The 44,906-nt window shown below is 59.9% G+C and carries 25 protein-coding genes, 5 pseudogenes and 1 riboswitch; of the genes and pseudogenes, 14 read left to right on the top strand and 16 right to left on the bottom strand.

Translation table 11 applies throughout. The features are described from left to right. Positions 1 to 262: 262 nt before the first annotated feature. Entirely contained in the window at positions 263 to 2,392 is a 2,130-nt protein-coding gene (locus AC0L2A_RS25955; RefSeq protein ID WP_473611220.1) for a prolyl oligopeptidase family serine peptidase, read from the bottom strand. Between the two features lie 1,244 nt (positions 2,393 to 3,636). Here AC0L2A_RS25955 and AC0L2A_RS25960 point away from each other — a divergent pair. Further along, positions 3,637 to 3,798 (top strand): annotated as a pseudogene (locus tag AC0L2A_RS25960) (transcriptional regulator domain-containing protein); the annotation flags it as partial. Between the two features lie 115 nt (positions 3,799 to 3,913). After that, a complete protein-coding gene (locus AC0L2A_RS25965; RefSeq protein WP_473488968.1) occupies positions 3,914 to 4,429 on the top strand; it encodes a DUF2285 domain-containing protein in 516 nt (171 codons plus the stop codon). A gap of 389 nt (positions 4,430 to 4,818) precedes the next feature. On the opposite strand, the gene AC0L2A_RS25970 is transcribed toward AC0L2A_RS25965, so the two are convergent. The 3 genes from AC0L2A_RS25970 to AC0L2A_RS25980 all read right to left on the bottom strand — a co-directional run bounded on the left by AC0L2A_RS25970 (position 4,819) and on the right by AC0L2A_RS25980 (position 9,402). Further along, complete coding sequence (locus AC0L2A_RS25970; RefSeq protein WP_473611222.1) at positions 4,819 to 5,205, bottom strand: aminotransferase class V-fold PLP-dependent enzyme; 387 nt, start codon at positions 5,203 to 5,205, stop codon at positions 4,819 to 4,821. Between the two features lie 687 nt (positions 5,206 to 5,892). Next, complete coding sequence (locus AC0L2A_RS25975) at positions 5,893 to 6,666, bottom strand: HAD-IIA family hydrolase (RefSeq protein WP_473611223.1); 774 nt, start codon at positions 6,664 to 6,666, stop codon at positions 5,893 to 5,895. 1,305 nt (positions 6,667 to 7,971) lie between these two features. Next, a complete protein-coding gene (locus tag AC0L2A_RS25980) occupies positions 7,972 to 9,402 on the bottom strand; it encodes an NAD-dependent succinate-semialdehyde dehydrogenase (RefSeq protein ID WP_473611247.1) in 1,431 nt (476 codons plus the stop codon). A gap of 1,545 nt (positions 9,403 to 10,947) precedes the next feature. Between AC0L2A_RS25980 and AC0L2A_RS25985 the strand changes: the two genes are divergently transcribed. Beyond that, entirely contained in the window at positions 10,948 to 12,303 is a 1,356-nt protein-coding gene (locus tag AC0L2A_RS25985; RefSeq protein WP_473611225.1) for an aspartate aminotransferase family protein, read from the top strand. Continuing rightward, the gene (locus AC0L2A_RS25990; protein WP_473611226.1) at positions 12,294 to 12,482 is read left to right on the top strand and encodes a hypothetical protein; all 189 of its coding nucleotides are present in this window, start codon (positions 12,294 to 12,296) and stop codon (positions 12,480 to 12,482) included. Before AC0L2A_RS25985 ends, AC0L2A_RS25990 begins: the two co-directional genes overlap by 10 nt. 801 nt (positions 12,483 to 13,283) lie before the next feature. Here AC0L2A_RS25990 and AC0L2A_RS25995 read toward each other — a convergent pair. The 3 genes from AC0L2A_RS25995 to AC0L2A_RS26005 all read right to left on the bottom strand — a co-directional run bounded on the left by AC0L2A_RS25995 (position 13,284) and on the right by AC0L2A_RS26005 (position 18,356). Further along, a complete protein-coding gene (locus AC0L2A_RS25995) occupies positions 13,284 to 15,125 on the bottom strand; it encodes a type II toxin-antitoxin system HipA family toxin (RefSeq protein ID WP_473611248.1) in 1,842 nt (613 codons plus the stop codon). A gap of 275 nt (positions 15,126 to 15,400) precedes the next feature. Beyond that, a complete protein-coding gene (locus AC0L2A_RS26000; protein WP_473523937.1) occupies positions 15,401 to 16,795 on the bottom strand; it encodes a M16 family metallopeptidase in 1,395 nt (464 codons plus the stop codon). Position 16,796: 1 nt separating this feature from the next. Next, on the bottom strand, positions 16,797 to 18,356 hold the full coding sequence (locus tag AC0L2A_RS26005; protein WP_473611227.1) for a M16 family metallopeptidase: 1,560 nt from the start codon (positions 18,354 to 18,356) through the stop codon (positions 16,797 to 16,799). Between the two features lie 519 nt (positions 18,357 to 18,875). On the opposite strand from AC0L2A_RS26005, the gene AC0L2A_RS26010 reads away from it, so the two are divergent. Together AC0L2A_RS26010 and AC0L2A_RS26015 are read left to right on the top strand one after the other, a co-directional pair. Beyond that, entirely contained in the window at positions 18,876 to 19,088 is a 213-nt protein-coding gene (locus AC0L2A_RS26010) for a cold-shock protein (RefSeq protein WP_008874821.1), read from the top strand. A gap of 219 nt (positions 19,089 to 19,307) precedes the next feature. Next, the gene (locus AC0L2A_RS26015) at positions 19,308 to 19,904 is read left to right on the top strand and encodes a prephenate dehydratase domain-containing protein (RefSeq protein WP_473611229.1); all 597 of its coding nucleotides are present in this window, start codon (positions 19,308 to 19,310) and stop codon (positions 19,902 to 19,904) included. A 631-nt stretch (positions 19,905 to 20,535) separates the two neighbouring features. On the opposite strand, the gene hemN is transcribed toward AC0L2A_RS26015, so the two are convergent. Further along, positions 20,536 to 21,870 (bottom strand): oxygen-independent coproporphyrinogen III oxidase, encoded by a 1,335-nt coding sequence (gene hemN / locus AC0L2A_RS26020; protein WP_473611230.1) that lies wholly within the window; start codon positions 21,868 to 21,870, stop codon positions 20,536 to 20,538. Between the two features lie 204 nt (positions 21,871 to 22,074). Further along, positions 22,075 to 22,542, bottom strand: coding sequence for a Ros/MucR family transcriptional regulator (locus AC0L2A_RS26025; protein WP_473611249.1), 468 nt, complete (start codon positions 22,540 to 22,542; stop codon positions 22,075 to 22,077). A gap of 526 nt (positions 22,543 to 23,068) precedes the next feature. On the opposite strand from AC0L2A_RS26025, the gene AC0L2A_RS26030 reads away from it, so the two are divergent. Next, entirely contained in the window at positions 23,069 to 24,106 is a 1,038-nt protein-coding gene (locus AC0L2A_RS26030; RefSeq protein WP_473523920.1) for a cytochrome-c peroxidase, read from the top strand. A gap of 212 nt (positions 24,107 to 24,318) precedes the next feature. Here AC0L2A_RS26030 and tdh read toward each other — a convergent pair whose 3' ends face one another. From tdh to AC0L2A_RS26060, 6 genes are all read right to left on the bottom strand, one after another. Next, positions 24,319 to 25,371: an L-threonine 3-dehydrogenase gene (gene tdh / locus AC0L2A_RS26035; RefSeq protein WP_473611232.1), complete on the bottom strand. Its 1,053-nt coding sequence runs from the start codon at positions 25,369 to 25,371 to the stop codon at positions 24,319 to 24,321. A 648-nt stretch (positions 25,372 to 26,019) separates the two neighbouring features. Next, on the bottom strand, positions 26,020 to 28,365 hold the full coding sequence (gene metE / locus AC0L2A_RS26040) for a 5-methyltetrahydropteroyltriglutamate--homocysteine S-methyltransferase (RefSeq protein ID WP_473611251.1): 2,346 nt from the start codon (positions 28,363 to 28,365) through the stop codon (positions 26,020 to 26,022). Positions 28,366 to 28,480: 115 nt separating this feature from the next. After that, a riboswitch (cobalamin riboswitch) is annotated at positions 28,481 to 28,679 on the bottom strand. A gap of 388 nt (positions 28,680 to 29,067) precedes the next feature. After that, positions 29,068 to 30,060, bottom strand: a complete 993-nt coding sequence (locus AC0L2A_RS26045) for an adenosine kinase (protein ID WP_473611233.1) — start codon at positions 30,058 to 30,060, stop codon at positions 29,068 to 29,070. 109 nt (positions 30,061 to 30,169) lie between these two features. After that, positions 30,170 to 31,345 (bottom strand): methionine adenosyltransferase, encoded by a 1,176-nt coding sequence (gene metK, locus AC0L2A_RS26050; RefSeq protein ID WP_473611235.1) that lies wholly within the window; start codon positions 31,343 to 31,345, stop codon positions 30,170 to 30,172. A 54-nt stretch (positions 31,346 to 31,399) separates the two neighbouring features. Continuing rightward, on the bottom strand, positions 31,400 to 32,737 hold the full coding sequence (locus AC0L2A_RS26055) for a serine hydroxymethyltransferase (RefSeq protein ID WP_473611236.1): 1,338 nt from the start codon (positions 32,735 to 32,737) through the stop codon (positions 31,400 to 31,402). Positions 32,738 to 32,767: 30 nt separating this feature from the next. After that, positions 32,768 to 33,118 carry an ArsR/SmtB family transcription factor gene (locus AC0L2A_RS26060; RefSeq protein WP_473497340.1) on the bottom strand — a complete coding sequence of 117 codons (351 nt, stop codon included), beginning with the start codon at positions 33,116 to 33,118 and terminating at the stop codon, positions 32,768 to 32,770. 564 nt (positions 33,119 to 33,682) lie between these two features. On the opposite strand from AC0L2A_RS26060, the gene AC0L2A_RS26065 reads away from it, so the two are divergent. Beyond that, positions 33,683 to 34,300: a type IV toxin-antitoxin system AbiEi family antitoxin domain-containing protein gene (locus tag AC0L2A_RS26065; protein ID WP_473479302.1), complete on the top strand. Its 618-nt coding sequence runs from the start codon at positions 33,683 to 33,685 to the stop codon at positions 34,298 to 34,300. Next, a pseudogene (locus tag AC0L2A_RS26070) lies at positions 34,293 to 34,798 on the top strand (nucleotidyl transferase AbiEii/AbiGii toxin family protein); the annotation flags it as partial. The gene AC0L2A_RS26065 and the pseudogene AC0L2A_RS26070, both read left to right, overlap by 8 nt. Positions 34,799 to 34,884: 86 nt before the next feature. Here the strand turns inward: AC0L2A_RS26070 and AC0L2A_RS26075 are convergent. Further along, a pseudogene (locus AC0L2A_RS26075) lies at positions 34,885 to 36,075 on the bottom strand (molybdopterin cofactor-binding domain-containing protein); the annotation flags it as partial. 2,521 nt (positions 36,076 to 38,596) lie between these two features. On the opposite strand from AC0L2A_RS26075, the gene AC0L2A_RS26080 reads away from it, so the two are divergent. The 5 genes and pseudogenes from AC0L2A_RS26080 to AC0L2A_RS26100 form a co-directional block, all read left to right on the top strand. Then, positions 38,597 to 39,466, top strand: a complete 870-nt coding sequence (locus AC0L2A_RS26080) for a hypothetical protein (protein ID WP_473498320.1) — start codon at positions 38,597 to 38,599, stop codon at positions 39,464 to 39,466. A 245-nt stretch (positions 39,467 to 39,711) separates the two neighbouring features. Beyond that, complete coding sequence (virD4, locus tag AC0L2A_RS26085) at positions 39,712 to 41,403, top strand: type IV secretion system ATPase VirD4 (protein ID WP_473611237.1); 1,692 nt, start codon at positions 39,712 to 39,714, stop codon at positions 41,401 to 41,403. A gap of 342 nt (positions 41,404 to 41,745) precedes the next feature. Further along, entirely contained in the window at positions 41,746 to 42,783 is a 1,038-nt protein-coding gene (locus tag AC0L2A_RS26090) for a type III secretion protein (protein ID WP_473498317.1), read from the top strand. Positions 42,784 to 42,843: 60 nt separating this feature from the next. Then, positions 42,844 to 43,138, top strand: a pseudogene (locus tag AC0L2A_RS26095) (type IV secretory system conjugative DNA transfer family protein); the annotation flags it as partial. Positions 43,139 to 43,189: 51 nt separating this feature from the next. Then, positions 43,190 to 44,906 (top strand): annotated as a pseudogene (locus AC0L2A_RS26100) (Ulp1 family isopeptidase); the annotation flags it as partial.

Here is a 44,906-nt window from a genome sequence, read left to right on the forward strand (position 1 = left end):
AGGCGGAGGGGGAGGCGGAGAGGCGCAGGGGGCTTTTGGAGTCGCGATAGCCTGCTGTGCCAGCAGCATCAAGACGACGGCCGCTGTTACTCCCCGCGCCACCTTCACTCGCTTTGTTGCCATGATATTTCTCCTTGCTCTTCAGAAATGGTAGACTGCAATAGTCCTGCAGTATTGATTGATATCGACAGCGTGCGGGGCGCGCATTTGCGCAAACCGTGCTCGCATTATTTACACCTTTGTCGCAGTCCTCGACCTGTACTCACTCATCCGAAGTCCGCGCTTGTCGAGCTCCCGGTCGTCTATGAAAGCTATCGGCGTGCCAGCCGATCGCGCTGCGAAGGAAGTGGATGCCAAGACTGATGAATGCAGCGCGCTCCCGATTGTCCTTGCCGTAGCCGTGGCCGCCCGCGCCGGGCTCGTAGAAGTACGCGGGATAGCCAAGGGCCTGCAGCTTTGCCGCCATTTTGCGCGCGTGGCCCGGATGGACGCGGTCGTCCCGCTTCGTGGTCGCGAGCAGGATAGGCGGATAGGGCTGTCCGGGCGTCGCAGTGTGATAGGCGGAAATTTCCTTCAGGAAAGCCCAATCGTCAGCCTTGTCGGGATCGCCATATTCGTCGATCCAGCTCGCGCCCGCCAGGAGTTTGGTGTAGCGGCGCATGTCGATAAGCGGAACCATGCAGAACAGCGCGCCGAAACGCTCAGGATAGCGGGTAAGCATGTTGGCGATCAGCAGGCCGCCATTTGAGCCCCCCTCGGCGGCAATCCGCCTCGGCAGCGTAATGCCCCTTCGCACGAGGTCGGCGGCAACGGCGGCGAAATCGTCATGGGCGAGACGCTTGCCCTCCCTCCGCCCGGCATCGTGCCAGCGGGTGCCGAACTCGCCGCCCCCGCGGATGTTCGCCACCACACACGTGCCGCCGCGCTCGAGCCACAGCTTGCCGAGCGAGGAGTTGTAGGAGGGCAGGAGCGATATGCCGAACCCACCATAGGCGCTGAGATGAACCGGGGCATCTCCGTTCCCGTTCGCCGGACCAACCTGCGTATAGGGGATCATCTCATGATCGATCGAGACTGCCTCGTGGCGCGTGACCACCAGTCCGGATGCGTCGAAAGTCTCCGGGTTGCGCTTCAGGATCACTGGAGCACCGAGCGGCGGCGCGGCATTGAGATCGAATAGGAAAAGCTGCCGCGGCGTGATCGGGTCCTGAGCCGAAACGAGGACCTCTCCATTGGTCTCGTGAACTGCCGCATCGAGTGACCAGAGGCCAACGGCCCCTTGCGCGGGCACGGTGTCCAGGGCTCGGCGTGTCCATCCTGCGGGCCCGGGGTGCAACACCTCGAATCTCGGAGCGAGGTTCGCCAGGTATCCGATAATGAGCTTCCCGTCATTCCAGAAGAATGACTGCAGACAGCGCCTCTCGTCCGGTTCAAACAGGGTACTGAAACGGCGTTCGCCGGCCAGGAAAGAGGAAAGCGAGATGCCGATCAGCGCGTCGGCGTGATAGGTCGTCCCGGCAACCGTCCATGCTGTGCGCGGCTTTACCGCCAGCCAATCGCCGAAGTTAGCCCACCTGGCGCCCTTGGGAAGGTCGATCTCAATCTTCGGCCCGCTTTCATCGCCAATGCGGACTATCTTCTCGAAGCAGGCCAGCTGCTCGATGAACCACACGCGCTCGCTCTCGGCGGTACGGTCCAGATGGCCAGACACACCCAGGGTTTCGGAACCGGTCTCGAAGATTACCGGCGCGGTGAGGGGATCCGCGCCACGCTTCCACAGTCGCACGGTGCGCGCGTAACCGGAGCGGGTGGCCATGCCATGACCAAGCGCACTGGAAAGCAGAAGCGTGTTGGGGTCGAGCCAATCAATGTCACCCTTGGCCTCGGGGAGATTGAAACCGTCGGCGACAAAGCTCAGAGAGCTCAGGTCGAATTCGCGATGCACGACCGCGTCGCTGCCGCCGCGCGACAGGCGCAAGACGGCTCTTTCGCGCGTCTCCGGCTCGATCGACGCGCCGCCCCAAACCCAGTCTTCTCCGTCGCTAGCCGCGAGGGCGTCCAGATCGACCAGTAGCTCCCATTGGGGATCCGCCTTCATATAGGCGGCAAGGGTGGTCCGGCGCCACAGTCCTCGCGGGTTTCCGGCATCTTGCCAGAAATTGTAGAGGTACTGACCACGGCGCCAGATGGTGGGAATCTTGTCAGGACGGTCGAAAATCGCTGTCAGGGCCGCCCGGTCGCGCTCGAACTGCGTTCCCGCGAAGTGCTTCAGGGTCTTTGCCGACTGGCTGGCGGTCCACGCAAGTGCCGGTTCGCCTTCTACATCTTCAAGCCAAAGATGAGGGTCATCGTCGGGCGCATTCAGCGTTGGGCGGAAATCGAATTCGCTCATGTGCGAAAGACCTGAGGAATGAAGGCGCAATGGCTCTCGCCTGCTCGAGAAGGATCAATGTTTGCGGCGTCGCCCGCATGTTCGAAAAGCGTGATCATGGATGAGTTCTTCCCAGTCGGTGCGGCGTCGCAGTGCTTTTGCGCATAGGACCGCAACCGTCGTGCCAACTGGGAAATCCTTACGGAACAATGGGATCGCTCTGGCAGCGCTGTGTCAGATGTCAGACATCGTCGCGAATGCGACAACGAGCGTACCCCGTAATCACCGGATCAACCTCCGGCGCGAGCGGTGACACCGTGCAGCACTCAAGCAGGAGTGGCTGGGCTGTGGTCCAGCGGCAAAAAACCGGAGATTCGAGGAAAGGGGCTGGGCGCCGCTTGGGCGACCTGATGGTGCCCAAGCCCTGCCGCAATCTTGGCCTGCACCGTTCCCTTGATTGCATTCTTGAAGTCTGTCGATCAAGTCACCAAGCTGCATTCGGGCGAACGCATGGGACTCGTCCCTATGGCAACCTGGGCTGATGTCGGGCCGCCGTCCGATATGAGGGTTTAGGATTGGGGGAGCTCGGGCTCGGCCTAGTATCTCAACGAGACGCCTAATGGTCGACGATGTCTACCTGACGCTACGCATTGGTGTGCCGCGGCAACAGGGCAGTGCGGGGCAAGTCTGCTTGGAAGAATCAGCTGCAGCAGGCGCAAGTGGCCCCCGGCCGCTCCATCTCCATGCCGCTCGCAAAACCCCGGCGTGAGCACCACCCCAAAAGCAATTGCGCGCCTTGCTTGTTCGTTTTGCGGGCCCACTGCACAGTCGGCTCAACCTGTACACCTATACAGGCTGCCATACCCTGAAACTTGGCCTCCAATGGTGGAAATTCCCCCGAGGAGACCTACGATGACTCACTTTATAGCACCTGCGCTACGACAACTTGCCCACAAGCACCGGGCAATCCACCGCTACGCAACTTCGTCTCCAAGGAGCGTCTTGAACGCGACGCAGGAGCCGATCACCGCTATCAATTCGATTGCCCTGGCGTGCACAGGCCGCGCTGCCTGTCGCTGCGCGGGTTCGACGGTCTGGTGGCCATTTGCGCGCGCCTTCTGCCCTCGAGAGTGCCAATGGCGCACACTTCGACGAAATGTCGGCGTCGAAATCTGGTGCCTTCGGCGCCGGTGCTTTGCCAAGTGGCATAAACTTTCGACCCCCCTGGGGGCGGGCAGGGGAGCACAGTCGTGCCTACAATTCTCGTGACTGGCGCGGACGAGGCTGATTGGCGCGATGAAAGATCATACGATTACACCGCTGGTCTGACGCCGCGCGAGTGGGCCTGGGAGTTCTTACGCCGCAACCCAGCATTCCAGCGTGATCTGATCGCTGCGCGCCAGCAGGCCCATACTCTGTCTAACCAACCCTTTCTCGACGTGGTCGCGTTGGCCGGTGACCTGTCGCGCTGGGGTGTCCTGTTTCGCCGAGTCTTATGGGCGAAATTCGCTCGTATTCTGGTCCCCGCTCTGGTGCGTCCATGTGCTGCCGGTCATTGCAGAACAGCTGTCCGCATCCTCGGCGACATTGCCGTTCGAGCTCTCGGCGTTGCCATGTCGTGCGACGGTCCTGCTGGCGCCCGACAAGGGCCAGCATGTTCTTCTTCGCAATGCGGAACATACGCTCCAGCTCGCCGTCTCTGGCGCGGATATCTTGCGCCCTGTTTGCCTCCGCACCGAGGCGATCTGGCCAGCGATGCTTTCGAAGCCCCGTCTGAGGGCGCTCGAGTGCCTCAATTCTCTAAGTCTGGGTCAACACCTGCCCGCCCGCTTGTTTCCGCCGGAAAGACGCGGTCCGCGTTTGACCTTCGTTCTTCGTGCGCTCGACGGCTCACTTGCTGGGGCGTCACATCGTGAGCTCGCCGAAGCGCTGGTTGGTCAACGGCGCGTCCATGCCGACTGGAGGGATCCTCGCGATCATCTGCGCGACCGCATTCGCCGTGCCGTCTCGCGTGGCCGCGCCCTCATGAATGGAGGGTACAGAGATTTCCTTCTTTAAAAAGTGACAGTCCGCCCTGTGCGTCAGCCGGCGAACAGTTCGGAGCTAAAACCCGTCACCACCGATTGGCCGCTCGACATGGCAGCGAACGGCCTTCGAGGGCGCTCTGGTTGAGGCATCGTCGATGCCAAGAGGCACGTTCGTATTGTCCGATAGCCGACAATGTCGAGTACGCAAGGTACAGGACTCTGACTCTCGGGTGTTTTTAAGCGCTTTTTGACCTGGCACGGTACATGCATGCTATTCAGCAAAACACGCGGACTGAGTGGTTTCCACCTCCACGAGAGTCGCTGAATTACGCCACCTCCCAAGGCGTACCCGGCCCGGCAGCGAGCTCAGTCTCCTGCCGGGCATCCGTGTTCAGATGTACTCGCGTTCAGAACTTCAAATTAGAGGCGCAATGTTTCGCGTCCGGCTATGCGAACTGGTGCTGAAGAATTGTCAGACTTCGAGCGCGGTCGTTGTGGCTCCGTGTTCACGGCAGCGACTATTTCGGCCATTGCCAACTCGAGATCCGCCTTTGGAGTAAATGTGGAAAGGCTCACTCGCAGCGTAGGCTTAGCATCTTCATAGCTGATCCCCATCGTCGTCAGCACATGCGACGGAGCGGTGGAGCCAGCGCGGCAGGCGGAACCTGTGGAGAGACAGATTCCGCACATCGCCAGGCGCTCGACAATCGCATCGGCGTCACACCACGGGATGGTCAAGGAGCACGTATTTGGAAGGCGTGGTGCTCGAATCCCAATAAAACGTACTAGCGGCAGGCGGATTGCCAACTCCCGTTCAAAGTTGTTTCGAAGCGCTTCGATGCCACTCGCTAGACTCAGCCGCCGAGCCGCCTGTTCTGCGGCAACGGCCAGTCAGGCGGCTGCTTAGCTGTTCAGCGTCCCGCGCCGTCGCCCGTCCTCCTGTTCACCATAAAAAAGCGGTTCGAGGCGCAACCCCTCCCTAATGTACAACGCGCCCACGCCTTTCGGGCCTTGGAATTAATGCGCTGATAGGGAGAGCAGATCGACTTCGACGAACTCGTCTGTCAGATCTATGGGTATACGACTAACAACCTGCGCGGCGTCCACGTGTAGGATCGCCTCCGGAGCGAGGCGGCGACGATATCGGTCTAAACTACAATGGGTTGAACGACGCCCATCTCGTTGTCGCAGCCATGACAGAACCGAAGGCGGTGTCGGGCGTGAGTGTCGCAGCGAACGCATCTGGCTCGATCCAGCCTGACCCGTTCGCTGGTAGCCTACTTCGGCGCGCGAGACTCTTCGGTCGAAGACCTCTTGCTTCATGGAAGCCAAGATCGGCCTGCATTGGCTACATGGGTGTACTTCGACCAAGTTGTCCCGCCTATCACTTCTTTTCTGGATGCGGCCAGCTGTTCCTCCAGATAATTGCCCTTTGACGGCCGCCATTGGGAACGTAGAGGGAGCGTTCGGTCTTCGTGTAGGGGTGCGCTCGGCTCATTGGTTCACGATGATCTGGCCCAGATCGGCAAGGCACTCGACCACGTGGTCCGGTCTGAATGGAAACCGCTCTATGTCAACCAGTTTCGTGACCCCAGTAAGCACAAGGGCTGTCTTCAGGCCCGATTCCAGCCCGGCGAGCACGTCGGTGTCCATGCGGTCACCGACCATGATGGTATCGACAGCTCGCACTCCGAGCCGGTCGAGCGCGTTACGCATCATGAACGGGTTCGGCTTCCCGACGAAATAGGGCTGACGGCCGGTGGCCTTCTCGATTAGCGCTGCGACTGCACCGCATGCCGGATGGGAGCCCCGCTCGGTCGGGCCAGTCGCATCCGGATTGGTGGCGAGAAAGCGCGCGCCCTTCGCCACAAGCTCGGCGCCAGTTGCGATCTGCTCGTAGTGGTACGAAGTGGTGTCTCCGAGGACCACGAACTCGGGGGCAAACTCCGTTATCCGGCAGCCTGCCTGCCGCAGGGCCTCGACCAGACCGTGGTCGCCGATGACATAAGCAGATGATCCGCGCTTTTGCAGTTCCACGAACCGCGCAGTGGCGAGCGCCGACGTGTAGATGTGCTCTGGCTGCACGGCGAAGCCAAGCGCTCTTAGACGCTCGGCATGATCTTCGGGCGTGAAGCGCGAGTTATTGGTGAAGATCTGAAACGGCTCACCCTTGGCGACTAGCCCGGCGACATAGTCGACCGAGCCAGCAATCGGTTGGCCGCCGCGGACCAGGACCCCGTCCATGTCGAGCAGATGCGCTATTATCATTGGATCTCACCCCTCAATGTCTCTCGTGGATGCGCGGCCTGGGCACGTCTAGTGTCACTGTATCTTCTCCAGGCCGGAATACCGGCGACTGTAGCGATTCAGAGCGATGCGCGAAGGGCGCTCAATTGCTTGTGCGGCAATAAGGAGGTTGCGGCGTAAAAAGTGTCCGTCGGGTCATCCGCTCGCCGTGCGGACGCGCTGCACCGTTGGGCTGACGACATTCGCTGTGTCAGCGCATCTGATGGACGATCGCGTTCTAGTTCGCGTGAACCACCTGGCGAGACGTTTCTCTGCAGAACCATCGTGATTGACGGCACCACAGTGAACCAGCATTGTCTCGCGCCGCGGACGCAAACACGCCGGTGCCTTGGCGGACTTCCCAATGGTCGGACAGCCAATCGAACGATTTCGAGAGTCGCTCCCGCGCCCAAGGTGTGATTCAGTACCGAATATTGACGCCGACCGCGAGTGGTTTACCCGTTCACTTGTTTTCGCGTTTCCGCCAAGTCAGGGTAACAGTCGGGCGCCTGCGATGTCCCTTCGCAAAGAGCCTGACCCGTTCAAAAGCCTGCTAGTCGCCGAGCTTGGGCCGCGGCAACAGGAAGGGGCGCCTTAGGGCATTTTTTGAGGCAGAACCCGAAGACACTTCGTTTTGGGGGCGGCGGCCGGGTATTGATGCTTGGCAGGAGCGAATATAGAAAATGGCAGCGGGCGGCGTTGCAAAGAAGGAAAACGCAACGGGGCGGCGCTGTGACAATGGCGAGCGTCGATTCAAGCACGTCGGAAAGAGGCTGATCCCGTGTTTGAATTTCACGACAGCGAGCCGAACACGTGGGTTGGAAAATGCCCCTCAACCCTATCTGAACGTGATCGGACAAAATTACTAAATGAGGCAATTGGGGCGCCGAACTGTGATCGGCACCGGCCCGTTCCGAAGAAGCTATACGTCGTTTAACAGGGGACATTTATGAGGCCCAAACGAGCGATTACGGCCGAACCTATCAGGATATCCATATAAGGGTGAGCTGTCGGCGGCGTGGATCTCCGGGTACTTCTTGATGCTGTCGCCCCGCACAGATGATATGCTTGCCGCGGTTGGATAGGATGAGCAACGTACCGTCAGGTACCGGCGCCTTGGCTCGTCGCCGCGGAGGCGGTTCAACGTACTGGGCGCCTAGATGCACACTTAAGGCGCGCAGGCCGGGGTCGCGATAGACGACCCGAACCAGCCGCAAGCAGGTTCGCCAAAGCGCTCGATCATCCCTTTGGTTCATTCTGAGCCGGAGGTGTCCATCCACATAGAGATCAGATTCCGCCTATGCAGAGATATTTCATTTCGAGGTAGTCTTCGAGCCCGTGGCGGGAACCCTCCCGCCCGATGCCGGACTGCTTCATCCCGCCAAAGGGCGCCGCTTCCGAAGACATACGCCCCGTGTTGATGCCAACCATGCCATATTCCAATGCCTCGGCCACGCGCCAGACACGCTTCAGGTTCGAGGCATAGAAATAGGCGGCGAGGCCGTAGATCGTGTCGTTGGCCTCACGCACAACCTGATCCGCCTCGTGGAAGCGAATGATCGGCGCCAGCGGCCCGAAAGTCTCCTCTTGCGCAACCGCCATCATGCTGGAGATTTCGGTGAGGACTGTGGGTTTGAAGAAGGTGCCATCCTTGCCGATACGTTCGGCCCCGCATCGAATTGTCCCACCCTTGGCAACGGCATCTGCGATGTGGGACTCGATCTTGGCCAAAGCATTCAAGTCGATGAGCGGTCCGACGTCCACTCCGGGGGCGAAGCCGTCGCCAACCGACAAGCACCGGACTTTCTCCACGAACTTCTCAACGAACTCATCGTGAACGCTCGATTGGACGTAAAGGCGGTTCGCTGAAACGCAAGTCTGGCCGGCGTTGCGGAACTTCGCCTGGATCGCGCCGTCAACCGCAGCGTCGATGTCGGCGTCATCAAAGACAATGAAAGGGGCATTGCCGCCGAGCTCGAGGCTGACCTTCTTGATCTGGTCCGAGCACTGGCGCATGAGCAGCCGGCCAACCTCGGTCGAGCCTGTAAAGCTGATCTTGCGGATCTTGGGATTGGAGCAGAGTTCGCGTCCAACGCCAGCACCTTCGGACGCATAGATCAGGTTGACGACACCGTCTGGAAAGCCGGCTTGATGCGCGAGGGCGAACATTGCGCCTGCCACGAGCGGCGTCTGTTCAGCAGGTTTGAGCACGATCGCGCAGCCCGCCGCCAAGGCCGGCGAGATCTTGCGCGCCACCATCGACGCTGGGAAATTCCATGGCGTAATCGTGCCGACGACACCGATCGGCTGCTTGATCACCAGCATGCGACGGTCTGTCGAGGGTGCGGGGATCGTCTCGCCATAGATGCGATTGGCTTCTTCGGCGTACCATTGCAGATACGCGGCCGCATGCGAAACCTCCGACTTGGCTTCGGCAAACGGCTTGCCCATCTCTGCAGTGAGTATGGCGGCAAGATCACCGGCGTGGTCGATGATCAGCTCATGCCATCGCCACAGAACGTCGCTGCGTTCTCGGGCGGTCAGAGCCGCCCATCCAGGCTGCGCTACGTAGGCCTTTTCGATCGCAGCGCGTGTCTCCTCCACACCCATGTCGGGAAGTACTGCCAGCACTTCGCCGCTCGACGGGTTGAGGACCTCGAATGTCCGCTCGCTAACTGGCGTGCCGAGCGCCGGCAGGCGATCGATGGCGCCAAACAGGTCCGCGGATTTCAGGTGGCGGACAATCGGCAGGCACAGGGGCAATACTGAATTCCTCTCAAACACTGCGGATACGCATGTCAGCAGGCGTCGGTGTATATTCCGCGTCCGGGGATGCTTATAGGGCGTCGGCCTGATGGCTGGTAGACCATTCCACTCAACTTAAAGGTTAAAGGGAGAATTCTTGAACTGTCGTGGTCGATGGCTTGCGGTTCTCATTAAGTGACAACCTGAACAATGGACATCGGCTTCCGACCGCGCAGCCAGTTCATGTGGCCTGAACGGATCGCGATCTCTGCCATCGGAAGGGAGGCTCCCATGAGGAGAAGGCGAGCCACGATTCGGCGGATCGGTCGACTGACCCGGCAGGTGCTTCGCACGCCCGCGAAAACAGCTCCGCCGGCATTTCTCACCGAACCGAATTTATTTCCCCGAGAAAGGGAGAAGGAAGGCGAACTGGGCTGCCGGGCTCATCCTTGCCCCCAGCGTCAGGCCGACGACCATAAATTGCGGGCTCGGCCGGAAGCAGCTCCGCCGCTGCCCTGACTTGATCGAGCATCACCGATCGATCAGGCTGCGCGGCGCTGAGTGTTGTCGATGCCGAGCTTCTCGAGCTGCGATTCGAGGGGCGGGGCTGCAATCGACCTGGAGGGATCCAGTTTGTAGATAGCATAGGCGCCGATCCATGTTCCTTGGTTGCCTCGAGCTCGGCCTCTATCCTTGAAGACCAGGAGATGTTCCTGTTTCCGGCCGTGTCCGATTGAAGACGTCTTAGGTTCGAAACCCGACACAACTGACGCGCCGGCATCCCACCCCGCGTGGCACGAATGCGTGCTTTTCTCCTTTTGATCGCGCTCCTCGGTGGCACGTCAATTGCACGTGACAGTTAACGGCCGGGGGGCCCAGACGAATTGTTCCTCTCGATCAACCAACTGCGCGCAGAACGTGACGGTGCGCAAACTGAGGGAGTAGCTGATGCGAGTAGTCGTCGTATAGATCCATGGTCACACCGGCATGATCATCGGTTCGGACAGCCGCGCCCGGAGGTCGACCACCGCGGCGAGGTCGAAAGCATGACGGCGGTACTGCGAGAGGGCGGCCACCAGACGCCGGGGTGCGACGGCGATAAAGAACTGCTCACTTCGCTCGTGTGGTTTATGCCGCCCATCCGCAGGCCCGGCCCTCGGGGATCGCCTTCAACATGCGTACGGTATTCAGGGCGAGAAGTGGTCTCACCCACGTTCCCGCCATGCCCCGGCGGGCATCCCGTACACCGGATCCGGCCCGCCCCGGCATGGGCTAGCGCTCGACAAGATCATCGCCAAGAGACTAGCCCGCGATGCCGGCGTGCCGACGCCGCAGTTTCGCGTGATGGTTGCGGCACCGAGAGTGCCGGCGAGCTGCGATTCCGCCACGAAAGTAGGCAGCATTCTCGATCCGTGTTGATGGTGCAAGCACCTCCATCAGAACTCGCTCCAGCGCCAAATGGCATCAAAGTTTCGTAGAGCCTCGCCATCTCGACAAAGGTAGTCAAGGAGTTCGGACATGCAGCGCATTTCAGGGCTGGGCCACAACCGGGGAGAGGTCGTTGGACCAAAATCTCGCGAGGAGTTTCAACGAGCGCTAAAGATCACGCCCGGCGGCAGCATGCGTGCTGCGCAGTTCTTCGCTCCCCACCCGCCCTATGCTGTGGCAGGAGCGGGCAGCTGGATCACTGACGCGGACGGCAGCAAGGTCTTCGACTGCGCAAACAACTCCTTCTCGCTCATTCACGGCCATGCCTTTCCGCCGGTGATCGAGGCGCTGCACAAGGTCCTGGACGACGGCACCGCATTCGGGCTTCCGACCACAAGCGAGACCAGGCTCGCGGAAGCAATCACGACGCGTTCGCCGAAGCTTGAGCAGGTCCGCTTTACGAGCTCCGGCACCGAGGCTGTTATGTTCGCTGTCAAGGCCGCTCGCGCTATTACAGGGCGCCCGATGATTGCCAAGTTCGAGGGCGCATATCACGGCGCCTATGACTATGTGGAAGTGAGCCTTGATTCTGCACCAGACAACTGGGGCGATTCGTCGCCTAACAGTGTGCTCTATGCCAGTGGAACTCCCGCCTCCACCGCCGCGGATGTCCTTGTCCTTCCTTACAACGAGGCCAAGTCGTGCAGAGAGCTCATCCGTGCACACCATGAGCGCCTCGCCGCGATCCTTCTCGATCCAGTTGCTCCCCGCGTGGGCATGGTTCCGATAGAGGCGGATTTGCGGGAGGTCCTCCAGGATTGCTGTAACCGCTACGGCATCCTGCTTGTGGTTGACGAGGTCGTTTCTTACCGCGTCGGTTTCCGTGGCGCCCATGACATCTTCGGCTTTGAGCCGGATCTGGTCGCTTTGGGCAAGATCATCGGCGGAGGTTTGCCCGTTGGAGCCGTAGCGGGGCCTGCGTCGTACATGGCGGTCTTCGATCACACCAGGGGCAAGCCAGCCGTGTCCCACGGCGGCACGTTCAGCGCAAACCCGCTCAGCATGACAGCTGGGCTGGTGGCACTGCAATCATACACAAAGGATGCCGTGGCCCGTCTTAACCAGATGGGCGAAACGCTTCGTAGTGAAATCCTCGAGCAACTCAGAAGGCGCGAACTCCCCGCGCACGTTACCGGCGCGAGCTCCCTCTTTCGGCTCCACCTGAAGACTGAAGTGATCCGAAACTACCGGACGTCGTTCCCGAGCGCGTTGCAGAAGGCGGCGCTCTCAAAGGTGCACCTTGCAATGCTGGAACGGAGTTTTCTAATGACGACGAATTGCTCTGGCGCGCTCTCGACTCCGATGAGCGAGACCGATGTCCAAGACCTAGCCGCAGCGCTGGTGGATGCCGTTCATGAAACTTGGAAACAATCTCCGTGGGACTGATCGAGCAATGGTGGAAAGCGCAGCTTCGCGGCAGCGCTCGCGTCGGCGGCTTCGCCGATACGCACGACAATAACGTCGAACGACCGACGACCGTTGCCATGTCGAGAACACGCTGCAATTCAAAGGGCGGTCATCGGTGCCGCTCGCACCCGGTTCAACAAATTAATTTCGACCGTTAGCTGCCAATTGCGCTTGGCGCAGCATGACAGCGCCTCGCGGCTGGTCCGGATCGACCGGTAGTGTCAGCTTGCCTGCCCGTGCACACGCGCAAATCGAGGGCCGCGCGCAAAGACGCCCCATCGGCTTCGCGGTTTGACTGCAGTGAAGAGGTTTGCGTTCGTTTTTCACCGAACCTCCAGCATTCCTGCCGTTTTCTGAGATTTTGCAGGGTTGGTTTGCGGCGTTTCCGAGTCCTTCTACCCAGTGTGAGTTGTTTTTGCTGGGAGCCGCTTCCTGCACAATGGCCCGGACCTGCGCCATCAAGAAGGCTTCCATCGCGTCGTTGTAGAGGCCAAGCCCCTGCGTGGCCTTCGGCGAAGCAGAGTCTTGGCCCATACGGGTGACGATTCCTTCGCGCAGAAAGGAATGCGAACATCATCAAGAATTATGATTCCAATGTGAAATTTTGGATTATTGATAAAGAACTTGTCCTTTCACGACAGAGAAAAGTTGCAAGTCCGCAGCATCGATAACTTGTCACCTGTCCACACGAGTCCTGGCGCTTCAAGAACCGCGCCTGATCACCCTTCAGCTGCCAAGCGCGATCCGCGCCCGCCCGGGCTGCGCAACCTTGACCAGCTCCGCCCGGGCGAACGCTGACCGTCGCAAAGTCCATAAGGGGGTCAAAAAAGAGGACGCGGATGGAGGCCGGATTGGGAAAAGCGCAAGCTCAAGCTCGAACGCTATATGGCTAGGCGGTTCAGCCATATAGGGTGTTTGGGTCCGAGAGCGGAAACCGTCGTATCAGTAGATCGATATATCTACGCAAACCCTTCGATGCGTTCGTGGACAATAGCGCGCATTTGCTCCGCCATCTTTGCGCCTTGAGAGCCGTCTGATAGAGGCGGCGGCAATTCGAGGTGGTTGAGAGCGCGTGAGAGGGCTGCAACGAGATCGTCGATGCTGCTATCCGCATCGGCTGCCTTGATGCCAGCCGTGCTCGCGAAAGCCTTGAAGTCGGCGCGCCGCAGACGATCGTCTTTGCCGTTCAGCTTGAGGGCCATCCGGTCTTTTTCGAGATGTGGAAACACGCGAGTCGTGACCGCGTCGTAGAGCGGACCCATGCGGACTGAGCTGAACTGCGCGCTGCCGGGCTCTGCGATTTTCAGCAGTGCCATGTTCTTCAGGTGCATGTCGCCATCGGCGATCAGCCAGGCGAATAAGGATCGCTTGAGGACAAGCAGGACGTCGTCTTCGGGGGAGGTCGATAGCGGTCTTAGTGCCCGCGCGATTCGCTCCATTGTGCCGTCGTATTTTGCTTCCGTGGGCACACCGAGCACTGAGCAAAAATCCTCAAGCGCCAAAAGGTGCTTGTCGTCAAGTCTCGTTCTGATGTCGAACCGCTCGACGAGGAGCGCCGGAGGCATCCCGTCAGGCATGGGGACGAGCGCCGTCGCGGGCGTCTTGAAACCGGCCGCGCTGCCCAAAGCGAGCGACTGCCATTCGATAACCGGCAGGGGTTCAAATCCACCTGTACCGGCAGGCTTGAGGATATGGGTGAATGGTTTGCCGGTACTGGGGGAGAGAGTACCGTCGTTATCGAGGAACATCGGCGCTTTGATCTGAACGCCTGACAAACGCGGCGTATCAGTACGCTCGAAAATCTCCGCCAGATTGCGCTCGAAGCTCTGCTCCAGATCGCCACGACCCGGCCCTGCATACTGGCCAGTGAAGATAGAATTTCTAGTGAAGCCATTGAGCCGGGTTAGCAGGACGTCGGGCGGCAGGGCGGAGAGATCGCTCGCACGCTCGACGATGGTGATGTTGGACATGTAGCGTTTGCCCGAGCGCAGCGTCGCGCGCTCGTCGCGGTCATTCAACACCGACTCAAGCCAGCCTTCAGGCAGCAGCGAGAGGATGAAAGGAGGGAGCTTGCCCGGCGTGGTCTGGCGAACAAGTGGCGGGCCATCCTGATCGTCTGGATTCCAGCGCCACTCAAAACCATCATGTGTGAGATTGCCGAGCGGAGCGCCGTGCCACGCTACGATCAGATCGAACGCGGCTTCATTGCGCGCAGGCTCTGCGGTCACTGGACGGCGCAGGAGGAAGCGCTCGGCGTGCTCGCCTTCGCGATACCACTGGTTTTCGCGGGCAAGCGCCCATGTCGCGTCGGCAGCGCCCTGGGCGCTGCCGTATTCTTCTATGAGGCGGTTCGCGATTGTCTCGCGCATCGTCTCATCGATGGATGCCGCGTGTTCGCTGCGCAGGCGGAAAGCTTCGAGGAAGCGCTGGCGCATCGAGGAGACGTCGATCCGGAATTCTCCCATGCCATCATCGACATTCGCTTGAGCGACTGATGGGTGGTCGGGGGCTGCGTTCTGAATGATTTCCAGCGAGCGCAAGCGCGTGCGCTGTATTCGTCGCCCGCTCAGGAACAGACGGCCATCGCGGGTCGGGCCGAGAATGACAGCGCTCGCCGCCGAGAGGTAAGCGTTGGGATACAGGTATTTGGCGATGCGGACGGCGTGTTTGAGTATCGTGGCCTCGATATCCTCCCCGGCATCGACATAGATGCCGCGCATTAGCTGGACGAGCTTGCCCGTTTCAGCCTGATAGTGGCTGCGGGTTTTATCGATGTTTTCCCCGACGAGGTGAAGGGCCATTTCTAACTTTCTCGTATCTGAAATACGGGAAAGTAGCATAGTGAGCTCCAAAATTCAAGAGAATCTAACTTTCGCGTGTTTCATATACGCGAAAGTTAGAAATGCTTTCTCGGAACGTCGGGCGTTCTCCGGCTCGGCAATCGGACCGCCGGGCGAGAACCTGGTCTACGAGGGCGAGCAGGCAGAAATCAAGGCGTGCATTCTGCCGCACCATAGTCGAATCAGCCAAACGTATGTGGGCGGAGTCCTTCAGCAACTATTCCTAGAGCGCGAGATTATTCGCTGTCACGGGCACCAGCTAGCCGCGGGCCAACGCCCATAATGGCGGGCTCGACCGAAAGCAGTTTCTTCGCCGCCGCCCTGACTTCGTCGAGCGTCACCTGCTCGATGAGGGCCGGGCGGTGCTGGATGTAGTCTATTCCGCGCTTGTCGAGCTGCAGCCTGAGAAGCGTGGCTGAAATCGCCCTGGAGGAACCAAGATTGCTCATAGCATAGGCCCCGATCAGATACTTTTTGCTCGCTTCGAGCTCGGCCGCTGTTGGCCCGGTGTCCACCAGCTCCTTGATTACTTGTCTAATCAGGTCGAGTGTCTCCGCCGCCCTGTCGGCGCGCGTCGACGTGGTCACGACAAGCGTGTTGGAATGCTGGTGGCCTTCCAAACTGGAGGACACACCGTAGGCCAGGCCACGCTTTTCCCGCACTTCCTGGAACAGACGTGAGGTGAATGGCGAGCCTCCGAGTATATCGTTTATCAGCTGCGCGGCATAGAATTCCGGGTCGCTGCGTCCGACGCCGGGAAACGCCAGCTGGAGCGAAGTCTGGGGCAGGGCGTATGCGACCAACGTCCACTGGCCGAGCTTCGGGGTGACATCAGGTACCTGGGCGAGCGCCTGCTTCTGAGGCAAATCGCCGAACAACTGGTCGAGCCTTGCACTCAGAGTTTTGGCATCGATGTCGCCGACAACCGCCACGTGCAGCCCCTCGCGGGCGAAAGCGGCCTTGTGGAAGGCGCTTAGATCGGCGGGCGTTATGCGGGCCAGGCTTTCCTTGGTGCCCTCGGGCGGCCTCGAATACGGATGCGCGCCGTAGAGCCTGCGCCGCCATGCATCCCTGCCGATCGCGTGAGGTTCGCGCTCGTTGGCAATAATGCCGGAGAGAAGCTGAGCGCGGATTCGGTCAAAGGGTTCCTGATCGAAGCGGGGCCTGTTCAACGCGAGCCTGATGAGATCGAAAGCGGCGTCCTGGCGCTGGGAAAGCATGCGCACCGAGCCATAGATGCCGTCAGGCCGTGCGTGGAAGCTCATCTCAGCGCCGGCATCATCGAGCCGCACCTGAAAGGTGTCGCCGCCGTGATCGCCTGCGCCCTCGTCGAACAAGCCGGTCATCAAATTGGCAAGCCCCTCCTTACCGGCCGGGTCCTGGCTGGTGCCGCCGTCAAACACGAACTGGAGCGTGACGATCGGCAGCTTATGGTCTTCCACCAGCCAGGCGGTGATCCCCTTTTCAGATTTCACCTCCTGGATGTTCGCCGCAGCACGGGCGGTACACGCTGGCAGGGTGAGGAAGAAAATAGCAAGGCAAAGGACGGCCAGCCAGGAGGCGAGGCGCCAGCCTTGTCCAAAAGGAGAGGGCAATGCTTGTGGAATGGCCCGGAATTGGTTCGTCATCATATCAATTTTCCTTGGGCAGGAGATAGCCGGTGGTCGAATGGTCGGACACGAGGTAGCGGGCGGCAACGGCCTTAACCTGATCGGCCGTGACCTTGCGGATGCGGTCCGGCCATTCCTCGACGTCTTTCACATTGCCGCCTGTGGCAAGCGTGGCGCCATACATGCCAGCGACGGCGGCCTGCTCGTCATGGGCGAAGATGAACGAGCGGATATAGCGGTTTTTCGTCTTCTCCAGTTCGTCGCTGGTGATGCCGTTCCTGGCGATGCGCGCTATCTCGGCGTCGACTGCGGCCTCGACATCCGCAAGCTTCGCCTTGCCGCGCGGCCAGCCACGGATGCTGAACTTGCCAGCATCCAGCATGGTGCCCTCGAAATCAGCGTCGGCCGCTGCGGCTATGCCCTGCTTCACAACGAGCTCCTGGTACAGCCGGCTGCGGTTGCCCCCGGCGAGAATCTGTGCCAGCAGGTCCAGCGCCTCGGCTTCGCCGGGCTCGGCGGTGCGATAGGACGGCACCACCCAATATCTGGAAAAGATGGGGACCGAAACGCGGCCATCCCTTAGCGTCAATGTGCGCCTGGTGTTCTGCACCGGCTCAGACGGGCGTTCGCGTGGCGGCAGATCTGGTCCACGCGGGACCTTGCCATAGGTCTTCTCGGCCAGCGCCTTCACGGCCTCGGGCTCGACGTCGCCTGCCACCACCAGCACGGCGTTGTTCGGCCAGTACTTGTCATAAAAAGCCACGGCGTCGTTGCGGTCCAGCTTCTCGATCTCGTGCATCCAGCCGATCACCGGGATCCGGTAGGGTTGGCTCTGCCAGAGCGTCGTGACGACCTCCTCATCGAGAAGCGCCTCCGGATTGTTGTCGACCCTCAAGCGACGCTCCTCGCGGACCACGTCCCGCTCGGTGTTGATGACGTCATCCGTGAGGGTGAGATTGCGCATGCGATCAGCCTCGAAGCTCATCATCTGCTCCACTGCCGAGGGCGCCACTCTTTCGTAGAAGGCAGTATAATCGTAAGAGGTGAAGGCGTTTAGCGAGCCCCCGATCTCCGCCACCGCGCGGTCCAGCTCGCCGGCGCCGTGATTGGCCGTCCCTTTGAACATCAGATGCTCGAAGAAATGCGCGATGCCGGATTTGCCCTGAGGCTCGTCGGCACTGCCGACCTTGTACCACAGCATATGGGTGACGATGGGCGCGCGGTGATCGGGTATGACGACCACCTCCATGCCGTTGTCGAGCAGGAAATTCGCTATGTCATAGGCGGCCGCCGGAGACGGCGCGGTCGTCAGAAATGCCAGCGCGGTCGCAAAAAGTGCGCCCCGCAGCCAAGCAGACGGTGGCTTCGGTTGTGGTGACCGGGCGATGGACAAAGTTCGCACGGAAGTGAGTTGTCCCTCAATTTGAAGGTGCTGCGTCCCTGTCGCCCCCACTGGGAGAAGGTGGATCGGTGGGCAGCGCCGGTCCAGACGAGCCCTCACAATGCTGCCAGGCCCGGCTCGGATGTCAGTTTTGAGTAGGTCGGCGAAAGGTGGGGCGGCATTTTTCTGGGTGGGGATCATGGGACGACTCTCCTGCGTGTTTTGCATGACCCCGCAGGAACCGTGCCAGATGAGAAAGCCGTTTCGGCGATGCGATTCAACGGTCTCTCTGTTGCGTACCTCCGACATTGTCCGACGTCTGACACCGCCGAATGGGGGGCGCTTGCCGCTTAAAGAGGTGGCTACGTGAACTACCCTTAGGACAGCGGCGAAGATGGTGGCGTCAGCGCGCGCCCGTAGTTGCTGGTCGTCCGCGTACTCTTGCTCACATCGGCCGATCGCAGGTCCCTAACAGGACTCCAAACCAGCGATAGACGCGGTTCTGGAATTTACCGGAGCGTTTCAGAACTTGTGTTTGCCATTCGGAGCGCCAGCGCGGGAGACGCTGTCCGCGACAGGCGGTCATGATGGAGCTTGCGAGCCGCTTTAGCGATTTGACCGGGCTTTTGCTATTTTAGCTTTTGCTGCCCTAAAGTCTCGGATATGAAGCGGACCTGGCTTATGGCCTGCCTACATTGAATTGTTACAAAGGAATACGCTATGGCGACTGGAACGGTGAAGTGGTTCAACAGCACCAAGGGATTCGGTTTTATCCAGCCTGACAACGGAGGTCAGGACGTTTTCGTCCACATTTCCGCTGTCGAACGAGCGGGTCTTTCGACCCTTAATGAGGGCCAGAAGATCAACTATGAGGTCGAACAGGACCGCCGTACTGGCAAATCATCCGCTGGCAGTCTCAGCAAAGCTGGCTGACCTTTTTCTGCTTCTGCCCGGCAAGAGCCGGGCAGAAGTGCCACTGACCGCGCCATAGGAGCGGGCAAGAACACGGATCCCCGCCGACTGGGGCAGCGGATTGTAGCAAGCTGCTAAGTTCTACTGCCACACGATGTTGCAAGCGAAGAGGGGCGGGTCCCAGCCCTCTTACTTTCCGCAGCAGATGTTTATCGCATTCTCGATCGAGCGTGCCGGGGAATGAACGAGCAATTCAGCCAGCCTCCAGCGATCGACACCTCCTGGATCAAGAGGGCAGGGTACATTGGCCCTGAGGGGACCTGGACCCATCAAGCCTCGCTGGACCTCTTTGGTGACCAAGTTGAACTCGTTCCGTTCAGCCACGGATTGTTCGAAGCATATGAGAATGGCTGCGTCCACGTTGCATGCTTCGCAGCTACGACCTCTCTGGTCGGAGCCACTCCCTACCTCGACCAAGTCTTGAGCTTGAGGTCTCCTACGATTATCGCCGAGTACCCGAAGGTCCTGAGCTACAGCCTCATGGCCAGCAAGGATGCGAGTTTCTCGAAGATCGCTAAGGTGGTGGGCCACCCCGTGGCTCTGCAGGAGGTGGCCGGGTGGCTCGACGAGAACATGCCCAATGTCGAGCGAGAGAGCCGTCGGGGATCGACGTCTTTCGTGGCAGAGCAAAAATCTCCCTCGATAGCAGCATTTGGTCCTGCGCTTGGTGCCAAGCTGTACAATCTGCAGATATTGCGAACAGGAATTGAAAAAGGGCTGCATAACTACGCGGTGGTGGGTGCTCGGGCGCAGGACCCCTGCGCCGACAGGTTTTGACCGGACAACACTTCACCTCCGCGTTTCAGAGCAAAATTTCAGTTGTGTCCTGAACAGGTTCTCGAATGACGATTTAGCCGTTCTCAATGTCTATCAGCGTCCGACCTGCGAGCGGCTAGACACCCATCAGTATGTCATGGATGTCGCTGGACACGTTTTGACGCACCCGGCGCTGGCCGCGTTGCCGGAGATTGATGGCCTGAGAATTCTCGGATCGTACCCACGTCGCTATTAGTTGTGGCTAGGCTAGGGTAGTTTCCGTCCATAACCCCAAAACTGTTGATCTTATCACTGACGAACAAGGGGCTGCCGCATCGACCTTGATGCGATGTACACGTAATGCGCAAGCCATGGACGAGATAATCGCGCCGACGATCTTGTCGTTCCCGCCAGTTTCTTGCCTGCGAAACGGAGTATTCATAGGCACAGATGTCGACCGGCCGAGCATCTCACAAAACCAGTGACCGTTGTATGACTGTGACGCGTTGTGGGCGGCACGCTCGTCCATTCGGGAAGGTCCAACACTTCAATCCGCGCAGGGGCGCCGTGACCGGGGCCTGCGGCATTTTTACGAGCGTGCCGTTTGGCACGAGCTTATCGCTTTGACGCCCCTCACGCTGCTTGGCTGTGCTTATGGGACAACCCGGTCGAGAAAAGCATCGAATGCGGCCGCAACAACGCGAATCACGAAGCGATGCTCTTGCCGCGCCCGGATGAGACCGTTTTCGATGTCCACTACCCCGTCCTCGGCCAGCTTCGCCAGGCGTTCAGTTGAATCGAGAAAGCGGATTGGATCGAATCCATAGGCCGCACAGATTGCCGGCACATCGGCCTCCAAATCGCACATCAGCCGCTCGATGATTGCGGCTCGCACGCGGTCTTCGTCTGTGAGCCGGTAGCCTTTTGACGTTGCCAGACGCCCCCCTGCTATGTGCCGGCTGTAGGACTCGTGTGTCACCTCGTTCTGGACGTAACCATCGCCGACCCGCCCGATAGCCGACGCGCCGAAACCGATCACGGTTTTGCAGGTGTCGGCCGAGTAACCCAGCGAGTTACGCCGTAGCCGACCGCGGGTCTGCGCCAGCGTAAGTTCGTCGTCCGGCAAGGCGAAATGGTCGAGGCCGATCTCTCGGTAGCCGGCCGCAACCAGCGTATCTGCCACGGCCGCAGCCTGTTCGGCGCGGGCGACGCTGTCCGGCAGCGCAGTCTTCTCGATCAGGCGCTGATTCCTTATCACCGATGGAATGTGGGAGTAGCCGAACACCGCGAGCCGGTTGGGACGCATGGCGACAGTCGCCGCCGCAGTCTGGACGCAGGACTCTACCGTCTGGTTCGGGAGACCGAAAATGAGATCGAAGTTGATGCCGCTTACGCCATGGCGGCGCAGCTCTTCGACGGCAGCGGCCGTCTGCGCCTCGCTCTGGACCCGGTTGATCGCTTTTTGGACGATCGGGTCAAAGCTCTGCACCCCGAGGCTCGCGCGGCTCACGTTCGCTGCTCCCAACGCTTCGGCGATCTCGGCCGTGAAGGTGCGCGGATCAATTTCGACGGCGATCGTAGCGAGCTCCCTGAACGCGAAGCGGCGGCGCAGGAATTCTATGGTGTCCAGGAACTCGGCTGCCCCGATCAGGGTCGGGGTTCCACCGCCGAAATGCACGTCGTTCACGACGAGCCCCTGCTGCACTTTCTCCGAAACCAAACGGATCTCGTTGCGCAGAACGTCCAGATAGTTGAGGATCGGCCCCTGATTGCGGGCAATCGTGGTCGGGAAGCCGCAAAACCAGCAGATCGATTGGCAGAACGGAATGTGGAGATAGAGCGACACCGAATCGTCAGCTGGCAGACCTCTTAGCCATACCTCATAGCTTTCGGCTCCGACGCTGGCGGTGAACTCCGCTACAGTCGGATAGATGGTGTACCAAGGCAGGAGAGCCTCGCGATATTCTTTCACGATAGAGGTCTGCAACGGTTTCCGTCCCAAGCTGAAAAGTTGGTCCTTTTACCGCTTCGGTCTCCTGTGTCTCTGCGCTATGTCAGTTCCATTCCGCTTCGCGCCGTGTAATCACACCGTGCAAGGAAAAGGCGGGATTTTGATCCCGCCTTTTCGAGTGTTTCGTTCACATCTTGCTGATCGAGCCGCCAGCCCCACAACGGGTCTGGATGGAGGAAGTCACGCTGGTACCTTCTTTCTAGACCGCTTCTCCGGCGCCGAGACTTCAGGCTCTTTCGGTTTGCGGCCGAGCCCCATCGTCTTGGCCAACGCAGAGCGCGCAGCCGCGTAGTTCGGCGCGACCATGGGATAATCCGCCGGCAGACCCCATTTGGCGCGATAGTCATTGGGGGTCAGACCGTAGTGGGTCGACAGATGGCGCTTTAGCGATTTGAATTTCTTGCCGTCCTCAAGAGAGATAATGTAGTCCGGCGTCACCGATTTTCTGATCGGGACGGCCGGCGTCAACACGGTCGGCTCTTGTGCCGAGACGCGACCGGCCGCCGTGTGTTTCAAAGCTTCGTGCACTTGGCCGATCAGGGCAGACAGGTCCGCCACCGGAACGGGATTGTTGGAAACATAGGCTGAGACAACATCCGCGGTAAGGTCGATGAGGTTGTTGGCGTTTTCAAAGTCTTCTTCTGGCATGAAACTCTCCGGTGGATTGGTCTGCGGAGCGGTCGCTTCTAGTGGTGATTTCCGATGAAAGCAACAAATCTCGCCACAGGATTGTTCGTTGCTCGTCCAATAGTGAGGTTTATAGCGCCACTTCACGCTGTCGTAACACTGATCTGCGCGGTAATCGCTGTCCATAACTGCGCCCGTATCCGCCGTTCAGTCCCGATCTCGTCCGTCTGAATCGCAAAGGGAAGACGCACAAAGCTTGTAGACCATGAGCCGTGCACTCGATGGGGGCAGCTTGCGCGTATGGGTTGGCGTTGCGGCAGCATGTGGCGACGGGCCACGGAACCGACCAAACCCTCAGTCGAACAACAGCGATTGCGCGCGCTCACCATTGGAATCCGCCGTCGGGGCGATGAATCGCAGTTCCTGTTCCCGGCGCTCGATCGGCTTCGTCGGCAGGCACGATTCCCTCGATCCGCTGATCTAGCGCAGGGCGTTCGCAAGCCGCATGTGGAGAATGGTTTCCGTGCACATCGTAAGGACTCCATTTATGAAAATTCTATTCCCTGCGGTGGCTGTTGCGCTTGTGGCAGCCACAGCTTTTGCTGCGCAGTCCATTCCGCCAGACCTCAGAGAAACGGCACTGGCCACCTTCAAGCCCTTGCCATTCACGCCGGCGCTCGCCAACAACCCGAGCACGCCCGAGAAGATTGCCCTCGGCAATGCACTGTTCTTCGATCCACGCCTCTCGTTCTCAGGCGTTTTCTCCTGCAACTCGTGCCACAACCTGGCCACCGGGGGCGACGACAATCGTGAAACTTCGATTGGCCATGGTTGGCAGAAGGGGCAGCGCAACGCCCCGACGGTGTTTAACTCTGTCTTCAACAAATCACAGTTTTGGGACGGTCGCGCCGAAGACCTGAAAGCTCAGGCCAAAGGGCCGATACAGGCCGGTGTCGAAATGGCCAACACATCGCATCGAGTGGTCGAGACGTTCAGATCGATGCCGCAATATGTGGAGTGGTTCCATTCAGCTTTCCCGGATGAAGCCGATCCCATCACCTTCGAAAACGTAGCCAATGCACTCGCAGACTATGAGACGACACTGGTCACGCCGGCCCCCTTCGACGCCTTCCTCAATGGCGATGAGACCGCCATCGGTCCCAAAGAGAAACAGGGCCTGGCCCTTTTTATCGAAAAGGGCTGCTCGTCCTGCCATTCCGGTGTCAATATTGGTGGGGAAGGCTATTATCCATTCGGCCTCGTTGAGAGGCCTAGCGCCGACGTTCTGCCGGAGAACGACAAGGGACGATTTGCCGTCACCAATGTACCAGAGGATTCCTATGTTTTCCGCGTGCCGCCGCTGCGCAACGTAGCAATCACCGCGCCATACTTTCATTCGGGCAAGGTCTGGGACCTGAGAGAGGCCGTCGCTATCATGGGCACCACCCAGCTTGGCGAACAGCTAACGCAAATCGAAATCGATAGGATCGTTGCCTTCCTTCATTCGCTGACCGGAAAACGACCGGAGATCACATATCCCATCTTACCGACTGAAACGCCCACAACACCTCGGCCTCGATCCTAGCCAGTGGGAAAGCAGACGATCGCGGCGGGCCTGTGAGCATTTCCTTGCCCGATCTGGGCGAATTGCCACGAGCGTCGCCGATTTGGCCGCGATACGTCGCCGACGATTGAGCGGCGCACGTCGGGGGAGGAGCCACTGCTTTTGCACAGCGATGCCCCTCGCGCGGAGATCGACGGCAGCCAGGGTGGCGTCCCGTCAGTACCTCCGCAAAGTCACATCGGCCAATCGCCCTGCCAGTCCATCACCACCTTGCCCGAGCTGCCGCTCCTCGTCGCATCGAAGCCGGCCTGAAAATCGTCGATGCCGATACGGTGCGTGATAAGCCCTGAGACATCCAGCGGTCCCTGCACCAGGGCAATCATCTTGTACCAGGTCTCGAACATCTCGCGGCCATAGATGCCCTTGAGTTGCAGCATCTTGAAGATGACCTTGTTCCAGTCGATCTCGAAGCCGGTCGGGGCAATGCCCAGAATGGCGATCTTGCCGCCATTGTTCATGGTATCGATCATGTCTCGGAAGGCGGGTGCTGCGCCCGACATTTCGAGGCCGACGTCAAAACCTTCGGTCATGCCGAGCGCCGGCATGATGTCGCGCAGCTTTTCCTTCGACGCGTTGACCACATGCTGGACGCCGAGTTTTTTCGCCAGCGCCAGCCGCACCGGATTGATGTCGGTGATGACCACTTTTCGCGCGCCGACGCATTGAGCGACCAGTGCAGCCATGATGCCGATCGGTCCGGCGCCGGTGACCAGCACGTCCTCGCCGACGAGATCGAAGGACAGTGCGGTGTGAACCGCATTGCCCAGGGGATCGAAGATTGCGGCGATCTCGTCGGGCACGTCGTCGGGGATCGGCACGACGTTGTGCTGTGGGATCGCCAAAAATTCACCGAAGGCGCCCGGCCGGTTGACGCCGACGCCGAGCGTGTTGCGGCACAGATGCCCCCTGCCCGCCCGGCAGTTGCGGCAATGGCCGCAGACGATGTGGCCTTCGCCCGAAACACGCTGGCCGATCTTGTATTCGGTGACCGCCGCGCCGAAATCGGCGACAGTGCCGACGAATTCGTGGCCGGTCACCATCGGTACCGGGACGGTCTTCTGCGCCCACTGGTCCCAATTGTAGATGTGGACGTCGGTACCGCAGATCGCGGTCTTCCTGATCTTGATCAGGACGTCGTTCGGGCCGATTTCCGGCACCGGCACCTCTTCCATCCAGATGCCCGGCTCGGCCTTGGCCTTGACCAGCGCCTTCATCATGTTCGACACCAGTAGCTCCTTACACTTGGTTGATTCCGCTCCTCGCCACTGCTCGGGTAGCCTGCACGACGAAAAAGCTTTGATTCTTGGACCGATAGTAATGTGAGCGGCTGCCTTTGCGTCGAAGCAACATTCCACCGCGAGCAGTGCGCATGAAAAGCTCCGTTCCAGCGAACCTCAGCAGAAGCGGAGCAAACGCCATGCCAGATTCAGCCAAGCTTCAATTCGAGCGATGAGGAATGGTCGCAGCTTGCGGCTGGGCGGTATGGCTATTTTGTCGATGTCCGCCACATGCGACGCATTCCCTCGAAACCGATGCTCTTGATGGTCGATCTCGCCGCCGATATCTCGATGATGCCGGTGCTCAGGCGGCATCCTCAGCGTTGGCCCTCGGTGAAGTGTCTGTTGGCCGCTGGCGCCTGTGAGAGGCTGCAGCTCATGGACAAAGCTGTCTTCCTTGATTTCGTGGCGAAATCATCCGTCTTAGGACGACCAGAAGCGCTTCCAGATCCTGTCCGCCGCTGAGTCGTCGAGCGGACCTTCGGCTGGACGACAAGGGTGGGGGCCTCGCACGCGTCGACCGACTTGCGCGCGGCTTTCGATGGCGTCCTTTCTGCCTTAAATATCCGCAAAGCCCGCGGGTCACATGTTTGCCCGTCACAGTGGCTCAGCGGCCTGCGCCTGCACTTTCTCCCGCAATGCGCATGCTGCAGCGACCATGTTGATGAGGGCAGGGCGGACCTCCTCCCATTTCCTTGTTTTGAGGCCACAGTCCGGATTCACCCACAGTTGGCCGTCCGACAGTCGCTCGCGGGCAAGTTGGGCGAGATGCAAAATCTCGCCAATCTCCGGGACGCGTGGTGAGTGAACGTCGTAGACGCCAGGACCGATTTCGTTTGGATATTTGGACTTGGTGAAGGCGTCCAGCAGTTCCATTTTGGAGCGCGACGTTTCGATCGAAATGACGTCCGCGTCCAGTTCAGCAATCGAGTCGATGATCTCATTGAACTCCGAATAGCACATGTGGGTGTGAATTTGGGTGGCGTCCGCTACACCCGTTGAAGCGAGCCGGAAGCATTCGACAGCCCAGCCGAGATAATGTTTCCAGTTGGACTTCCGCAGGGGCAAGCCTTCGCGAAACGCGGCCTCATCGATCTGGATCACCCTTGCGCCGGCTCTTTCCAAGTCGGCCACTTCATCGCGGATGGCGAGCGCGATCTGGCGGCAGACCTCGGCGCGGGGTACGTCGTCGCGCACAAAAGACCAGTTAAGAATCGTCACTGGGCCTGTGAGCATGCCCTTCACCGGCTTTTTCGTCAGCGACTGGGCAAATTGCCACCAGAGGACCGTCATCGGATTGGGCCGCGATACGTCGCCGAAGATGATGGGAGGACGCACGAGCCGGGAGCCGTAACTTTGCACCCAGCCATGCTGGGTGAAGGCGAGGCCGGACAGCTGCTCGCCGAAATGCTGGACCATGTCGTTTCGTTCGAACTCGCCATGTACCAGCACGTCCAGCCCAATCTCCTCCTGCCAGCGGACCGCCGCCTCGGTCTCCTTCTTCAGGAAGGCCTGGTAATCGACATAGCTCAGCCGGCCCTTCGCATGAGCGGAGCGCGCCCTGCGCACCTCGGGCGTCTGCGGGAAGGACCCGATCGTCGTCGTCGGGAACGGCGGTAGGCCGAGCGTGTCAGCCTGGACTCTGGAGCGCTTGGCAAATGCGCTCTTTCGTTGCTTCATGGCGCCGTCAATGCTGATAACCCGCCCATGGACGAGCGGATCATGGACCTTTCCAGACATTGCGCGCGCCGCGGCCGCCTTGGCAGAAGCTTTCAGTGCGCCCGCTACGGCCTCCCTGCCTTCGGACAAGGCTTGGGCCAGCACAAGCAGCTCTTCACTCTTCTGGGCGGCGAATGCCAGCCACGAACTGACATCCACATCGAGCGCGGTCTCCATCCGCAGGTCCATCGGCACATGAAGCATCGAGCAGGAAGGCGCAATCTCGACGCGATCCAGCGGCCAGCCGGCAACGATCGGCTTGATGCGGTCGAGAATGGCAGCCAGGTTCGCGCGCCAGACGTTGCGGCCGTCGATCAAGCCAAGTGAGAGCACCAGATCCTTCGGTGCGAGCCGACCAACCGTCTCCAACTGCTCGGGAGCGCGCACGAGATCGAGATGTAAGCCCGCCAGGCGCAGCGAAAGCGCGGTCTCCAGATTGTCTCCCAGCGGCCCGAAATAGGTCGCCAGCATAATTTTCAACTTGGGCGCGGCTTTCGACAGCTGGCCGTACGTGAATTCGAAGGCAGATCGTTCGTTCGGGCTAAGGTCGAGCACAAGCGCCGGCTCATCAATCTGCACCCAGTCGGCCCCCGAGAGCTCCAGCCTCCGCAGGAGTTGCTCGTAGACGGGCAGCAGCCGCGGTAGGAGCGCTATGGGATTGAAACACTGGCCGGGAGACTTCGCCAGCTTGAGGAAGGTGACCGGTCCAAGGATGACCGGGCGTGTATGGATGCCGAGCTCTTTTGCCTCCAGAAAGTGATCGACTGGTTTCGTCGACGAGAGGGCGAATGCCTGATCGTCGCTCAGCTCCGGCACGATGTAGTGGTAGTTAGTGTCGAACCATTTGGTCATTTCCATCGCGGTTACGCGCTGGCCCTGAACCGCATGCCCGTGACTGGCGTGTCCGCAACCCGCAGTATCGCCTTGCGTCCCGCGCGCCATCGCGAAATAGATGTCGAGCGGGACCTCGCCGCCCGTCCAGCCGTAACGAGATGGCACGGCGCCGACCATTGCTGCGGTGTCGAGCACATGGTCATAAAGTGAGAAATCGTTCGACGGGATTTTCGACACGCCGCGGTCGTGCTGCTCGCTCCAGCTGGCGGCACGGAGTGCCTTCGCCGTCGCCAGAAGGTTGGCGGCAGAAGATTTTCCGGACCAGTAGCTTTCGAGCGCGAATTTCAGTTCTCGCCGGCGACCGATACGCGGCACGCCAAGCGTTGCTATGGGAACTTGCTGGGAGACATTCATTCCATACCCCGATGCTTGGGGCGGGGACAAGGAAGGCGCTAGCAGGCCGGCATGAACGCCGAGCTGCCGCGGCCACCAGACACCCCGCCCGTGGACGTTGTTCACCGTGGCAGGTCTCCTGGCTCGCGGGTCACAGCCTCTGCCCCGTCTTCCCGGGGCAGTTCGCCCCAGTGACATTGGTGGGTTGGCTCGCCGCTTACAGTTGCGGGGGCAGCGCCGGATTGCACCGGCTTCCCTCTTAGCTCCGCTACGGCAACGCCGTGCGGAGAACCACGACGCGCCGACAATCGCAGCAGCTCCCTTTGTTGTCAATGCCGTATAAAGAAATGTTTATGTGTTTATGTGAACCGTTCACCTGCGGCGTGTTCCCAAGTCGCAGGTCGCGGGTAGAGCTGAGCCATTTGCGCCCCTCTCCGGTTTGCGCAGGCTGTGCCTGGTCGCCGGGCAATCTGTCAATTGTACGATCCCGGCTCAAAACGACCTTCGTCAAAAAGGGCGTGTTGGCCATCATGATCGGCCGGCAGTACTGGCCCGAAGTGTGACAACGTTCCTGAGCCTCAAGAAATCAGAAATTTGGAGAAAACCGCCATCCTTCACGGACGGGTACGCGCCGTTTACCCGCGCTTGTCTGGACAGCCCGCAAACGGGAAGGTGGGCAGCACGTGGCAGAAAGCCGCCCTACAACAGCCCCGCCTGTTCAGCCTCGCGGCGCAAATTCTGCCGCGGCCTGGGGCCGATCTGCTGGATCACCAATCCGGCCGCCAGTGAACCGAGGTCGCCGCAGGTCTGCAGGCTGCGCCCTTGCGTGTAGCCGTAGAGGAAACCGGCGGCATAGAGGTCGCCGGCGCCGGTCGTATCGACCAGCTCGCGGATTTTGGTCGCATCGATGGTGACGGTCTCGTCGCCGCGCACGATGACGGAGCCTTTTTCCGAACGGGTCACGGCGGCGATCCGGCAATCCTTGCGGATCTGCGCCAGCGCCTCGTCAAACGACGATGTCTGGTAGAGTGACTTGATCTCGTGGCTGTTGGCAAAGACGATATCGACCGTGCCCGAACGCATCAGTTCGAGGAACTCGTCTCGGTAGCGATCGACGCAGAACGAATCCGACAGGGTCATCGACACTTCGCGGCCTGCCGCGTGCGCCAGCATCGCCGTCTGGCGGATTGCTTCCTTGGCGCGCGGCGGATCCCACAGATAGCCTTCGAAATAGGTGACCTTGGCGCCAGAGGCCTTGTCGGCCTCGACATCCTCCGGCCCGAGCTCGACGCAGGCGCCGAGATAGGTGTTCATCGAGCGCTCGCCGTCAGGGGTGACGAAGATCATCGAGCGCGCCGTCGGCGGTTCGCCATTGAGCGGCCTGGTATCGAAGGCGACGCCCTGCGCGTGGATGTCGTGGGCGTAGATTTCGCCCAGCGCATCGTTGGAGACCTTGCCGAAGAAAGCGGCGCGGCCGCCGAAGCTGGCGACGCCGGCCGCCGTGTTGCCGGCACTGCCGCCGGACGCCTCGATCGCCGGACCCATGCGGCTGTAGAGCAGCTCGGCGCGCCTTGTGTCGATGAGGTTCATCGCGCCCTTGATGATGCCGTTGGTCTCGAGGAATGCCTCGTCGCACTGCGCGATGATGTCGACGATGGCATTACCGATACAAAGCACGTCATATTTCGACATCAGTGTCTCCGCCAAAAAGCCGAGCCGGCTTCTCGCCACGCCGGGGCCGGCGTGTTTTTGGCGAGTGTGGAATGGGTCGCCCTATGCCGACGCATCCAATACCCGCGCATCACGCAGCTGCCGGTCCTGCCTCACGCAACAGGTCGTCAGCTCTGTCCGTCTTTTCCCAGGTGAACTCCGGCTCTTCGCGGCCGAAGTGTCCGTATGTCGCGGTCTTGCGGTAAATCGGCCGTAAGAGATCAAGCGCCTTGATGATGCCTTTCGGCCGGAGATCGAAAAGCTCAAGGACGGCGCGCTCGATCCTTTTTTCATCAATCTTTGCGGTTCCGAATGTATTGACGAGGATAGAGACCGGCGCGGCCACACCGATCGCGTAAGCAAGCTGAACCTCGCACACCTCCGCCAGTCCGCTGGCAACGACGTTTTTTGCGACGTACCGCGCCGCATAGGCGGCCGACCGATCGACCTTCGACGGGTCCTTGCCCGAAAAGGCACCGCCGCCGTGACGCCCCATGCCGCCGTAGGAATCGACGATGATCTTGCGTCCGGTGAGACCGCAATCGCCGCGCGGCCCACCGACCACGAACCGGCCTGTTGGATTGACCAGGAACCTTATCCCCGTCGTATCCAAGTCGTGGGGCAAGACCGGCCTTATGATCTCCTCAATGACGCCTTCGCGGACCGTGGCTTGTGAGACCTCCTCGTCATGCTGCGTCGACAGGACTATGGTATCAAGCGCTACCGGGCGCAAACCCTCATAACGGACGGATACCTGTGATTTAACGTCCGGGCGAAGCCAGCCAAGGCGTCCGGTTTGGCGCACCTCTGCCTGTTTTTTTGTCAACTCGTGAGCAAGTTGGATTGGCAACGGCATCAATGTTTCGGTCTCGTTGCACGCGTACCCGAACATGAGGCCCTGATCCCCCGCTCCATGCTCGAGATCTTGCCCTCGTCCCTCGTCGACGCCCTGGCTGATGTCAGGCGACTGCTCGGTCAAGGCCAAGATCACGGCGCAACGCCGGCCGTCAAAGCCGATCGCATCGTCGTCATATCCAATGTCCAAGATGATATCGCGGACAACTTGGCTGTAGTCGATCTGCGCGTGGCTGGTGATCTCGCCAGCCAGAACGACCATCCCTGATTTCACCAACGCTTCACAAGCAACGCGAGCCTTGGGATCCTTGCGAAGGATCGCATCGAGCACGCCATCTGAGATATTGTCGGCCATCTTGTCGGGATGTCCAGCGCCGACGGATTCGGAAGAGAACACGAATTTTCTGGTCATGGGATTTCCTCGCTTCAAACGTTGGAATTGGATGTGACAGTTGATCAGGCCGTCTTACCTGTCGGAGATGCCCGGCACGTCGAACGCAGCGCAGAAGTCGGCAACGTCTCTGCGCACGCGGGCATGGACGTCCGAATCATCGGGCTGGCGGCAAACCAGGTCGATGAAAGCGGCAATCTGCAGCATTTCCGCCTCGCGCATGCCCACAGACGTCACTGCTGGCGTGCCTAACCGAATGCCGCTGGTGAGCGCGGGATGGCGCCGGTCCCCCGGCACCATGTTGAAATTCGTAATGATACCTGCTTGCGACAAGCGCTCGGCATAGGCTTTCCCGGACAGCGGCCGGTCCCTAAGATCAAGGATCAGCATGTGATTGTCAGTGCCCCCCGTGACGAGTTCATAACCTCGCTCCAGAAGGGCCTGGGCCAGAGCCTTGGCGTTGTTGACGATCTGCTGACCGTACACACGGAAGGATGCATTCCCTGCTTCGTGCAGAGCGACAGCTAGCGCGGCAATCGTATTCATGTGCGGTCCGCCCTGGAGGAGAGGGAACACGGCACGGTCTATGCGTTTGGCCAGATTGTGTTTGCTCTTGGAATGGTAGAGCGCCTGATAGCGGTCTTCATTCCTTGACAAGATGAAGCCACCGCGGGGGCCGCGGATCGATTTGTGAGAGGTGCTGGTGACAACATCGCAATGGCTAACGGGATTCGGATGCACTCCTGCGACAACGAGACCGCTGATGTGGGCGATGTCGGCCACCAGATAGGAGTTCACCTCCCAAGCAATTTCGGCCATTGCCTCATAGTCAAAGATACGCGGATAAGCAGTTCCGCCGACCCAAATGAGCTTCGGTCGTTCCCGTTTGGCCGTCTCGCGCAAACGGTCATGGTCAATCTGCTGCGTCTTTTCGTGCAGCCCGTACGGAACTCGCTGATAGTCAGTGCCAGAGAAGTTGACGGCCCAACCGTGCGTCAGATGCCCGCCGCCGGGGAGGGTCAAGCCCATCATCTTGTCTCCCGGACACAACAGCGCTCGACAGACAGCCTGATTGGCCGGCGAGCCGGAATAAGGCTGCACGTTGGCGTGTTCACAGCCGAATAGCGCCTTCAATCGCTCGATGGCGAGGTTCTCAAGCTCATCGACAATCTCGTTTCCGGCGTAGTAGCGCGCGCCGGGATATCCCTCGGCATACTTGTTGGTGAAAATAGACCCGGTCGCTTCCAGCACCGCCGAGGACGCGAAGTTCTCGGAGGCGATAAGTTTGAGGGTCGTCCGCTCCTGGCGCTCCTGTCTTAAAAGCAGCTCGTGCACGCGAGAATCTGCGACCGCCAGGTGAGGCCACTCGCAAGTGTCAAGCTCCGCGATGGCGCCGCCAGTCGAATTGTTCATATCAGCTTCGCGCTCCATTGGGACTAAGTTTCAGGACAAGCAGGCGGCCACCTTGGACCGCGCGCCCTGTATCGCCTCCAGGCGCTGTAGGTCTTGTCTGTGATGGCCATCGCCGTGGGGCAGGAGATCAACCAACAATTGAACCAAGCCGCCGTCCGAGCCTCCTGCTTCGAGGTGGTACGAAGGCCAGGGGCGATGTTCGTTGCCGAGAAGAAAGCCGGCTCTGGCGAGCTGGCGCACGTGTGCGACCACGTGCTCGCGAGACAGACTCAGAACTTCTGCTAGCTCGCAGACGGTCAGGTCCGCATGCGCACAAAGTCCCAGGATTCGAAGTCGATCAAGATGAGCCGCGGCCTTTAGGCGCCTGACCAGTGTCATCATCGGCCGGCACTCCTTGTATTGACTTCCTCCATTTGGCGTCCTCCCACTCTTTCAGAGGCAATCTTGCCGTCCGACGAGGTCAATACGCCCAACCGCATCGCAGATCTTTCCGATACGTCACGGTCTCGACCCGCAGCCCAAATGATAGGCTCAACGTACATATTCTCAGCGGTTTAGAGTGCTAAAAGTCCGCGATTTTCTTTGAAGGATCTGTTGCGACACGTGCATACCGGATGCGCCCCAGCACAACGGCGGCTGCGCGGTAAGGCCGGCTTGCGAAGATGCGGCGTACGGCCGAGGCCTTCATGCGCCGGTCGCCGCGCGATGGGACGCTCAGCATCGACGGGGATGAAATCCATCTTGTCCATGGCTCCGATCTCTATCCCGATGGACCACATCCCCAAAGGAAACCGATATCCTGCTCGAAGGCGCCGCCGTCCACGGCGAGCTCAAAGCATGGCTGCGGCGCAAGGCTCAATGCGGCTGACGATTGGCTTCCATTGATTCTCAACAAGTGATACAAATCCTCGGACTGTAACCCCTTAGTTCCTAGATTTCGTATCAATGCCAGAGCCCGCTCCCCAGCGCCAAATCGCCCACGCACTTCTGACAGTGCGCGGAATCGCGCGTCTCGCGGAGCTGCGCAACGCCGGCGTAACAGCGGCCACGATGAGTCGCATGGAACGGGATGGGGAGGTGCTCCGGCTCGCACGCGGCCTCTACCAGCTCTCCGATGCGCCGCTCGACGCTAATCATAGCCTAGCCGAGGCTGCCAAGCGCGTACCCAAAGGCGTTGTCTGCCTTGTGTCAGCCCTGGCATTCCACCAGCTGACGGATCAGCTTCCGAGACAGGTATGGCTGGCCATCGGCCAGAAAGACTGGGCTCCCAAACCCGACGGCACACCCATTCGCATCGTGCGTTTTACCGAAAGTCTGCTCAACGACAGCGTCGAAACTCATGTTGTCGAGGGCGTGACCGTAAAGGTCTTTGGGGTTGTCAAAACAATCGCGGACTGTTTCCGATATCGCAACAAGATCGGCCTGTCGGTGGCGATCGAGGGCCTCCAGGAAGCGCTTCGCCAGCGCAAGGCCACGCCCGGCGAAATTGCCAGGCAGGCTGAGCGTGGCGGTGTCGCCACGGTCATCCGGCCGTATATCGAGGCGCTGACTGCCAATGGCTAAAGAGATCAAGAACATCGGCGCCTCATTGCGCGCACGTCTGCTGCAACTCGCCAAGGTAAGTAGCCAGACCCTCGATCTGGTTCTGACCCGCTTCGCCTCGAGCGGCTGCTTTTCCGGCTTAGCCAGTCACCCCACGCCGACCGCTTCGTGCTGAAGGGCGCGATGCTGATGATGAGCTGGTTCGATGATCCGCACCGCGGCACCCGCGACCTTGACCTGCTGAGTTTTGGCGATCCGAGCGCGGAGCCGATGCTGGCGACGTTTCGGGAGGTCCTGGCGCAGGACGCTGGCGATGGCGTCGAGTTCGACGCTGACGCACTCCGGGTCGACCGCATTCGCGAGGAGCTGGAGTATGGTGGGCTCAGGCTGCGGACGACGGCCTCGATCGGAGGCGCCCGGGTCAGCCTGACGATCGACATCGGCTTTGGCGATGCGCTGGAGCCTGGTGCCGAAGAGCTGGACTTGATCTCCTCGGTCCTTAGCGCCTCGCCGGCAATGGCGCCCTGCGAGTGCCCGACCTTGCCAACGTCCAGCGAGAAATTGCGCCGTCCTCCGGCATCCGTGCGATGGTTGCCTTTCATGATGCGGAAAGCATGCGTGGAGCGATCCACGACAAGCGTGTTCTCCATCCAGAAGGCATGGCGCTTCAACCCCATCTGGAACTGCTCGAACCGATCGTTGGCAAGACGCACCGGCCGCCCGTCGCCATAGAGGCCTGCCAGGATGGCGTAGTAGGGAAAGATCGAATGATCCTTGGTACCGTATCCGACCGTGTAACCGATCGAAAGGTCGAGCGCCTTCACCACGAACCGCGATTTCGACAGCATTTCCAAGGTCGAGGTCGCCACCTCATAAGGCGATTGGGTCGCGATGAGTGCGTGCAGGGTCGAACTGCCCGGCTCGAACCAGACATTGCCATTGTCGGCTTCCATCGCGCAGGCGTCGGTCGACTGCGAGAAATAGCTTCGCTTCAGGACCAATGCGTCGTCGCCGGCAGCCGTGATCTCACGCTCGATCTCGCCCGCCGCCCACATGGCGCGGGCCGCCGCATCGCCGCTCTGATCCGGCTTCGGCCAGACGACCTGATCGCCGTCGAAATTGCCGTAGATCGTGGTGCCTTCGAGCGGAGCATAGATGTCGGTTTCATCCGATGCCGCGCCGCCGATGCGCACGAACCGGCTGGCGCCGTAATGCGGTGGCGTGTCGTAGCCGGCGGCCGCCCCCCAGCGCACGATGCCCTTGCCGGAACGGACCAGCCGCTTGGCCGCGTCGAACCGCGCGAAATCGTTGTAGATCAAGAGCGCGACCGGCTGACCGAGCAGGCGCGGAATGCGTCCCTTCGGCACCAGGAACATGTCGCCATAGAAGCCGGGAGCCGTCGTTTCCGGCGGCGCAAGACCATCGCGGACAAGGTCTTCGCCGGCTATCAGTCGGTCGGGCTTGAGATCTTCGCCCAGCACCGAGAGGTCCAGCCCGTCGAACGGGGCGTCGGCCCGGGTGCCGCGGATCAGGAAGGCGTGGCTCTGTTCCTGCGGCCAGCCCGCTATGTCACGGGCGCGAAAATCGCGGGTGAAGGTCTTGTCCCCGGTGACCTTGGCCACGGCGTCCATCCGAAAACGCGGCCGACCGTCCGGTCCGATCCAGTTTGGCGAACGGCCGGGCGAATTGGCAATGAGCGCAGCCGATGCGGGCCGACCCAGAAAACCGATCTTGACCGCGATCCCCGCGCCAAACGCCGCTGCGATGAACTGGCGCCGCGAAAAGCTGCCGCTCATGCCGTCTCCCCGAACGGCCCATAGCCCGACCCCACACCCGGCCGGCTCGTCTCACCTGTATATTCCCGACTCGGGGCCGTTCCGCCATTCCGGCATCGCTGACAAACGGATCGGCCTTGCCAGATCATGAAAATCGCCGGGCCTCTTGTACAAGTCCGCAAAATTGAAGCGCATGACTTCTGCTTCGGGTCCGAGTGTCCTGATAGACATGTCCTCTGTTGTGAGCCCTTCCGAAGGATATGGTCGAGCTCAATGTGGTCGGGCGACGCAGGCTGGCTTGTGGTGGTGTGTCGCCAGGCCTCAGAGCTCCCGTCAATCCCAGCAGCGTTGGGCGGTTTCCGGGACGTCCAGTCACGTTTGCAACGCGCGTGTTGGAATCGGTGAATCTGCGACACATTATCGCCACGGTTTGGCCGCGGAGTTGCCGCAATATCCCACGACATAGCCGGCGTTGCCTGAGACGGTTCGGTCCGGCAGCGGCCCAACCAAGCCCCCCGCCCTAGGGTCAGTGCCGGATCGAACCACTCTCTTCTTGAGGGACCCAGGTCCGAGCCCCGAAATGCGCTCAGCAGAAGCAAGCTGATCCGCTTCATTGATGCGTGGTCTCCCAAATTGCACAGGGCGGCAAAGACCTGCACAGCAACAATGGCTTGAGGCGCGCCTCGGCTTCAGGTGAGAGGCAACTCTGGCCGGCTCTACGATGCCTTCGTTGTGAGAGGCTCCTTCAAAGTAGCAAACTGATGCCGGTCGCTAAGCGGCCCTGCATACCCGTCGCCGCTGTCGATGCTCCCATCATAGTTGGTGTCCTCAACCGTGCCTGATGATCCAACGATCTCGTCGATGTTGCAGTGATCGTGGTAGATCTCGGTCTCTGTGCCTTGGCTCTGGCTGTAGGTCGGCTCCCCATTCGCCAGGTCGTGATCGAATTCAATATTGGAACCGTGGACAGCCGCGTCTCAGGCTTTCCCACGCGAAAACACGCTGACCGTCTAAGTTGCTCTCCGCATCGGGTTCAGGACGTGAGATGCCACTTTGTAGGATTGACCTCTAACGATATCCGGCCTGCGTCCCTCCGTTCCAACCTCTGGCAGCCAGAAAAAGTCGACAGCGCGACCGACGCAATGATGCCTGTCATGTTCATTCCTGGGTTCCCCTCTCAGCGGTTCCGTGCAACATTTGAGGACCATGTTGCACTGAGCGTGCCAAAAGAAAAAAGCTTTCAACTACACGGTTGTGACCACCAATGTTCAGTCAGACCTCTGACATTGTTGCTCAGTCGGCACTGACGTACTGGCGGGCCCCAGGGCTTGGGATCTTCGGTCGGGACGACGCAAGCCCAGAGACGACTCGGCTACGAGGCGCGGGGGCATCGGCAGAAAACGTCACAAGTACCGTACACATGCTTTTTGAGAATACATCATTGCGGTCGGATCCACTCGAGATCTGGAGTGACAGTTAGCCTGCATCGTTTGCCTTGGCCGCGCAGAAATGTGGGTGGTAATCGCGTGCTAATGCCGACCGCGACGGTAAGCTGAAGCGTCTTTGAGCCTTGATAGTGCGTCAATTCAGGCTGTGCCCATGAACAGGATTGATATCGGCCAGGATGGATGTCTGCATTCCCACGGTAATGCCAATCGCGTCTGCAAACAGAGCGCGACGGCGCCACTTAGACCCTCATCCGTCGAACTCTTTGGACCCGACCTGCACCGTCCAGGGGCGCGGAAGGCGAGGGGATGTTGCAGCAAAGGAAGTTAGTCGATGGCGCCTGCATCAATGCGGTTGGGGCGCAAAGCTGCGCGGCAGTTGCAGCCTGTCAAGGTGGCGCTGAAGTATGCCGTCCGTTCCGAGGTGGCTGCGCCAGGCGACTCCCGTTGAGAAAACCCGGGCACAAAGGGATTAAAGATGTCGCGATCGCCCAGCCGGCGGTTGGCTCGCCAGCGGCTGTTGCTGACGACCGCGGCACTCACGGTCGATAGGCGGCGGTCGAGGACGGGGTGGGATTGCGCGATGCCGCGCTATCCGCCCGCGCGATTTTTCCCCATCGGACCTTTGCTCCTCGCCTGGCGCCGGTTGGGTCGGGAAGCCACCGACCTGCAGCAGGAATGCCTTGGTGGTGGCATGGTACAGCGATGCTATTAGCGCGGCCCTGCTCAAATTGCCGATCAGGTCGCGACTGATTTCCTTGCCAAGCAAGCAGGACAGCTCGGCCGCGGCTGATCGAGCCGGAGTGGGCGATGGCCGTCATCGAAACCCTCTCGAGCATGCAAGCCTGCATTCAAAGGAGAAGCTGCTGCGGGGACATCATGCCGGCGTCTTGCAAGTAGGCGAAAGAGTCGGCGACGGCGCCCTCAGGCAGAACCCCACTCATCGCATTTGATGCCAGCCTCATCGTATTTTCTTTGGCTTAGACGGGCTCTTGGAGACCCTCTGCGAGACTACAACTGTAACACCATATTGGTTTAGCAGATCAAGCTTCGGTGGTAACCTCATGGGGTAGAGAAACGACTTTGGAGGCCGAGGAATGGATCGCGATAATGAACGGGCACGCGCAGCTGCAAGTTCATCCCAAGGAGTGGGGAAACGCAGTACCCTCCGTGACGTTCCAGAGGGGCCATTGAGCGATGTTGCAGAACGGCTAGTAACCGCTAACCCGCGCGACACAGCGCGAAATCTTGGGGGCTTCAAAGCCCTCGGGACGCACGAGCGAACAGCCGTTCGGGGCACTCAACCCGGGCCAGAAACTGACCTCGCGACATTTGAACGGCGGGCCAATCAGCTCGGACGATCAGCCATCGATCTGGCCGAGAAATTGACAGCCGAATTGGGGTACCAGCCGGATAACGTAGCATTGGAGCAAGTCCAAGCGGCTAGTAATGTAGGCCATTTTCTAGGGCCCCAGAAGCAGAGTGCTCTTGTTAATCGCATTGGCAACATGGACCCAATGGAGCAAGCTCTAGGGGTTATGTTTGTGGCGCAAAACTTCAGTAAGTTTAATGACCAAAATAAATCTCGTATTTTTGAGCAGGCCATTGAATTGGCTGCTGATCCTCATCAGCACCACATGGTCAAGGCGACCGCCCAAAATGCTATTGTCACCGCGTATCACCAGTTAGACGCAAATCAACAAGCGCAAGCTAACTCACTTCCCGACCTGCATGGCCTGTTGCAGAACATGCCTCCGCCGCAGCATGCAGCAGAGGAACGGAGTGCGAATTTGGACGGCCACATTGCAGCTATTGCGGCTTCAGTCCGTGATACAGTAGGCCCGCAAACCTCCTTTGAACAGCTGCGGCGGGGTGGTCAAGTCGGGCAGTCCATAAGCCACGCCTACAATCACGCTCGCGAGGATCTAATGGCTGCCTCCAGAAGCAGAGATCGCTCCGGCCGTTGAGGTCTCGGCCATGGTACAGTAACGCTTTCTCCCCGAATTCCGTTCACGGCCGTGCCATCTCCAATTCGCTGGCCGTTGATGTACCTGCTTGGTGTAACTTTCAAAGACCACGCCTGCCGGGTGGTGCGATGCAACCATTGCACCACCCGCTGCGGCATCGATCTGTCGAGCGGCGACATCGCGCGACGTCGCTCCGGTGTCTGAAGCAAGCGCAGCATTAGCTACGCTAATCCGGCAATGGAACAATGCCTTCAACAAAAACGACGCCCCCCAGCATAGCCATTAGCATCGCGTGCTCACTCGCCTTGGGCTTCTGCGCGGCAAGTCTGTACGCAACGTTCCGCCATGGGGGTAGCGGCGAGGCTTTGATGACGTTTGACGTCCGTGCCTTTTGGTTCGAGACGCCCTTCTATCGGGGTTTCGCGACCCCCGTCTTCTATCAGGGCGTAGCTATCGTGCTCGCAACGTCCGCGCTCGTCTTGCTGATTCAGCAGATCGTATTACGGCGCAAACTTGAACATCACGGGACGGCGCGCTGGGCGCGAGTGGATGAAATGCGACGCACGGGTTATCTACGCCGATACCGTGGCGTGACAGGTCCGATTTTTGGGAAGACGAGTGGCCCTTTCTGGCCTGGCTACTACCTGACCAATGGCGAGCAGCCTCACAGCCTCATCGTTGCACCAACCCGTGCTGGCAAGGGCGTCGGCATAGTCATTCCAACGCTCCTTACATTCAAAGGCTCGGTGATAGCTCTCGACGTGAAGGGGGAGCTCTTTGAGCTTACCTCGAGGGCGCGCAAAGCCGCAGGCGACAACGTGTTCAAATTCGCGCCGCTGGATTCGGAGCGGCGCACCAACTGCTACAATCCGCTGTTGGATCTTATAGCGCTGCCTCCACAGCTGCAATTCACCGAAGCCCGCCGCTTGGCCGCAAACCTGATCACGGCCAAGGGGGAGGGCGCGGAAGGTTTCGTCAGCGGCGCGCGAGATATCTTTGTCGCGGGCATCCTTGCCTGCATCGAGCGGGGCACGCCAACAATCGGCGCCGTCTATGACCTCTTCGCCCAGCCGGGGGAGAAGTTCAAGCTCTTCGCGCGACTCGCCATGGAGACCCGGAACAAAGAGGCACAACGCATCTTCGACGACATGGCGGGGAACGATACAAAAATCCTGACCTCCTACACGTCCGTCCTCGGCGATGGCGGACTCAATCTGTGGGCGGATCCGGCTGTAAAGGCAGCTACAAGTCGCTCGGACTTTTCGGTCTATGATCTTCGCCGTCGCAGAACGTGCATCTATCTGTGCGTCGGTCCGAACGACCTTGAGGTGATCGCGCCTTTGATACGCCTGTTCTTTCAGCAAATCGTTTCAATTCTACAGCGGTCGCTGCCCCGCCAAGATGAAAAGAACGAGGTTCTCTTTCTGCTCGACGAGTTCAAGCACTTGGGTAAGCTGGAGGCGATCGAGACCGCAATTACGACTATCGCGGGCTACAAGGGGCGTTTCATGCTCATCATCCAAAGCCTTTCGGCACTGACGGGGGCTTATGGAGAGGCTGGCAAGCAGAATTTTCTGAGCAATACCGGCCTGCAAGTGTTTATGGCCACTGCCGATGACGAGACCCCAACCTACATTTCCAAAGCCATCGGTGAATACACGTTTGAAGCCAAGTCGATTTCCTACAGCCAGGCGCGAACGTTCGATTGGAACATTCAGAATTCGCATCAAGGTGCACCGCTGTTGCGTCCCGAACAGGTTCGGCTGCTCGATGAAGACTACGAGATTGTTCTCATCAAAGGCCTGCCACCATTGCAATTGAGGAAGGTGCGATATTTTTCGGACCGCATCCTTAAACGCATCTTCGAAAGCCAGACAGGCGCCCTCCCGGAGCCGCCACCCTTGATGGAAGCTCATCCAGATGACACTGACGGTTAAGCGCCCGTCTCGCGTATCCCGTCCCTCGGCGATCAGAAACTCCACTACAGGTGAACGGCTATGGGAATTTGCATCTCCAAATCCTCCGGATCGACTCGACATGCGGAAGAGTCGCCGCGAGAATCCACGGCAGCGCTGAGGGTCTCCCTGGGCACGCCTGCCGACAGGTTGCGACGGGGCGGAGATGCGCCTCTGGAGCCACATCAGATCCAGCAGGCCGCCTATCATATGGGAGCGTGTGTCGTCGGTGACGACGTCACCAGCCCGATAAGACTCGCGACAGCGGGGCAAACAGTTCACGACGTTCGCCTGCTGCTCAAGCATGGCCGGGGAAACGTTAAGGTGGACGACATTCCCTCTCACGGCCACAACAGCATCGGATCGTCGGTTGCAATGAGGGGAGCAGACGACAACATTAAGGTTGCAGTGGCCGTCGTCATGGGAGCGGCGTGCTGCAATCAGACCGCTCCCCTTTCCGCTATCGTCCACGCCCCACACATGGCGGCCGACGAGCGGAGTATGACCTCTAGTGCTTTCGTGTCAATGAAAGAGATAACCGACCAAGGTGATGAGATCCCAGTCAAGACGGGTCACATTTGGAACGAACTGCGGCGCGGAAGCCGCGACGCGAGGTCGACCGTGGTTATGGATGCCTGGGCCAACGGTCCCGCTGTTCGGTTGAAAGACAGCGCATGGAGCGGAGTGCCGGTCAAGGAAGGTCATTGGTCGATGGACAAAAGCACCGCCGAATTCCTGAAAAACCGTGTTGAGGGGTTGATTCCGTTCGTGCATCCGGACGCAAATGAACAGACTGCCAACGATTTGCGCCGCAAGCAAAACGCACCCGTATCGTGGGAAAAATATGCAGAAGTACAAGTGATCTCACCCGAGTTCGCTGATAGTGTACGCAACGCATTGTCCCGTATTCCTGAAGACCAACAAAAGGAAATCGCATCACTGATGATTCAGGAAGCCTACGGAATGGATCCTTCCTCGCGCACGCACCAAGACGCAGTGGAATCAGTTCTGGTGGCCGCCAACCAACTGGACTCGCTGCCCCGGCCTCCTGTCGAGCCGCCGGAATTGGCGGCGTATCGCCAGTTCGACGCAAATCAACAGGCCCAAGCTCACGCAGTTCCCGGCATGCAAAATATCTTGCCGCACATGCCTCCGCCGCAGCATGCAGCAGAGGAACGGAATGCGAATCTGGACGGCCACATAGCAGGTCTTGAACCTGAAGTCCGTGCGACAGGTGCGCAAATCTCCTATGAACAGCTGCGGCGGGGTGGTCAAGTCGGGCAGTCCACAAGCCACGCCTACAATCACGCCCGCGAGGATCTAATGGCTGCCTCCAGAAGCAGAGATCGCTCCGGCCGTTGAAATCTCGGCCATGGTAAGTGACGCCTTCTCCCCGAATTCCGTTCACGGCCTTGCCATTTCCGAACGTTCGATTGGAACATTCAGAATTCGCATCAAGGTGCACCGCTGTTGCGTCCCGAACAGGTTCGGCTGCTCGATGAAGACTACGAGATTGTTCTCATCAAAGGCCTGCCACCATTGCAATTGAGGAAGGTGCGATATTTTTCGGACCGCATCCTTAAACGCATCTTCGAAAGCCAGACAGGCGCCCTCCGGAGCCGGCACCCTTGATGGAAGCAGACGAGGGGCTCTTGGCAGAATCTTGCCCGATGAGCAGCTGCGCGGATTGGCGCAGAACTTTGACGATACAGTTTGATGTGAGGCTAGTATGAATCCGCGAAATAGTAACCCATCCCGGGTAGCAGCTTTGTCGCAGGTGCAGGACGCCGGCTTGGAAGAGGGGCCAGCGGTCCAGGCCCGGCAAGTGGGCGCTGAGCAGTACCTTGCCGAGACCCGGAGGCTGTTCGATCAAGCTGATGAGTCGCCAACCAGTCGAGAGGAGCTTCTGCGACTGGAACAGGGATTCCGCGAAGTGCTTCAGGGACGGCAGGAAGATCAAGCCGCCTCGTCTTTTTTCAGCGACCCAGGGCTGCCCGCTGGACCGGGTGACCACAACAGCTTCGTGGCCGACGCTTTCGCAGCGACCGGCTCTGGGCACATTGAGGCCGCCGCCCCGCCAACGTTAGCTGCCAGCCAACAGCAGATCCGGCCCTCGCCGGATGCGCTTGACCAGGGCAACCAGCCACCCGAGTGGGTGATCATCAACAATGAACATTCCACAGCGCTGTTGTGGCCAGCGGAGAGGCAGAGGGCCCTGAATACGCCGCAAGCCGCCGCCATTCAGCAGCCGCTGAGCGAAATCGGCAATTCAGGCGGCCGCGTGCCGATGCAGCCCCCCATGCAGCAGTTGGGTGAATTGCCATTGGAAGGGGTAACCGTTCAAGGGACAGGGTCCGAACACATCGGAAGGCTGCATGCGGAGGCCGCGCCCTCCGCAAGGTCTGAGGCACCCCCCGCTGCGATCGAGAACTCCATAAACGTCTCGTTCGCCGTCCCCAAAGGCTTCTCCCATGGGACTCAAGTCCCAGACGCGAGGCTCTCTTCCCTGGACCGCCATGGCCCCTTGCCGGATGCGGGCCAGGCGCGGCAAGTGGGCTTTGAGCAGCACGTGGCCGCGCCGCGCCGAGCCGATCCGGCTCCTGTTGCGAGTGGCGCCCGTGCTAACCGCTATCCCCATCTCTCCGGCGAACACCGGGACGTTATTGATAAGGCGATCGCCCACGCTGCGGCTCAGCAAAAATATAGCGAGAGCACGCTCCGAAAATACACGTATTCACTTCGCCAATTGGTGAATGATCTCGGCGCTCGTGGCCAAGCGACGGATCTAAAAAATCACCAGTCCCTGGTCGATCACGTCGATGCTTTCTACCCGAAAAACGACGGCATAAAGAGGGCGTTGAACGTCCTGCGTGCGTATCATGAGCCGGGCTATTCAGCGACTGTCGGGCGGCCAGCGCCGGTGCCCTCAAAAACAGACGCGCATGTCTTTGAACAAGTGACCAGTGACAGCAGGTTGGCCCCAAGCAGCCGTGCTGAGTACGGTCGTAGTCTTCGCAGATTTTCTAAGGCGCTTGAGAGTTGGGGCCTGACGATCTCTGGGCTGGATCATGATTCGCGGATCGAATTCGCCGAGACTTTGTTTCCAGACAAACGCAATCTCATCTTCGCGTTGCAACGGGTTCGCGATGCGGAGCCCGCGTCACCTGGCGCCCGTGCTACCCGCTATCCCCATCTGTCCGACGAACACCGGGACGTTATTGATAAGGCGATCGCCCACGCTGCGGTTCAGCAAAAATATAGCGAGAGCACGGTCCGAAAATACACGTATTCACTTCGCCAATTGGCAAATGATCTCGGCGCTCGTGGCCAAGCGACTGATCTAAAAAATCACCAATCCCTGGTCGACCACCTCGATACTTTCTTTCCGAAAAACGATGATATAAAGACGGCGTTGAACGTCCTGCGTGCGTATCATGAGCCGGGCTATTCAGCGACTGTCGGGCGGCCAGCGCCGGTGCCCTCAA

This window comes from Mesorhizobium sp. WSM4844 (assembly GCF_055811775.1).

What these genes read in the sequence shown, in the direction of transcription:
- AC0L2A_RS26030 (WP_473523920.1), top strand. Translation starts at nt 23,069, where the DNA reads ATGAAAATTCTATTCCCTGCGGTGGCTGTTGCGCTTGTGGCAGCCACA.
- AC0L2A_RS25975 (WP_473611223.1), bottom strand. Translation starts at nt 6,666, where the DNA reads ATGATAATAGCGCATCTGCTCGACATGGACGGGGTCCTGGTCCGCGGC.
- AC0L2A_RS25995 (WP_473611248.1), bottom strand. Translation starts at nt 15,125, where the DNA reads ATGGCCCTTCACCTCGTCGGGGAAAACATCGATAAAACCCGCAGCCAC.
- AC0L2A_RS26045 (WP_473611233.1), bottom strand. Translation starts at nt 30,060, where the DNA reads ATGTCGAAATATGACGTGCTTTGTATCGGTAATGCCATCGTCGACATC.
- AC0L2A_RS26060 (WP_473497340.1), bottom strand. Translation starts at nt 33,118, where the DNA reads ATGATGACACTGGTCAGGCGCCTAAAGGCCGCGGCTCATCTTGATCGA.
- AC0L2A_RS26080 (WP_473498320.1), top strand. Translation starts at nt 38,597, where the DNA reads ATGGATCGCGATAATGAACGGGCACGCGCAGCTGCAAGTTCATCCCAA.
- AC0L2A_RS26025 (WP_473611249.1), bottom strand. Translation starts at nt 22,542, where the DNA reads ATGCCAGAAGAAGACTTTGAAAACGCCAACAACCTCATCGACCTTACC.
- AC0L2A_RS26055 (WP_473611236.1), bottom strand. Translation starts at nt 32,737, where the DNA reads ATGAACAATTCGACTGGCGGCGCCATCGCGGAGCTTGACACTTGCGAG.
- AC0L2A_RS26000 (WP_473523937.1), bottom strand. Translation starts at nt 16,795, where the DNA reads ATGATGACGAACCAATTCCGGGCCATTCCACAAGCATTGCCCTCTCCT.
- AC0L2A_RS26015 (WP_473611229.1), top strand. Translation starts at nt 19,308, where the DNA reads ATGAACGAGCAATTCAGCCAGCCTCCAGCGATCGACACCTCCTGGATC.
- AC0L2A_RS25955 (WP_473611220.1), bottom strand. Translation starts at nt 2,392, where the DNA reads ATGAGCGAATTCGATTTCCGCCCAACGCTGAATGCGCCCGACGATGAC.
- AC0L2A_RS26010 (WP_008874821.1), top strand. Translation starts at nt 18,876, where the DNA reads ATGGCGACTGGAACGGTGAAGTGGTTCAACAGCACCAAGGGATTCGGT.
- metK (WP_473611235.1), bottom strand. Translation starts at nt 31,345, where the DNA reads ATGACCAGAAAATTCGTGTTCTCTTCCGAATCCGTCGGCGCTGGACAT.
- AC0L2A_RS26065 (WP_473479302.1), top strand. Translation starts at nt 33,683, where the DNA reads ATGCCAGAGCCCGCTCCCCAGCGCCAAATCGCCCACGCACTTCTGACA.
- AC0L2A_RS26005 (WP_473611227.1), bottom strand. Translation starts at nt 18,356, where the DNA reads ATGATCCCCACCCAGAAAAATGCCGCCCCACCTTTCGCCGACCTACTC.
- AC0L2A_RS25985 (WP_473611225.1), top strand. Translation starts at nt 10,948, where the DNA reads ATGCAGCGCATTTCAGGGCTGGGCCACAACCGGGGAGAGGTCGTTGGA.
- virD4 (WP_473611237.1), top strand. Translation starts at nt 39,712, where the DNA reads ATGCCTTCAACAAAAACGACGCCCCCCAGCATAGCCATTAGCATCGCG.